Genomic DNA, 54826 nt, shown 5'->3' with positions numbered 1-54826 from the left:
GCGAAATCGTTGCGCGCATCCCCCAGCAGCTTGAACGCCGCAGCCTTGCCCGCCGCCGCTTCGGTGGCGTTCTTGGCAATGCGCTGGGACAGCACCCGCAGCTCGCCGGCATGGCCGATGTACTGTTTGTCGTAGGTGGCCTGGGTATTGAGGTAAGCGAAGTTGGCGAACAACAGCATGATGAACACGATCAGTGCGATGAACAGCACGATGATCTGCGAGCGACTGCGGGAGCCTTCCAGGGGCTTGCCGGTTTTGGCTTTGGTCATCGATCAGGCCTGTGGCGAGCGGGCGGTCCCGCATTCGAGTGCCCGGGGCGCGCGCAACGCCGGGGCAGCATGGGTTGATCCAGGGAAACACGCGCTTCCCGTGGCACGGCCAACGGGTTGCCCAGGCGCCGGGGCGCCCTTCACGCTGCCACCTCCAGGAACCCCGGCGAACGGGCCAGGGCGAAGGGGCTGAAGACCTGCCAGACCTGATCGCGGCGGAACTGGCCCTGCAGGTAGGGGTTGACCGCGGCGTCGGCAAAGTCGGTGATGCCGGGCTCCAGGCTGTCCTGGGCAAAGTGCTGCAGGCCGGCCACCTCGTCCACCAGCAGGCCGGCGAACAGCTCCTTGTACTCCACCACCAGCACCCGTCGCTGCTTGCGCAGGGGCGACAGCTCATGGCCGAAGAAACCGCACAGGTCCATGATCGGCAGCAGCCGCCCGCGCAGGTTGGCGACGCCCTTGACCCAGGGCTTGACCCCGGGCAGCAGGGTGTAGCGCGGCTCGTGCAGGACTTCGCTGATCTCGCCCATGGCGGCCACGTACCAATGCTCGCCCAGCCGAAAGCCGATGCCGCTCCAGCTGTGCTGGCGGGTTTCCTGGGACGGCAGGTCGGCGGCCAGCAAGCGGCAGCGCTGGTCGATCTCCAGCAGCAGCTCGAAGGCGGTCTGGGATTGGCTCATGGCGCGGCTGTCAGCCGGCCAGGACGTTGTTCAGGGTCTTGATCAGGGTCTCTTCGTCCACCGGTTTGGTCAGGTAGTCCTTGGCGCCCTGGCGGGTGCCCCAGACCTTGTCGGTTTCCTGATCCTTGGTGGTGATGATGATCACCGGGATATGGCTGGTCTCGGCATCCTTGGTCAACTGGCGGGTCGCCTGGAAACCGTTGAGGCCGGGCATGACGATGTCCATCAGCACCGCGTCGGGCTTTTCTTCCCGGGCCAGGGCCACGCCGTCGGCACCGTTCTCGGCCTTGAGCACTTCATGGCCGTGCTTTTCCAGCATGCCGGTGAGTTTGTACATTTCAGTCGGCGAGTCATCGACGATCAGAATACGAGCCATGGTCTTCCCCATACGGTATAGGCGCGCGGCCTGCTGGCCGGGCGTCGCTGTGCGTGTCTACTGTGGCGCAAGCGCGACAAAGTCCGGGACATGGGCCTTGATCGCGCTCAGCAGTTCTTCCTTGCTGAAGGGTTTGGTCAAAAACTGGTCGGAGCCGACGATGCGCCCCTTGGCCTTGTCGAACAGGCCATCCTTGGAAGACAGCATGATCACCGGGATGGACTTGAACGCGCTGTTGTTCTTCACCAGCGCACAGGTCTGATAGCCGTCGAGCCGCGGCATCATGATGTCGACGAAGATGATGCCGGGGTGATGGTCGACGATCTTCGACAGGGCTTCGAAGCCGTCCACTGCGGTGATGACCTCGCAACCGACGTTCTTCAGCAGCATTTCGGCCGTGCGGCGAATCGTCTTCGAATCGTCGATCACCATCACCTTCAAGGCGTTGGAATGCTGTTCCATATCTGCTCTGCCATCGCCCCAGCGAATGATTTGGTCCGGTACCGCCGGGCAATGGGTGAAACCCTTGAACTTCAAGGCTTGGGCCCGGCCTGCGAGCCTTTTTAGCACACTCTCCCCCCTGCAATCTATGGACCACGCCAGGCAGTGGTTTTTCCTTGACCCAGGCCCCTGTCAGCGCCACTCTGACGCCACTTTTTTTGCCTCGCTCCCACTCATTTTCTTAAAGGAATCCACCCATGAGCGTTCGCGTCGGGATTGTCATGGACCCTATCGCCAGCATCTCCTACAAGAAGGACAGCTCGCTGGCCATGCTGCTGGCCGCCCAGGAGCGCGGCTGGACCCTCTTCTATATGGAGCAGCGCGACCTGTACCAGGGCGACGGCGTGGCCCGGGCCCGCATGCGCCCGCTGCAGGTGTTCGCCAACCCGCAGAAGTGGTTCGAGCTGGATGCCGAGATCGACTGCCCGCTGAGCGATCTGGACGTGATCCTGATGCGCAAGGACCCGCCCTTCGACATGGAGTTCGTCTACTCCACCTACCTGCTGGAACAGGCCGAAAGCGCTGGCGTGCTGGTGGTCAACAAGCCCCAGAGCCTGCGCGACTGCAACGAAAAGCTGTTTGCCACGCTGTTCCCCCAGTGCACCCCGCCCACCGTGGTCAGCCGCCGCGCCGACGTGCTGCGCGAGTTCGCGGCCCAGCATGGCGATGTGATCCTCAAGCCTCTGGATGGCATGGGCGGCACCTCGATCTTCCGCCACCGCGCGGGTGATCCGAACCTGTCGGTGATCCTGGAAACCCTGACCGTGCTCGGCAGCCAGCAGATCATGGCCCAGGCCTACCTGCCGGCGATCAAGGACGGTGACAAGCGCATCCTGATGATCGACGGCGAACCGGTGGATTACTGCCTGGCGCGCATCCCGGCTGCCGGTGAAACCCGCGGCAACCTGGCGGCCGGCGGTCGTGGCGAAGCCCGCCCGCTGAGCGACAAGGACCGCTGGATCGCCGCCCAGGTCGGCCCGACCCTGCGGGCCAAGGGCCTGCTGTTCGTCGGCCTCGACGTGATCGGCGAACACCTGACGGAAATCAACGTCACCAGCCCCACCTGCATCCGTGAAATCGACAACGCCTTCAGCACCAACATCGGCGCGATGCTGATGGATGCCATCGATCAGAAGCTCAAGGCCAAGTGATGTAGAACAACCAAGCACAAACCAACATTGCGTTATCATGCGCCGCCTGTGAAACCGTGATGTTGGTTGTGTGATGCCTCCTGTGATGTCGAACTGCCGATGAGCCTCCCGTCCGATCTGCCCCCCGAGCTTGCCCATAGCGGCGTGCGTGCGGCCGATCGCCTGGGTTTTACCCTGTTCCTGGCGGCGCTCCTGCACCTGGCACTGATCCTCGGCCTGGGCTTTTCCTTCGCCGAGCCCAAGGCCATCAGCAAGACCCTGGAAATCACCCTGGCCACCTTCAAGAGCGAGACCAAGCCGAAGAAGGCCGACTTCCTCGCCCAGGACAACCAGCAGGGCAGCGGCACCCTGGACAAGAAGGCCATTCCGAAAACCACCGAAGTCGCACCGTTCCAGGACAACTCGGTGAAGAAGGTCACGCCGCCGCCCTCGGTCAAGCCCGAGGTCAAGGACACCGCGCCCAAGGCCGCCGTGGCCACCACCGCGCCCAAGCCGAAAAAGACCGTCACCCAGCGTGAAGAGGTCAAGAAAGACCCGACGCCCAAGGCCCCCACTCCGACGTTCGACAGCTCGCAACTGTCCAGCGAGATTTCCAGCCTGGAAGCCGAGCTGGCCAACGAACAGCAGTTGTATGCCAAACGCCCGCGCATCCACCGCCTCAGCGCCGCCTCCACCATGCGCGACAAGGGCGCCTGGTATAAGGACGAATGGCGCAAGAAGGTCGAGCGCATCGGCAACCTCAACTACCCCGAGGAAGCCCGGCGCAAGCAGATCTACGGCAACTTGCGGCTGATGGTCTCGATCAACCGTGACGGCTCGCTGTATGAAGTGCTGGTGCTGGAGTCCTCCGGTCAACCGCTGCTGGACCAGGCGGCCCAGCGCATCGTGCGCCTGGCGGCGCCGTTCGCCCCCTTTACCGGCGACCTGTCGGACATCGACCGCCTGGAAATCATCCGCACCTGGCGCTTCGCCCGGGGCGACAAGCTTTCCAGCAACTGATCGGCCGGCAATCGTCCGCGCAACAGCGCCATGGCCGCACATCGCCAGCTTGTCAGCCGGGCCCGCCACCGCCACACTAGCGCTCATGAAAAATGTCAGCCCAAGCTATCTCAAGCATCATTTCCTGATCGCCATGCCCCATATGGCCGACCCGAACTTTGCGCAGACCTTGACCTACATCGTCGAGCACAACGCCAGTGGCGCCATGGGCCTGGTGGTCAACCGCCCCCAGGACCTGAACCTGGCCGATATCCTCGAACAATTGCGCCCTGACCAAGAGCCGTCCCTGCTGTGCCAGCACGTGCCCATTTTCAGCGGTGGCCCGGTGCAGACCGATCGCGGCTTCGTCCTGCACCCCAACGGCCCGGTCTACCAGGCCACGGTGGAACTCGAGGGGCTGTCCCTGTCCACGTCCCAGGACGTGCTGTTCGCCATCGCCGATGGCGTGGGCCCGGCCAAGAGCCTGATCGCCCTGGGCTATGCCGGCTGGGAAGCCGGGCAGCTGGAAGCCGAACTGGCGGACAACGCCTGGCTGACCTGCCCCTTCGACGCCGACATCCTGTTCAACACCAGCAGCGAACTGCGCCTGGAAGCCGCCGCCCGGCACCTGGGGGTCAACCTCAGCCTGCTCACCAGCCAGGCGGGCCACGCCTGATGGCCCTGCGACTGATCCTCGGCTTCGACTACGGCACCAAGCAGATCGGCGTTGCCGTGGGCCAGGCCATCACCGGCCAGGCCCGGGAGCTGTGCACCCTCAAGGCGCAAAACGGGGTGCCCGACTGGAACCAGGTGGAAGCCCTGATCAAGGAATGGAAGCCCGACGCCGTGGTGGTGGGCCTGCCCCTGAACATGGACGGCAGCCCCAGCGACATGTGCGTGCGCGCCGAAAAGTTCGCCCGGCGCCTGAACGGCCGCTTCAATGTGCCCTTCTATACCCACGACGAACGCCTGACCACCTTCGAGGCCAAGGGTGAACGCCTGGCCCGGGGCGGCCAGAAAGGCAGTTACCGCGACAACCCGGTGGACGCCATCGCCGCCGCCCTGCTGCTGCAAGGCTGGCTCGATGAAAACGCCGGCCTGTTGAACACCTGAGACCACATCCTGAAGATGCGCGGCCCCGGGGCTGCGCGCCTCCTGGCCCAACACCAGCCGTAAGTTCCCGCGCCCAGCTGCCCGGCAGCAGGCGCGAGCCCACGAAGGAGCCACCATGAGCCTGCCCAATCCCGCCGCCCTGATCAGCCAGATGGCCGCTGATCTCAACGCCCACCTGGCCCAGCGCGCCATCAGCGAGCCACGCTTCATCGGTATCCGTACCGGCGGCGTCTGGGTGGCCCAGGCCCTGCTGGAAGCCCTGGGCAGCGATTCGCCCCTGGGTACCCTGGACGTGTCCTTCTACCGCGACGACTTCAGCCAGAACGGCCTGCACCCGCAGGTGCGCCCTTCGGAGCTGCCGTTCGAGATCGAAGGCCAGCACCTGGTGCTGATCGACGACGTGCTGATGAGCGGCCGGACCATCCGCGCCGCCCTCAACGAACTGTTCGACTACGGCCGGCCGGCCAGCGTGACCCTGGTCTGCCTGCTGGACCTGAACGCCGCTGAACTGCCGATCCGTCCGAATGTGGTGGGCGCGACCCTGTCGCTGGCCGCCCATGAGCGGGTAAAATTGTCCGGTCCTGCGCCGCTTCAACTCGAGCTCCAAGACCTCGCCCTCTAACTCGCCCTTTTAAGAGTCCATTGCGATGACGCCTCTAGACGCCAAGCGCCCGCTGCAGCTCAACGATCAGGGCCAGCTGCGCCACTTCCTGTCCCTCGACGGCCTGAACCGCGAGCTGCTGACGGAAATCCTCGACACCGCCGACTCGTTCCTCGAAGTCGGCGCCCGGGCGGTGAAGAAAGTCCCGCTGCTGCGCGGCAAGACCGTGTGCAATGTGTTCTTCGAGAACTCCACCCGAACCCGCACTACCTTCGAACTGGCCGCCCAGCGGCTGTCGGCGGACGTGATCACCCTGAATGTCTCGACCTCTTCGGCAAGCAAGGGTGAAACCCTGCTGGACACCCTGCGCAACCTGGAAGCCATGGCCGCCGACATGTTCGTGGTGCGCCACGGCGATTCCGGCGCCGCGCACTTCATCGCCGAACACGTGTGCCCGCAAGTGGCGATCATCAACGGCGGCGACGGCCGTCACGCCCACCCGACCCAGGGCATGCTCGACATGCTGACCATTCGCCGGCACAAGGGCGGCTTCGAGAACCTCTCGGTAGCCATCGTCGGCGACATCCTGCACTCGCGAGTGGCGCGTTCGAACATGCTGGCGCTGAAAACCCTCGGCTGCCCGGACATCCGCGTGATCGCGCCGAAAACCCTGCTGCCCATCGGCATCGAGCAGTACGGGGTCAAGGTCTACACCGACATGACCGAAGGCCTGAAGGACGTGGACGTGGTGATCATGCTGCGCCTGCAGCGTGAACGCATGCAGGGCGGCCTGCTGCCCAGCGAAGGCGAGTTCTACCGCCTGTTCGGCCTGACCACCGCGCGCCTGGCCGGGGCCAAGCCCGACGCCATCGTCATGCACCCGGGCCCGATCAACCGGGGCGTGGAGATCGAATCGGCGGTAGCCGACGGCCCGCACTCGGTGATCCTCAACCAGGTGACCTACGGCATTGCAGTGCGCATGGCGGTACTGTCCATGGCCATGAGCGGGCAGACCGCCCAGCGACAATTCGAGCAGGAGAACGCCCAGTGAAGCTCAGCATTCTCGGCGCCCGCGTCATCGATCCAAGCAGCGGCCTGGATCAAACCACCGATCTGCACCTGGAAGCCGGCAAGATCGTCGCCATCGGCGCCGCGCCTGGCGGCTTCAATGCCGTTACCACCATCGACGCCAAGGGCCTGGTGGCCGCACCCGGCCTGGTGGACCTGAGCGTCGCCCTGCGCGAGCCGGGCTACAGCCGCAAGGGCAGCATTGCCAGCGAAACCCGCGCCGCAGCCGCCGGCGGTGTCACCAGCCTGTGCTGCCCGCCGCGCACCAAGCCAGTACTGGACACCTCGGCGGTGGCCGAACTGATCCTCGACCGCGCCCGCGAGGCCGGCAACAGCAAAGTGTTCCCCATTGGCGCCTTGAGCAAGGGCCTGGAAGGCGAGCAGCTTGCGGAGCTGATCGCATTGCGTGACGCCGGTTGCGTGGCCTTCGGCAACGGCCTGGAAGGTTTCCGCAGCACCCGCACCCTGTGCCGCGCCCTGGAATACGCCGCCACCTTCGACCTGACGGTGATCTTCCACTCCCAGGACCGCGACCTGGCCGAAGGCGGCCTGGCCCACGAAGGCGCCACCGCCAGCTTCCTCGGCCTGCCGGGTATCCCGGAAAGCGCGGAGACCGTGGCCCTGGCCCGGGACCTGCTGCTGGTGGAACAGAGCGGCGTGCGCGCCCACTTCAGCCAGCTGACCAGCGCCCGCGGCGTGGAGCTGATCGCCCAGGCCCAGGCCCGCGGCCTGCCGGTCACCGCCGATGTGGCGCTGTACCAGCTGATCCTGACCGACGAGGCGCTGATCTACTTCTCCAGCCTGTACCACGTGCAGCCGCCGCTGCGCTCGCGGGCCGACCGCGATGCCCTGCGCGAAGCGGTGAAGTCCGGGGTGGTGCAAGCCATTTCCAGCCATCACCAGCCCCATGAGCGGGACGCCAAGCTGGCGCCGTTCGGCGCCACCGAGCCGGGTATCAGCAGCGTCGAGCTGTTGCTGCCCCTGGCCCTGACCCTGGTGCAGGACGGCCTGCTGGACCTGCCGACCCTGCTGGCACGCCTGAGTGCCGGCCCCGCCGCGGCCTTGCGCCTGCCGGCAGGCAAGCTGGCAGCCGGTGGTGCGGCGGACCTGGTGCTGTTCGACCCGGCCAGTTCCACCGTGGCCGGCGAGCGCTGGCTCTCCAAGGGCGAAAACTGCCCGTTCCTCGGCCATAGCCTGCCGGGCGCGGTGCGCTACACCCTGGTGGACGGGCATATCAGCTATCAGGGCTGATCGCCTGGCAAACACCCTGTAGCCGCTGCCGCAGGCTGCGAACGGCGCCGAAGGAGCCGCCGCTCCTGATGGCGCCCTGCGGCAGTGGCTACAGGCTGCGCCATCACCGCCTGCGCCGATGACGGGATCAACGGCGCTTGGCGTTCTCCAGCGACACCTGATCGTTCAGGGTCCAGAAGTCGTACAGCACCCCCAGGAAGAACAGGCCGCCGGTGAACAGGTAGATCACCCCGCTCAGCCATTTGCCCTGGTACATGCGGTGCACGCCGAAAACCCCGAGGAAGGTCAGCAGAATCCAGGCCACGCTGTATTCCACCGGACCTGCGGTAAAGCGAAGGTCCGCTTCCCGGTCCATGGACGGGATCAGGAACAAGTCGATCAGCCAGCCAATGCCCAGCAGACCGAAGGTGAAGAACCAGATAGTCCCGGTCACCGGCTTGCCGTAATAGAAGCGGTGGGCCCCGGTAAAACCGAAAATCCACAACAGGTAACCGATCACCTTGCTGTGGGTGTCATGGGTGGATGCATCCTGACGATAGGTGTTCATTAAGTGCCTCTTTGCAGGTGATAGATAAATATTCTTAAAAACTTTGTGACTTTTTTACAGGCATTCGACGTGCGGGCAATGTTACCTTCTGTTCCGCCAAAGCCTTGTACTGCCTGACTTCTGACGGTTTTCTGCGTCAAGTTGCCACCTCTTTGCCGAAGTTGACCCCAAGGTTGAATCGACAAACGGCCACGGAAGTGACCTGAAAGCTGTTATAAAGTTGCGCGCTAACCAATAAGAGCCTTGCCTAATGCGTCCATTTTTCAAGACATGGCTAACCATTTGCCTATTAATGCCACTGGCCGCCCACGCCACCAACCGTGAGCAACGACTTCCCAACGTTAATGGCTACACCCCGAAACCGCACGTTTCGACGGTCACCGCCAAGAACAAGAGCACCATCAAGCACCCCACCCGCCTGAGCAAGGCCGACAGCAAGCTGGTGGCCAACAACGCCGGCCGGCCGAGCACCACGGTTCTCAGCCGCGCGGTCAATGTCCTCGGTACACCCTATCGTTGGGGCGGCAGCAGCCCAAGCAAAGGCTTCGACTGCAGCGGCCTGGTGCGCTACGCCTTCAACGATGTCGCCGCCGTGGACCTGCCACGCACCTCCAACGCCATGGCCAGCGGCCACGGGCAGAAGGTCGAGCGCAAGGACCTGAAGCCGGGCGACCTGCTGTTCTTCAACATCAAGAGCCGCAAGGTCAACCACGTCGCCATCTACCTGGGCGAAGACCGCTTCATCCACGCCCCGCGGCGCGGCAAGGCAGTGACCATCGATACCCTGAAGAAGCCCTACTGGCAGAGCCACTATGTGGTTGCCAAGCGGGTCTTGCCCAAGGAGCACGCGCCCCTGCGGGTCGTGCAACGCTGATACCCCGCTTCGCCGGCAAGCCGGCTCCTGCACCCACCTGTAGGAGCCGGCTTGCCGGCGAATGCATTTCCAGCCCCGTCAAAAGCTCTCCGGCATCCGCGCCTGCTCCCGCGCCTGATCGCGGCTGATCAACCCCTGCCCGAGCAATGCCTTGAGGCTCATGTCCAGGGTGCGCATGCCCTGGGCGCCCCCCGTCTGGATCGCCGAATACATCTGCGCCACCTTGTCCTCGCGGATCAGGTTACGGATCGCCGGGCTGCCCAGCATGATCTCGTGCGCCGCTACCCGGCCACCGCCCACCTTCTTCACCAGCACTTGCGCGACCACTGCCTGCAGCGACTCGGCCAGCATCAAGCGCACCAGGGCCTTTTCCTCCCCCGGAAACACGTCCACCAGCCGGTCGATGGTCTTGGCCGCCGACGAGGTGTGCAGGGTGGCCAGTACCAGGTGCCCGGTTTCCGCGGCGGTCAGGGCCAGGCGGATGGTTTCCAGGTCCCGCAGTTCGCCCAGCAGGATCACGTCGGGATCTTCCCGCAGCGCCGCACGCAAGGCCGTGGCGAAGCTCTGGGTATCGCGCTGCACTTCGCGCTGGTGCACCAGGCAGTTCTTCTGTGGATGCACGAATTCGATAGGGTCTTCGATGGTCAGGATGTGCTGCTGGCGGTGCCGGTTCAGGTGGTCGATCATCGCCGCCAGTGTGGTGGACTTGCCGCTGCCGGTGGGCCCGGTCACCAGCACCAGCCCGCGGGGCGCCTCGGTAATCTGCCGAAACACTTCCCCCAGCCCCAGCTCCTCCAGGCTCTGTACCCGCGCGGGAATCAGGCGCAGCACCGCACCGACGCCACGGGCGTGCCGGAAGGCATTGACCCGAAACCGCGCCACACCCGGCAGTTCATAGGCGAAATCCAGGTCATTGCAGGCGGCGAACGCCTGGCGCTGTGCTTCGCTCATCAGTTCATGGATCAGCGCCTGCACCTGTGGCCCTTCCAGGGCCGGGCCCGGCAGCGGGCGAATATCGCCATCGATGCGCAACATCGGCGCCAGCCCGGCGGACAGATGCAGGTCCGAAGCGCCCCGGGAAGCGCTCAAGCGCAAGAGTTCGGTGATGTCCATAGTGCCCCCCAATTCCAGTAGAATGCCGCGAGCTTCAGACCCGCCCGCGCCTGGCAGATTCAATGGCCAGGCCGCGGACGATGCCCGACGCGACCCTTGAGCGTGGCTCGGGCCGGCGGAGAATCGAGGTCTGGTGGATTCACGCGGCAGCCGGTGGCCAGGGCCGCCGGTACTTTTGAGACGAAATCGAATGTCCACGATAGCAGACAACATTGCCCAGGTAGCCGAGCGCATCCGCAACGCCTGCCAGGCCGTACAGCGCGACCCGCACAGCGTCCAGCTGCTGGCCGTGAGCAAGACCAAGCCCGCCGCCGCCCTGCGCGAGGCCCATGCCGCCGGCCTGCGGGATTTCGGCGAGAACTACCTGCAGGAAGCCCTGGGCAAACAGCAGGAACTGGCCGACCTGCCCTTGAGTTGGCACTTCATCGGCCCCATTCAGTCGAACAAGACTCGTGCCATTGCCGAGCATTTTGACTGGGTGCACTCCGTGGATCGCTTGAAAATCGCCCAACGCCTGTCCGAACAACGCCCGGCCGAGTTACCGCCACTGAACATCTGCATCCAGGTGAACGTCAGTGGCGAAGCCAGCAAGTCCGGCTGCGCCCCGGCCGACCTGCCGGCCCTGGCCAGCGCCATCGGTGCCTTGCCACGCCTGCAACTGCGGGGGTTGATGGCGATTCCCGAGCCTACCGAGGACCGCGCTGCCCAGGACGCCGCCTTCGCCGCGGTACAACGCCTGAACAACGACCTGCGGGACAGCCTCAAGCTGCCCCTGGATACCCTTTCCATGGGCATGAGCCACGACCTCGAAGCGGCCATTGCCCAAGGCGCCACCTGGGTGCGGATCGGTACCGCGCTGTTTGGTGCCCGCGACTACAGTCAGTCCTGATGCGACTGACCCCGACCTCTTGTAAGGACCTGTCATGAACACGACTCGTATCGCTTTTATCGGTGCCGGCAACATGGCGGCCAGTCTCATCGGCGGCCTGCGGGCCAAAGGCCTGGAGGCCTCGCAGATCCGCGCCAGCGACCCGGGCGAGCAGACCCGAGCGAAAGTCGCGGCCGAACATGGCATCCAGGTATTTGCCGATAACGCCGAGGCCATCGAAGGCGTCGACGTGATCGTCCTGGCGGTCAAGCCCCAGGCCATGAAAGCCGTGTGCCAAGCCCTGCGCCCGAGCCTGAAGCCGCAACAGCTGGTGGTGTCCATCGCCGCCGGCATCACCTGTTCGAGCATGAACAGCTGGCTCGGCGCCCAGCCCATCGTGCGCTGCATGCCCAACACCCCGGCACTGCTGCGCCAGGGTGTCAGCGGCCTGTACGCCACCGCCGAAGTCAGCGCCCAGCAACGCCAGCAGGCCGAGGCGCTGCTGTCCGCCGTGGGTATCGCCCTGTGGCTGGACCAGGAGCAGCAACTGGACGCAGTGACTGCCGTCTCCGGCAGTGGCCCGGCGTATTTCTTCCTGCTGATCGAAGCCATGACCGCCGCCGGCGAGAAGCTCGGCCTGCCCCGGGAAACCGCCGCCCAGCTGACTCTGCAGACCGCCCTGGGCGCCGCCCACATGGCGGTCTCCAGTGACGTTGACGCCGCCGAGCTGCGCCGCCGCGTGACTTCACCGGCAGGCACCACGGAAGCGGCCATCAAGTCGTTCCAGGCCGGTGGCTTTGAAGCCCTGGTGGAAAAAGCATTGGGTGCCGCTGCGCACCGCTCGGCCGAAATGGCCGAACAACTGGGCCAATAAGGAGCCAATGATGATTGGATTGAACACCGCTGCGGTGTATGTGCTGCAAACCCTGGGCAGCCTGTACCTGCTGATCGTGCTGATGCGTTTCGTCCTGCAACTGGTGCGCGCCAACTTCTACAACCCGCTGTGCCAGTTCATCGTGCGAGCCACCCAGCCGCTGCTCAAGCCGATGCGCCGGGTCATCCCGAGCATCGGCGGCCTGGACATGTCCTCGCTGCTGCTGGCGATCCTGGTGCAACTGGCCCTGATGGCCCTGACCCTGCTGCTGACCTACGGCACCACCGGCAACCCGCTGCAACTGCTGATCTGGTCGATCATCGGCGTCACCGCGCTGTTCCTGAAGATCTTCTTCTTCGCCCTGATCATCAGCGTGATCCTGTCCTGGGTCGCCCCTGGCAGCCACAACCCCGGCGCCGAACTGGTGAACCAGATCTGCGAACCCGCCCTGGCCCCGTTCCGTCGCATCCTGCCGAGCATGGGCGGCCTGGATATCTCGCCGATCCTGGCATTCATGGTGCTCAAGCTGCTGGACATGCTGGTGATCAACAACCTGGCGGCCATGACCATGATGCCGGACATCCTGCGCCTGCTGATCTGACCCGGGCGGCCTGCATGAGTTATTACCGCTGGGACGGTGACGATCTGATCCTCGATTGCCACCTGCAACCCAAGGCCAGCAGCGATGAGTTCGCTGGCCTGCACGGCGAGCGGTTGAAGATCCGCCTCACTGCGCCACCAGTGGAAGGCAAGGCCAATGCGCACCTGATGGCGTTCCTGGCCAAGGCCTTTGGCATTCCCAAGAGCAACGTCAGCCTGGTCAGCGGCGAACTGAACCGGCAGAAGCGGGTGCGCCTGCAAGCGCCGAAGAAGCTGCCGGACCTGCCGGGGCTGGCTCGCCCCGCCTGATTCGCCGGCAAGCCGGCTCCTGCGCCCCATGTTCACTGCAGGAGCTGGCTTGCCAGCGAACCTCCCACGTCATTTCCCGCAACGAAACACAGCCCCGGGCTTTGCTTGCCGCTGGGGGCAGCGGTCTTTAGACTTACGCCTCATTTAAATGAGAGCAGGGTCGATGCCAACTGCCTTTCCCCCCGATTCTGTTGGTCTGGTCACGCCACAAATAGCGCACTTCAGCGAACCCCTGGCCCTGGCCTGCGGGCGCGCGCTGCCGGCCTACGACCTGATCTACGAAACCTACGGTCAGCTCAACGCCAGCGCCAGCAACGCGGTGCTGATCTGCCACGCCCTGTCCGGCCATCATCACGCCGCCGGCTACCACAGCGTCGACGACCGCAAGCCCGGTTGGTGGGACAGCTGCATCGGCCCGGGCAAGCCGATCGACACCAACAGGTTCTTCGTGGTCAGCCTCAACAACCTCGGCGGTTGCAACGGCTCCACCGGCCCCAGCAGCCTCAACCCGGACACCGGCAAGCCGTTCGGCGCCGACTTCCCGGTGCTTACCGTGGAAGACTGGGTACACAGCCAGGCGCGCCTGGCGGATCGCCTGGGCATCGACCAGTGGGCAGCGGTGATCGGCGGCAGTCTCGGCGGCATGCAGGCCCTGCAATGGACCATCACCTACCCGGACCGTGTACGGCACTGCCTGGCCATCGCCTCGGCGCCCAAGCTCTCGGCGCAGAACATCGCCTTCAACGAAGTGGCGCGCCAGGCGATCCTCACCGACCCGGAATTCCACGGCGGCTCGTTCCAGGAACAGGGGGTGATCCCCAAGCGCGGGCTGATGCTGGCGCGAATGGTGGGCCATATCACTTACCTGTCCGACGACTCCATGGGCGAGAAATTCGGCCGTGGGCTCAAGAGCGAGAAGCTCAACTACGACTTCCACAGCGTCGAGTTCCAGGTGGAAAGCTACCTGCGCTACCAGGGCGAGGAGTTCTCCGGGCGTTTCGATGCCAACACCTACCTGCTGATGACCAAGGCCCTGGACTACTTCGACCCGGCGGCCAACTGCGACGACGACCTGGCCAAGACCTTCGCCCATGCCACCGCCAAGTTCTGCGTGATGTCCTTCACCACCGACTGGCGCTTCTCCCCGGCCCGCTCCCGGGAACTGGTGGATGCATTGATGGCCGCGCGCAAGGACGTCTGCTACCTGGAGATCGACGCACCGCAGGGGCATGACGCCTTCCTGATCCCGATCCCGCGCTACCTGCAGGCGTTCAGCCACTACATGAACCGCATTACCTTGTGAGGACACGATGAGAGCCGATCTGGAAATCATCCAGGAATGGATCCCCGCCGGCAGCCGCGTCCTCGACCTGGGCTGCGGTAACGGCGAGCTGCTGAGCTGGCTGCAGGAGCACAAGCAGGTCACCGGCTATGGCCTTGAAAACGACCCGGACAACATCGCCGAGTGCGTGGCCAAGGGCATCAACGTGATCGAGCAGGACCTGGACAAGGGCCTGGGCAACTTTGCCAGCAACAGCTTCGACATCGTGGTCATGACCCAGGCCCTGCAAGCCGTGCACTACCCGGACAAGATCCTCGACGAAATGCTCCGGGTCGGCCGCCAGTGCATCATCACTTTCCCCAATTTCGGTCACTGGCGCTGCCGCTGGTACCTGGCCAGCAAGGGGCGGATGCCGGTCTCGGAGTTCCTCCCGTACACCTGGTACAACACGCCGAACATCCACTTCTGCACCTTCGAGGACTTCGAAGAACTGTGCCGCGAGCGGCAAGCCCGGGTGATCAACCGCCTTGCCGTCGATCAACAACACCGCCATGGGTGGGCCAGTAAGCTATGGCCTAATCTCTTAGGAGAGATCGGCATCTACCGCGTCAGCAGTCCCGGCCTGCAAGATCACAAGGTCGCGGTATAAACCACGTTGCATCGAGGAGAACCATCATGGGACGTCTGGTTACATTTCTACTGGCTGCCTGCCTGAGCGTCAGCGCCCTGGCGGCGGACCCGATCAAGGGCGAACGCCAGGAAGTGTTCGGTGACATCACCGTGCACTACAACACCTTCAACTCCACCTACCTGCAGCCTGATATCGCCAGGGCGGCGGAGCTGGTCCGCAGCAAGAACCAGGGCGTGATCAACGTTTCCCTGATCAAGGACGGCAAGCCGCTGGTCGGCCAGGTCAGTGGCACGGTCAAGGACCTGACCAGCAAGAGCATCCCGCTGAAATTCCGCCAGATCACCGAGCAGGGCGCGATCTACTACATCGCCCAGTTCCCGGTGGAGCAGCAGGAAAACCGTACGTTCACCATCAATGTGCAGACTGGCGGTGACACCAACAGCTTCAGCTTCAACCAAGAGCTATTCCCGGGCGAATAATGAACCTCACGCAACTCGTACTGGCCAGCCATAACGCCGGCAAACTCAAAGAACTCCAGGCCATGCTCGGCGCTTCGGTGCAATTGCGCTCGATCGGCGAGTTCAGCAGCGTCGAGCCGGAAGAAACCGGCCTGTCGTTCGTCGAAAACGCCATCCTCAAGGCGCGCAATGCCGCACGCATTTCCGGCTTGCCGGCACTGGCCGACGACTCCGGCCTGGCAGTGGACTTCCTCGGTGGCGCCCCGGGCATCTACTCGGCCCGCTACGCCGACGGCCAGGGCGACGCGGCGAACAACGCCAAGCTGCTCGAAGCCCTCAAGGATGTCCCGCAAGCCGAGCGCGGTGCGCAGTTCGTCTGCGTCCTGGCACTGGTACGGCACGCCGACGATCCGCTGCCGATCCTCTGCGAAGGCCTGTGGCACGGGCGCATCCTTACCGCCGCCAGCGGCGAGCACGGCTTCGGCTACGACCCGCTGTTCTGGGTGCCGGAACGCAACTGCTCCAGCGCCGAACTGGGCCCCGAGGAGAAAAACCAGCTCAGCCACCGCGCCCGCGCCATGGCCATTCTGCGGCAACGCCTGGGCCTGAAATGAGCCACGAGCCCTCCGCGTCGCCGCTGATTCTCGGCGGCGCGCATACGCCCCGGGCGGCGCTGCCCCAGTTGCCGCCCCTGGCGCTGTACATCCACATCCCGTGGTGTGTACGCAAATGCCCCTACTGCGACTTCAACTCCCACGCGGCCAGCCCGACGCTACCGGAAGAGGAGTACGTCGACGCCCTGCTGGCCGACCTCGACCAGGACCTGCACGCCGTGCACGGTCGCGAGCTGAGCTCGATCTTCTTCGGCGGCGGCACCCCGAGCCTGTTCAGCGCCCAGGCCCTGGGTCGGCTGCTCAAGGGCGTGGAACAGCGCATCCGGTTTGCCCCCGACATCGAAATCACCCTGGAAGCCAACCCCGGGACCTTCGAGCAGGAAAAATTCACCGCCTACCGCGCCCTGGGCATCAATCGCCTGTCCATCGGCATCCAGAGTTTCCAGGAACAGAAGCTCAAGGCCCTGGGCCGCATCCACAACGGCGATGAAGCGACTCGCGCCGCTGGCATGGCGCGCCAGGCCGGGTTCGACAACTTCAACCTGGACCTGATGCACGGCCTGCCGGACCAGTCCCTGGACGATGCCCTGGGCGACCTGCGCCAGGCCATTGCGATGAAGCCGACCCACCTGTCCTGGTACCAGCTGACCCTGGAGCCCAACACGGTGTTCTGGAACCAGCCCCCGGTACTGCCGGAAGACGACACCCTGTGGGACATCCAGGAAGCCGGCCAGGCCCTGCTGGCCGAGCACGGCTATGCCCAGTACGAAGTCTCGGCCTACGCCCAGCCCGGGCGCGCGGCGCGGCACAACCTGAACTACTGGAGCTTTGGCGACTTCATCGGGATCGGCGCCGGTGCCCACGGCAAACTCAGCCACCCGGACGGGCGCATCCTGCGCACCTGGAAGACCCGCCTGCCCAAGGACTACCTGAACCCGGCCAAGCAGTTCAAGGCGGGCGAGAAGGCCCTGGGCAACGAAGAGCTGCCGTTCGAGTTCCTGATGAACGCCCTGCGCCTCACCGATGGCGTGGACGCTGCGCTGTTCGCCCAACGCACCGGCCTGGACCTGGGCAGCCTCGCCGAAGGCCGGCGCCAGGCCGAACAAAGCGGCTTGTTGCAGGTCGAACCGTCACGCCTGGCGGCCACGGCCCGCGGGCAACTCTTCCTCAATGACCTGCTGCAATACTTTCTGATCTAAGGAAATCACATGGATCTGGTACTCGACCTGCTTGCCACCGTGTCCCGCTGGAGTCGCAGCAACCTCTCGGAAATCGCCCTGGCACTGGTGGGCTGCCTGCTGGTGCTGTTCGGCGCGGACATCAAGGGCTGGGTCGAACAGCGCCTGGGCGGCATCGCCGGCGCCCTGCGGGTGCCGCTGATGGCCCTGCTGTGCATGGTGGGCAGCGGCCTGGCGCTGATCTACGCCACACCGTGGATCGTCCGCGGCCTGAGCCAGTTCAACAACTACAGCCTGGCGCCAGTGCTGTTGGTGGTGCTGGTGCTGATTGGCGTGGTCGCTGATCGTCGTTAATTCGCAGGGCCCCTTCGCCGGCAAGCCGGCTCCTACACCAAGCCGGCGAACGCAATCCAACGGCTGCCCCCGTTATCAAGGAAGAACATGAGCAAGAAAGTCATCGAGGACACCAGCAAGTTCCTCAGCTATGTGCTGCGCCACGAGCCCCAGGCCATCGGCCTGGAACTGGACAGCGAAGGCTGGGGCGATATCGACGCGCTGATCAGCGGTGCGGCCAAGAACGGCCGGCAACTGAGCCGGGAATTGATCGAGCAGGTGGTCGAAGGCAACGACAAGAAACGCTTCGCCCTCTCGGCTGATAGCCAGCGGATTCGTGCCGTTCAGGGGCATTCCAACAAGGCCGTGCAATTGCAGCTTGAGGCAAAGCAACCGCCCGCCGTGCTCTTCCACGGCACCGCCACGCGCTTCATGGATTCGATCAACGAGAAGGGGCTGATCCCGGGTTCACGGCACCACGTGCACCTGTCCCAGGAAATCGACACCGCCCGGGCCGTGGGCCAGCGCTATGGCAAGGTGGTGATCCTGCAGATCGACGCCCAGGCCATGCAGGCCCAGGGTTTCACCTTTTATCAGGCAGAGAATGGGGTGTGGCTGACCAACCAGGTGCCGGTCGGCTTCATCAAAGCCCTGTAGGAGCCAGCTGGCTGGCGAAGGCGACCTTGAAGGCCTCTTCGCTGGCAAGCGGAACGCCGCCCGGCAGCTCCTACAGCAGCGTGTCCGCGGGGCTCAGGCGAGCTTTTCGAACTTCAAATCCCACACGCCGTGGCCCAGGCGCTCGCCGCGACGCTCGAACTTGGTGATCGGGCGTTCGGCCGGGCGCGGTACACACTTGCCGTCTTCGGCCAGGTTGCGATAACCCGGGGCGACGTTCATCACCTCCAGCATGTATTCGGCATAGGGCTCCCAGTCGGTGGCCATGTGCAGAATGCCGCCAACCTTGAGCTTGCTGCGCACCAGCTCGGCGAAGGAAGCCTGGACGATGCGGCGCTTGTGGTGCCGGCTCTTGTGCCACGGATCGGGGAAGAACAGCATCAGCCGGTCCAGGCTGTTGTCGGCGATGCAGCGGTTGAGCACCTCGATGGCGTCGCAATCGTAGACCCGCAGGTTGGTCAGGCCCTGGGTCAGCACGCCATTGAGCAGCGCGCCGACACCCGGGCGGTGAACCTCAACGCCGATGAAATCCTGTTCCGGAGCCGCCGCCGCCATTTCCAGCAGCGAGTGACCCATGCCGAAGCCGATTTCCAGGGAGCGTGGTGCCGAACGGCCGAACACCTGGTCGTAATCCACCGGGGCGTCGGCCAAGGGCAGCACGTACAGCGGCGCGCCCTGGTCCAGGCCGCGTTGCTGGCCCTCGGTCATGCGCCCGGCGCGCATCACGAAACTCTTGATGCGGCGGTGTTGGCGCTCGTCGCCGGCTTCCGGCTGGATTGGCGTGTCGTTTGATTCAGTCATCAATGGCTCTTACTTGATCAGACCATCCAGCGGCGAAGAGGCGCTGGCATAGAGTTTCTTCGGCATGCGACCGGCGAGGTACGCCAGGCGGCCCGCGACAATTGCGTGTTTCATGGCTTCGGCCATCATCACCGGCTGCTGCGCGTGGGCGATGGCCGAGTTCATCAGCACCGCCTCACACCCAAGCTCCATGGCGATGGTGGCGTCGGAAGCGGTACCGACACCGGCATCCACCAGTACCGGAACCTTGGCTTCTTCAAGGATGATCTGCAGGTTGTACGGGTTGCAGATTCCCAGCCCGGTGCCAATCAGCCCGGCCAGCGGCATGACCGCGATGCAACCCATTTCCGCCAGCTGGCGGGCGATGATCGGGTCGTCGCTGGTGTAGACCATCACGTCGAAACCTTCCTTGACCAGCACTTCGGCGGCCTTGAGGGTTTCCAGCACGTTGGGGAACAGGGTCTTCTGGTCGGCCAGGACTTCCAGCTTCACCAGGTTGTGGCCATCGAGCAGCTCACGGGCCAGGCGGCAGGTGCGCACGGCCTCGACCGCGTCATAGCAGCCGGCGGTGTTGGGCAGGATGGTGTAGCGATCCGGCGGCAGGATATCCAGCAGGTTCGGTTCGCCCGGGTTCTGGCCGATATTGGTCCGGCGCACGGCAACGGTCACGATCTCGGCACCCGAGGCCTCGATGGCCAGGCGGGTTTCTTCCATGTCGCGGTACTTGCCGGTGCCTACCAGCAAACGCGACTGGTACGTCCGACCGGCCAGGACGAAAGGCTTGTCACTACGAACGTTGCTCATCGGAAATCCTCTGTTGGGGTGAGGTTCTTGCAGAATTCTTTATCAGGCCCGGGGCGCTGGTGACCCTCGATCCGGGGCCGGTGAAAGCATGTCGTCCATGAGAGGGCCCGGAGCCGGGCCAGGGCGCTGCGCAGATGGACAGCAGCGCTATTGAAGCCAGTGACTAGCCGCCGCCGATGGCGTGGACCACTTCAACCTGGTCACCTTCGTTGAGGGCGGTTTCGGCGTGCTGGCTGCGCGGAACGATATCCAGGTTGAGTTCCACCGCGATCCGCCGTCCGGTGAGTTCCAGATGGCTCAGCAGGGCCGCAACGGTCGAGCCGTCGGGCAGTTCAAAGGATTCACCGTTCAACTGAATGCGCATGCCAAGGCCGCCATCATTTTTAGGGGCCAGCATTCTAGCCCGATCATGACCTAAAGGTCAGCTACAAGCGTCAGCCGGCAACTTGCAGGCGCCAGGCGGCAAGCCCCAGCAGGAACCAGCCGACCAGGAAGGCCACACCGCCGAAGGGGGTGATGATCCCCAGCTTGCTGGTGCCAGTCAGGGTCAGCAGGTACAGGCTACCGGAGAACAGCAGGATGCCCAGGGTGAAGGCAGCGCCGGCCCAGGTCACCAGCCGCCCGGGAATATGAGCCGCCAGCAAGGCGACGCCGAACAACGCCAGGGCATGCACCAGTTGATAGGTAACACCTGTATGAAAAATAGCCAGGTAGTCCGTGCTCAGGCGGTTTTTAAGACCGTGGGCGGCGAAAGCGCCAAGGGCAACCCCGGTGAAACCGAAGAAGGCGGCCAGCATCAGGAAGCCACGCAACATGAGGAACTCCAGTCAGATTCAGCACAAAGGGTCTGTATAATGGCGCGCTCAACGGGTTCGGCCAAGCCATCTCTATGCTGCGTTATCTGTTTCGTCGTCTTGTAAAAGCCTTGATGTGGTTCATGGTCGGCAGCGTCCTGCTGGTGCTGCTGTTGCGTTTCGTACCGCCACCGGGCACCGCCCTGATGGTAGAGCGCAAGATCGAGTCCTGGGTCGACAACGACCCCATCGACCTGCAGCGCACCTGGAAGCCTTGGAATGAAATCTCCGACAACCTCAAGGTGGCGGTGATCGCCGGCGAAGACCAGAAATTCCCCGAGCACTGGGGCTTCGATATCGATGCAATCCAGGCAGCGTTGATCCACAACGAAAGGGGCGGCTCGATTCGTGGCGCCAGTACCCTGAGCCAGCAAGTGTCGAAAAACCTGTTCCTGTGGTCCGGCCGCAGCTACCTGCGCAAGGGACTGGAAGCCTGGTTCACCGCGCTGATCGAGGTGTTCTGGCCCAAGCAGCGGATTCTTGAGGTCTACCTCAACAGTGTCGAATGGGATGAAGGGGTGTTCGGGGCAGAAGCCGCGGCGCGCCATCACTTCGGCGTCAGCGCGGCCAATCTGTCACGCCAGCAAGCCAGCCTGCTAGCCGCTGTCCTGCCCAATCCAAGGGTGTGGAGCGCAGCACGTCCCAGCACTTATGTGATGCAGCGGGCGGGCTGGGTTCGGCGGCAGATGAGCCAGTTGGGTGGAGCCGATTACTTGAATCGGCTGAACGAGTCGCGCAGGGCGCCCTGGGCGGAGTAACCCGGATTTGGCTTTGCGCCGGTTCTTCTTGAGCATGTTCGAGATGGGTGCTGGGCTGGGGATTCGCCGGCAAGCCGGCTCCTACGCCAACCGCACAAACAAAAACGCCCCGAGGTAATCGGGGCGTTTTGCATGACGCTTCAGGCTTAAGCGGCGATGGACAGTTTCAGCTTGTTCATCGCGCTTTTTTCCAGCTGGCGAATCCGCTCGGCCGAAACGTTGTACTTCTGCGCCAGGTCGTGCAGCGTGGCTTTCTCTTCGGCCAGCCAGCGCTGGTAGAGGATGTCACGGCTGCGTTCGTCCAGCACTTCCAGGGCTTCGTGCAGGTTGCTGGTGGAGTTGTCGCTCCAGTCGGCATCCTCAAGTTGCAGCGCCGGGTCGTAGCGGTGGTCTTCCAGGTAGTTGGCTGGCGACTGGAAGGCGCTGTCGTCGTCCGCTTCCGCAGCCGGATCGAAGGCCATGTCCTGGCCGGTCAGCCGGCTTTCCATTTCCCGCACTTCACGAGGCTCCACGCCCAGGCTTTCCGCCACGCGGTGAACTTCTTCGTTGTTCAGCCAGGCCAGACGCTTCTTCTGGCTGCGCAGGTTGAAGAACAGCTTGCGCTGCGCCTTGGTGGTAGCAACCTTCACAATCCGCCAGTTACGCAGGATGAACTCGTGAATTTCCGCCTTGATCCAGTGCACGGCAAAGGACACCAGGCGCACACCCATTTCAGGGTTGAAGCGCTTCACGGCTTTCATCAGGCCAACGTTGCCTTCCTGGATCAGGTCAGCCTGGGCCAACCCGTAGCCGGAATAGCTACGGGCGATATGTACGACAAAACGCAGGTGGGCGAGCACCATCTGCCGAGCCGCCTCAAGATCCTGCTCATAGTAGAGACTCTCGGCCAGTTCACGCTCCTGCTCGGGTGTCAGCAATGGAATGCTGTTCACCGTGTGCACATAAGCCTCCAGGTTTGCGCCTGGAACCAATGCGTAAGCAGGTTGCAAAGAAGTGGTCATACGAAAAAACCTCCGACTCACATAACTCGTGCCGTTCAGCACTGCGAAAATTGACCGGAAACCGCGAAACAAGTTCCCAAAAATACTGAAAGGTCAATACAAGCAAAAAGATATTACTTCGGTGCCAGTTCCCTCAGGTGACGGGCCACCGCAATCCACGCACCGATATAACCCAACAGCACCGCCCCTAGCAAGAGCGACAGACCATCGGCAACCGGCACCCCCGCGAGGGCAAAATCGCTGCCATACAAGCCAGCCAGACCGATTACCGCATCGTTCAGCCAGTTCAGGCCAAACGCCAATACACCCCAGGACAGGATCCCCGCGCCGAAACCATACAGCGCCCCCATATAGAGGAAGGGCCGACGAACATAACTGTCCGTGCCGCCGACGAGTTTAATCACTTCTATCTCGGTGCGGCGGTTTTCAATATGAAGACGAATGGTATTGCCTATCACCAAAAGTAATGCAGAAACCAGCAGCACCGTCAGGCCGAAGACAAAGCGGTCCCCCAGCTTGAGGATCGCCGCCAGCCGCTCGACCCATACCAGGTCCAGTTGCGCCAGTTGCACCTTGGGCATTTCCGACAACCGCTGGCGCAGGGCTTCCAGGGTCGCCTTGTCCACTTCGTTCGGTGTGACCAGCACTACACCCGGCAGCGGGTTATGAGGCAGTTCGCGCAAGGCCTCGCCCAGCCCGGACTGCTGCTGGAACTCCTCCAGGGCCTTTTCCTTGCTGATGAACTCGGCATCCGCCACACCGGGCAGGCCCTTGATCTCTTCACTGAGCTTCTCGCCCTCGGTGGCAGAAGCCCCCAGATCCAGGTACAGCGAGATCTGCGCCGCGCGCTGCCAGGAACCGCCCAGGCGCTCGACATTATTGAGCAACAGCGACAAGCCCATGGGCAGGCTCAAGGCCACGGCCATCACCAGGCAGGTAAAGAAGCTGCCGATGGGCTGTTTGCCCAGGCGCCGCAGGCTGTCCAGCAGGCTGGCGCGATGGCTTTCGATCCAGGCGTGCAGCAGGGTGCCGAAATCCGGGCCGTCGTCCTCGTCACGCTTTTTCTTCGGCGGTGGTGCTTCGGAAGCCTTGGGCGCTACGCGCTCCGCCACTTTAGGGGTACGTGTAGCACTCATACGCCGGCCTCCCCGTCGCCGATCAAGCGTCCGCGTTGCAAGGTCAGCATGCGGTGGCGCATGCGGGCGATCAGTGCCAGGTCGTGGCTGGCGATCAGTACGCTGGTGCCCAGGCGGTTGATGTCTTCGAACACGCCCATGATTTCCGCCGCAAGACGCGGGTCGAGGTTACCGGTGGGTTCGTCCGCCAGCAGCAGAGCCGGGCGGTGGACGATGGCCCGGGCGATGCCCACGCGCTGCTGCTGGCCGGTGGACAGGTCGCCGGGGTACAGATCGGTCTTGTCCGACAGCGCTACGCGCTCCAGGGCCGAGTCCACCCGCTTGGCGATTTCCGCCTTGGACAGGCCGAGGATCTGCAGCGGCAGGGCGACGTTGTTGAATACGGTGCGGTCGAACAGCAACTGGTGGTTCTGGAACACCACGCCGATCTGCCGCCGCAGGAACGGGATCTGCGCATTGCTGATCTGCCCCAGGTCCTGCCCGGCCAGCAGCAGCTTGCCGGTGGTGGGACGCTCCATGGCCAGCAGCAGGCGCAGCAAGGTGCTCTTACCGGCGCCGGAATGGCCGGTGACAAACAGGAATTCGCCGCGACGCACGCGAAAGCTCAGCTCATGCAGGCCAACGTGACCGTTGGGGTAGCGCTTACCGACCTGTTCGAAACGAATCATGAACGCTCCCGCTCGGCAAACAGTGCCTGGACAAAGGGTTCGGCTTCAAAGGTACGCAAGTCGTCGATGCCTTCACCGACGCCGATATAACGGATCGGCAGGCCGAACTGCTTGGCCAGGGCGAAGATCACTCCCCCCTTGGCGGTACCGTCGAGCTTGGTCAGGGCCAGGCCGGACAACTGCACCGTCTGGTTGAACTGCTTGGCCTGGTTGATGGCGTTCTGGCCGGTACCGGCGTCCAGCACCAGCAGCACCTCATGGGGCGCGTCGGCATCGAGCTTGCCGATGACCCGACGGACTTTCTTCAGCTCTTCCATCAGGTTGTCTTTGGTGTGCAGGCGCCCCGCCGTGTCGGCGATCAGCACGTCAATGCCACGGGCCTTGGCCGCTTGCACCGCATCGAAGATCACCGAGGCCGAATCGGCACCGGTGTGCTGGGCGATGACCGGGATCTTGTTGCGCTCGCCCCAGACTTGCAGCTGCTCCACTGCCGCGGCGCGGAAGGTGTCGCCGGCGGCCAGCATGACTTTCTTGCCTTCCAACTGCAGCTTCTTCGCCAGCTTGCCGATGGTGGTGGTCTTGCCGGCGCCGTTGACGCCCACCACCAGGATCACGAACGGCTTGTTCTGGGCGACGATCTGCAGTGGTTGTTCCACCGGCTTGAGCATGCTGGTGAGTTCGGCCTGCAGCGAGGCATACAGCGCATCGGAGTCGGTGAGCTGCTTGCGTGCCACCTTCTGGGTCAGGTTCTGGATGATCACCGAAGTCGCCTCAACCCCGACGTCTGCGGTCAGCAGGCGGGTTTCCAGGTCTTCCAGCAATTCGTCATCGATGGCCTTCTTGCCCAGGAACAGGCTGGCCATGCCTTCGCCAATGCTGGCGCTGGTCTTGGACAGGCCCTGCTTGAGGCGAGCGAAGAAGCCGATCTTGCTCTCTTCGGCGGGACGGACGGGCTCGGTCACAGGCTCGGGCTCTGCCGCCACCACAACCGGCTCGGCTACAGGAGCAGGAGCAACAGGTTCAGGGGCGACAAATACCGGGGCAACCGGGGCTTGCACCTCGACCACGGGGGCCGGGGTAACCACCGGGGCTTCGACCACCGGCTCAGAGTGCACGGCAACAGCCGGAATCGGCGGAGCCACATGCTCGGCCTGGGCGTCTTCCACCAGGGCCACGGGTTCTTCCGCCACCGGCAGGGTCAACCAGGGCTTGTGCTCGGCGCTTGCCGCCAGCGGCAGGTCGGGCGCCGCGGGGGCCGCCGGTTCAGGCGCGATGTGCGGTTGCAGCACCGGCTCGGCCATTGGCAGCACCACCGGCTCGGCCGGGGCTACGCTGGCGGCAGGTTCGATGACCGGGGTCGGTGCCGGCTCGGCAGGCACTTGCGGCTGTTCGACGACGGGTTCCTGCGGCTTTTTGCGCAGCCATCCGAACAGGCCTTTCTTCTCGCCAGCCGCGGCTGGGGTCTTTTTGTCGTCGTTGGAACCAAACATGGAGACGGCTATCTCAAGGTAGCGATGCGCCACTGGGCGCCTCGGTAAATAAATATTCGATGCAGAACAGACTGTGTTTCATCCAGCTTGTTCACGCGCAACATGTTGTCGAAATGCCCAAAAGCACTTCAAGGAGCGATTTTACTAAAGGACTGGAACGGCAAAATCGGCGAAAAGTCGAAGTCTAGCTGGTAAATCAGGGCTTCTTGCCGGTAACTCATACAACCTGCTCAAGTACATGCTGATCCGCGAAGACCTGATAGGCGTGGCCGCCAGTAAAACGGATCAGTATCCTAGCACCTCCTCGCCCGCACAGGCTAAGACCAAGCGGGCAGCCCAACAGGTTTAAAAACGAATGAATGCTCTAGCCCGCCGCGCCGCAGGCCTGCTGCTCAGCACAGTTTGTCTGCCCCTTGCAGCCCTGGCTGCCGACCCTCAACCCACCCATGAATTCACCCTCGACAACGGCCTCAAGGTCGTGGTCCGCGAAGATCATCGCGCGCCGGTGGTGGTGTCCCAGGTCTGGTACAAGGTCGGCTCCAGCTACGAAACCCCGGGCCAGACCGGTTTGTCCCACGCCCTGGAACACATGATGTTCAAGGGCAGCGAGAAAGTCGGCCCCGGCGAGGCCTCCCTGATCCTGCGGGACCTGGGCGCCGAAGAGAACGCCTTCACCAGCGACGACTTCACGGCCTATTACCAGGTCCTGGCCCGCGACCGCCTGGGCGTGGCCCTGGAGCTGGAAGCCGACCGCATGGCCAGCTTGCGCCTGCCGGCCGACGAGTTCAGCCGCGAAATCGAGGTCATCAAGGAAGAGCGCCGCCTGCGCACCGACGACAAGCCGATGTCCAAGGCCTACGAGCGCTTCAAGGCCATGGCCTACCCGGCCAGCGGCTACCACACGCCGACCATCGGCTGGATGGCCGACCTGAACCGGATGAAGGTCGAGGAACTGCGCCACTGGTACCAGGCCTGGTACGTGCCGAACAATGCCACCCTGGTGGTAGTCGGCGACGTCACCCCGGACGAGGTGAAAACCCTGGCCCAACGCTACTTCGGCGCGATCCCCAAGCGTGACGTGCCACCGGCGAAGATCCCCATGGAGCTGGCCGAGCCCGGCGAGCGCCTGATCACCTTGCACGTCAAGACCCAACTGCCGAGCCTGATGCTGGCCTTCAACGTGCCGAGCATCGCCACCGCCGAAGACAAACGCGCGGTGAACGCCCTGCGCCTGGCCGCGGCCCTGCTGGACGGCGGCTACAGCGCCCGCATCCCGACCCAGCTGGAGCGCGGCGAAGAGTTGCTGTCCGGCGGCTCCACCAGCTACGACGCCTACACCCGGGGCGACAGCCTGTTCATGCTCTCGGCCACCCCCAACAGCCAGAAGAAGAAAACCATCGCCCAGGCCGAAGCCGGGCTGTGGCGCCTGCTGGACCAGTTGAAGACCACCCCGCCATCCGCCGAGGAACTGGAGCGGGTGCGAGCCCAGGTGATCGCCGGGCTGGTCTACGAACGTGATTCCATCACCAGCCAGGCCACCGCCATCGGCCAGCTGGAAACCGTCGGCCTGTCGTGGAAGCTGATGGACACCGAGCTTGCGGAACTGCAAAGCGTGACCCCGGAAGACATCCAGAAAGCCGCCCGCACCTATTTCACTCGGGAACGTATGAGCGTGGCCCATGTACTGCCTGAGGAGTCCGCTCATGATTAAGCGCCAGAAAGCTTCACCGGTCCTGCTGGGGCTGGCCCTGGTCGCCCTGCTCACCGCCGGCGGCCTGTACCTGTCGAACTCCGGCCAGACCAACGCCAGCCAGGCCCTGGACAACGCCAAGAGCAGCCAGAAACTGCAGTCTTTGGCCGAGCTGGACGGCAAGGCGCCCAGCCATCGCAACCTGGACGTGCAGACCTGGAACACCGCCGAAGGCGCCAAGGTACTGTTCGTCGAAGCCCGCGAGCTGCCGATGTTCGACCTGCGCCTGATCTTCGCCGCCGGCAGCAGCCAGGACGGCAACGCGCCGGGCGTGGCCCTGCTGACCAACGCCATGCTCAACGAAGGCGTGGCCGGCAAGGATGTAGGTGCCATCGCCCAGGGCTTCGAAGGCCTGGGTGCGGATTTCGGCAACGGCGCCTACAAGGACATGGCCGTGGCCTCGCTGCGCAGCCTGAGCGCTGTGGATAAGCGCGAACCGGCGCTGAAGCTGTTCGCCGAAGTGGTGGGCAAGCCGACCTTCCCCGCCGACTCCCTGGCGCGGATCAAGAACCAGATGCTCGCCGGCTTCGAATACCAGAAGCAGAACCCCGGCAAGCTGGCCAGCCTGGAGCTGATGAAGCGCCTGTATGGCACCCACCCTTACGCCCATGCCAGCGACGGCGATGCCAAGAGCATCCCGCCGATCACCCTGGCCCAGCTCAAGGCTTTCCACGCCAAGGCCTATGCCGCAGGCAACGTGGTGATCGCCCTGGTCGGCGACCTGTCCCGCAGCGATGCCGAGGCGATTGCCGCACAGGTCTCCGCCGCCCTGCCAAAAGGCCCGGCGCTGGCGAAGATCGAGCAACCTGCCGAACCCAAGGCCAGCATCGGCCATATCGAGTTCCCGTCGAGCCAGACCAGCCTGATGCTGGCGCAACTGGGCATCGACCGTGACGACCCGGACTACGCCGCCGTGTCCCTGGGCAACCAGATTCTCGGCGGTGGCGGCTTCGGCACCCGGCTGATGAGCGAAGTGCGCGAGAAGCGCGGCCTGACCTACGGCGTCTACTCGGGTTTCACCCCGATGCAGGCCCGCGGCCCGTTCATGATCAACCTGCAGACCCGCGCGGAAATGAGCGAAGGCACCCTGAAGCTGGTGCAGGACGTGTTCGCCGAGTACCTGAAGAACGGCCCGACCCAGAAAGAACTGGACGACGCCAAGCGTGAACTGGCTGGCAGCTTCCCGCTGTCCACCGCCAGCAACGCCGATATCGTCGGCCAGCTGGGCGCCATGGGTTTCTACAACCTGCCGTTGAGCTACCTGGAAGACTTCATGCGTCAATCCCAGGAGCTGACGGTGGAGCAGGTCAAGGCCGCCATGAACAAGCACCTGAATGTCGACAAGATGGTCATCGTCAGCGCCGGCCCCACCGTCGCGCAAAAGCCGTTGCCGCCCCCCACTGACAAACCCGCCGAGCAGCCGCTCGGGGTTCCGGAGCATTAATGGCCCGTCCAGCCCGTCCCAGCAAGAAACCCGTCCACAACCAGCACAATGGCGTGGGCCAGTTGCGCATCATTGGCGGCGAATGGCGCAGCCGCAAGCTGAGCTTCCCCGACCTGCCGGGGCTACGGCCGACCCCGGACCGAGTGCGTGAAACCCTGTTCAACTGGTTGGCGCCCTATGTGGCCGGGGCCAAGGTCATCGACCTGTTCGCCGGCAGCGGCGCGGTGTTTCTCGAAGCCCTGTCCCGTGGCGCCGCCACGGGCCTGGCCCTGGACAGCAGCAGCGTGGCCATTTCCAGCCTGCGCGAGCACCTGGGGACCCTGCGCTGCACCGTCGGCCAGGCCCAGACCGCCGACGCCCTGCGCTACCTGGAAACCCAGCCGGCCACGCCGTTCGACCTGGCCTTCCTCGACCCGCCATTCAATCAGAACCTGCTGCCCGCCGCCTGCGCCCTGCTGGAAGAGCGCGGCTGGCTGGCGGACGACGCCTGGATCTACACCGAAAGCGAAACCGCGCCATCGACCCTGGGGCTACCCGGAAGCTGGCGCCTGCACCGTGAACAAAAATCCGGGCAGGTGTATTACTCGTTGTGGCAACGTATGGCAGACAACGTCGCCTAGAACCTGATCACGACCTCGCGAGCAACGCTCAGGCCCGAGCCGCGCAGCAGATCGTAGACAGGCTCTCAAGCCGACCGGAACAAGGTACGCAGCCCGCCCGGGCTGCGCGCCGCTGCATCGAGACCCTCCCCGTGCCCGACTCGCCTGATCGCTTCACCCCCGCCTTCGGCCTTGGCAACCCGCACCTGCAGACCCTGTGGGGCCCGCTGTGGCGCCCGACCACTCATCTTGAGCGCCAGCGCGAACGCTTGTGGCTGGACGACGGCGACTTTCTCGACCTGGACTGGCACGGGCCCCATAGCGCCGACGCGCCCCTGGTGCTGGTGCTGCATGGTTTGACCGGTTCCTCCAACTCGCCTTACGTGGCCGGCCTGCAGCAGGCCCTGGCAACCCGGGGCTGGGCCAGCGCGGCGCTGAACTGGCGCGGCTGTTCCGGCGAGCCCAACCTGCTGCCCCGCAGCTACCACTCCGGGGCCAGCGAAGACCTGGCTGCAGCCATCGCTCACCTGCGGGCCAAGCGCCCCCAGGCGCCGCTCTATGCGGTGGGCTACTCCCTGGGGGGCAATGTGCTGCTCAAATACCTAGGGGAAAGCGGCAGCGACAGCCCGTTGCAAGGCGCCACGGCGGTGTCGGTGCCGTTTCGCCTGGACCAGTGCGCCGATCGCATAGGCCAGGGTTTTTCCAAGGTCTACCAGGCGCACTTCATGCGCGAGATGCTGGCCTACATCAAGGACAAGCAGCGCCAGTTCCAGCACGACGGCCGCCACGAAGGCCTGGCCACCCTGGCGCAACTGGGGCCGCTGACCAAGATGCGCACCTTCTGGGACTTCGACGGCCGGGTCACCGCGCCGCTGCACGGCTTTGCCGATGCCCAGGACTATTACCGCCGTGCCTCCAGCCGCTATTTCCTGGGGCAAATCCGCACCCCGACCCTGATCATCCAGGCCGCGGACGACCCCTTCGTATTCCGTCACAGCCTGCCCGAAGCCAGCGAGCTATCCGCCAGCACCCAGTTCGAGCTGCAGGCCAAGGGTGGCCATGTGGGTTTTGTCGACGGCAGCCTGAAACACCCCGGCTATTACCTGGAGCGGCGGATCCCGCAGTGGTTGGCTGGCCTGGATCGCCATGGATAAGCCAGCCCGGGAATCGATCCGCTTCTGGCAGAGTGCGCCCCTGGCCGGGGTCGAGTTGCTGGCCGCGCGTTACATCGAGCAGCGTTTCGTGCCCCATGTGCACGAGGGTTATGTGATCGGCATGATCATGGCCGGTGCCCAGCGCTACCGCTATCGCGGAGCCGAGCATTTGGCGGGCAGCGGCACCCTGGTGCTGATCAACCCGGACGAGCTGCACACCGGGGCCAAGGGCGTGGAAGACGGCTGGCTGTACCGCGCCTTCTACCCGGAGAACCAGCAGATATTCGGCCTGCTGGATGAACTGGAACTGCCCAGCGGCAGCCTGCCGGCCTTCGGCGCCACCTTGTACCGCGATCCGGACCTGGTACAGGGTTTTGCCCGCCTGCACCACCTGCTGGAAAGCCCGGCCACGGCCCTGCAACAACAGACCCAATGGCGAGAAATGCTGCTGTTGCTGTTGCAACGGCACGCCGGAGTGCGGGCACCAGGTGAACCCGGGCAGGAACACCGGGCCATCGTCCAGGCCAAGGAGTTGCTGCGCTCGCAGCTGGCGGCGCCGCCTTCATTGGAGGAACTGGCAGCAGCGGTGAACCTGTCACCGTTCCATTTCGCCCGGGTGTTTCGCCGGGCTACGGGGATTCCGCCCCACACCTGGTTGATGCAACAGCGCATCGCCAAGGCCCGGGCCTTGCTGCGTGATGGCTGCCTGCCCCTGGAAGTGGCGACACAACTGGGGTTTGCCGACCAGAGTCACCTCAGTCGGCAGTTCAAGCAGGTGTATGGGGTAGCGCCGGCGGCTTATCGCAGTGCCGTTCTGCAGTAGGGCGGTGCGGCTTTCGCGAGCAAGCTCGCTCCTACAGGTTCGCGGGGGCCTGCGGGCCGTAGGAGCTGGCTTGCCAGCGAAGGGGCTACGGGTAAAGGCCGTCAGTCACCGGTGGCGACAGGCCGCTGCGCATCGGTGATCCACTCGCTCCACGAACCGGCATACAGCCGCCCCAGGGGGTAGCCGGCCAGGCTCAGGGCAAACAGGTTGTGGCAGGCGGTGACGCCAGAACCGCAATAGGCCACCAGTTGCTGCGGGTCACGCCCGGCCAGTTTCTGCGCGAAACGCTGCTTGAGCTGATCGGCCGGTAGAAAGCGCCCATCCTCCCCCAGGTTGTCGGTGAACGCCGCGCATTGCGCCCCGGGAATATGCCCGGCCACCGGGTCGATGGGTTCCACTTCGCCACGAAAGCGCGGCAAGCCACGGGCATCCAGCAGGGTCAGGTCCGCCTGGCCCAGGCGCTTGCCCAGGTGCTCGGCATCCAGCAGCAGGCTGTGATCAGGGTGCCCGACGAACTGCCCCGGCGCGTTTTCCGGGGCATCCAGGCTCAGCGGCAGGCCAGCGGCGTGCCAGGCTTTCAGGCCACCATCGAGAATGAAAACGCCATCACGCTTGCCCAGCCAGGCCAGCAACCACCAGGCACGAGCGGCGTAGGCACCGGGACCATCGTCATAGAGCACGATCTCGCTGTCGTTATCGATGCCCCAGGCCTGCAGGCGCGCCACCAACTGCGCGGGCTCCGGCAACGGATGCCGACCGGTCACGCCCTTGATCACCGGCGCGCTCAGATCCCGGTTCAGGTCCGCGAAATGCGCCCCGGCGATATGCCCGTCGGCGTAACTGCGCTGGCCGTAATCCGGGTCTTCCAGAGCAAAGCGACAATCCAGAATCACCAGGCCGGGCTGCTGTTTCTTCTGGTCCAGGGCAAGCGGGCTGATCAACTGCGCGAGGGGCATGGCGGGCTCCTGTGAATAAGTTGGAGGTTGATCCTACTGCACTTCTTCCAGGGCTTGGGCCAAGGGCACATAAAACTCTTCGAACAGGCCGTTGACCGCTTCCCGGGCCTGGTCTGTGACGAAACCGGCCTCCAGCACCAGCACCTGGTACACCCCGCGCTTGATGGCTTCTTCGCTCAGGTGCGTGGAGTTTTCCCGGGTCGTGCACAGAAAGCGCACCCAGGAGGTGAGGATGATCCAGGCATTGAGGGTCAGGGATTCGATCTGCACCTTGTCCATGGCGACGATCCCGGCGTCGACGAAACGCCCGTAGATGGCCATGCCCTGGATCAGGCAGCGCTGGGAAAAGCGCCGGTAGCGCGCAGCCAGCTCGGGGTCGCTGTCCAGCAGGTGCTCCAGGTCGCGGTGCAGGAAGCGATAGCGCCACATGGCCGCCAGCAGAGCCTGCAGGTAGTAGCGCTTGTCTTGCACGGTGACCGCGCGCCCGGGGGGCGGTCGAAGGAAGCTGTCCACCAGGCTTTCGTACTCGGCAAACAGCACGGCGATGATCGCCTGCTTGTTGGGGAAGTGGTAGTACAGGTTGCCCGGGGAAATCTCCATGTGCGCCGCAATATGGTTGGTGCTGACGTTACGCTCGCCCTGCTGGTTGAAGAGTTCGAGGCTGAACTGGACGATGCGTTCGCGGGTTTTTATGCGTGGGGCCATGGGCGTGGGCTTTAATCAGAAGGCTGGCGTGCATCTTACGTTCTATCCCCCCGGGGATAAATCGCCACCGGCGCAGGAGGGCAATTGACATTTTAGAGCATAAGCTCTAAAAAACTAGCCACCTTACAAAGACGGAGCCCGTCCATGTCTGCCGAAATCGCTTACCTGCAGGATTCCCTTCAGCAACAGGACGAGCTGCTTGAGCTGTTCGAAGCCCAGCGCCGGGCCTTTGCCGCCAACCCGATGCCCCCCGCAGCGCAGCGCCAGCAATGGCTGAAGGCACTGCAGGAGCTGCTTAACAACGAGCGCCAGGCCCTGATCGATGCCATCAGCCAGGACTTCAGCAACCGCAGCGCCGACGAAACCCTGCTGGCCGAGCTGATGCCCAGCCTGCACGGCATCCACTACGCCAGCAAACACCTGAAGAAATGGATGAAGCCGTCCCGCCGCGCCGTGGGCCTGGCCTTCCAGCCGGCCTCGGCCAAGGTGGTCTACCAGCCCCTGGGGGTGGTCGGGATCATAGTGCCGTGGAACTACCCGCTGTACCTGTGCATGGGCCCGCTGGTGGGGGCGCTGGCCGCCGGCAACCGAGTGATGCTCAAGCTCAGTGAGTCCACCCCCGCCACCGGGCAACTGCTCAAGCAACTGCTGGCCCGGGTCTTCCCCGAGGACCTGGTGTGCGTGGTGCTGGGCGAGGCCGAGGTGGGCATGGCGTTTTCCAAGCTGCGCTTCGACCACCTGCTGTTCACCGGCGCCACCAGCATCGGCAAGCACGTGATGCGCGCCGCCGCGGAAAACCTGACCCCGGTGACCCTGGAACTGGGCGGCAAATCCCCGGCCATCGTCTCCAGCACCGTGCCCCTCAAGGACGCTGCCGAACGCATCGCCTTCGGCAAGACCCTCAACGCCGGGCAGACCTGCGTCGCCCCGGACTACGTACTGGTACCGGAAGAGCGCGTAGGCGCCTTTGTCGAAGCCTATCGCCAGGTGGTGCGCGGTTTCTTCCCGACCCTGGCAGACAACCCCGACTACACCGCCATCATCAACCAGCGCCAACTGACGCGGCTCAACGGTTACCTGAGCGACGCCACCAGCAAGGGCGCGCTGCTGGTGCCACTGTTCGAGCAGAGCCAGGAACGCCGCCTGGGCCACAGCCTGCTGCTCAATGTCAGTGATGACATGACCGTGATGCAGGACGAGATCTTCGGCCCGATCCTGCCCATCGTGCCCTACCGGACCCTGGACCAGGCCTTCGCCTATATCACCCAGCGTCCGCGCCCGCTGGCGCTGTACTACTTCGGCTACGACAAGGCCGAGCAGCAACGGGTGCTCAACGAAACCCACTCCGGCGGCGTGTGCCTCAACGATACCCTGCTGCATGTGGCCCAGGACGACCTGCCGTTCGGCGGCATCGGCCCTTCCGGCATGGGCCACTACCACGGGCATGAAGGCTTCCTGACCTTCAGCAAGGCCAAGGGGGTGTTCATCAAGCAGCGGTTCAACGCCGCCCGCCTGATCTACCCGCCGTATGGCAAATCGATCCAGAAGCTCATCCAGAAGCTGTTCATTCGTTAACCAGTACAACGCCGGGTAATAACAACAATGACCCCTAGCCTGTCTGAAACACCCGCGCTGTCACGGCGCGGCCTGCTGAAAATCGGCCTCTGCGCCAGCGCGTTCCTGGCCACTGCCGGGCTCGGCGCCAGCCTCAGCGGTTGCTCCGCCAGCACGCCCGCCAGCGGTTTCACCATGCTGCGCAGCAATGACCTGCCGTTCCTGCGGGCGCTGATACCGGTGATGCTCGAAGGCGCCGTACCGGCGGACAAGATGCCCGCCGCCATCGAGGGCACCCTGGCCAACCTGGACAACGCCCTCAATCACCTGTCGACCGAGATGTTCAAGCTCACCCAGCAGCTGTTCGATGTACTGGGCATGGCGGTCACCCGCGGCCCGCTGACGGGGATCTGGGGCAGTTGGGAAAACGCCAGCGCGGATGACATCCGCAATTTCCTCAGCCGCTGGGAAAACAGCTTCCTGGCCCTGCTGCGCATGGGCCATGCCTCGTTGCTGCAACTGGTGATGATGGCCTGGTACACCCGGCCCGAATCCTGGGCCCATTGCGGTTATCCCGGGCCACCGAAGGTCTGACCGGCCTTTGTAGCCGCTGCCACAGGCTGCGAACGAGCGGGACGCTCGCGGGGCACTGGGGGTTCGGCTGCAGATCGTCAAGCAAGGCCCTGGGGGCCTTTTCGCAGCTTCGCAGGCTCAGCAGCGGCTACAGTGGATGCGCGCCGAGCCATCAATAATAAGAGAGCACCCGATATGCCTGTACCTGATCTGTTCCGCGAAGGCCTGAATCGTGGCTGGAAAACCTACAACGGCTCGCAGTTGGAGCAGGACCTGACCCTGGAAGCCGATGTCGCCATCATCGGCAGCGGCGCCGGGGGCGGCACCACTGCCGAGATCCTCAGCGCCGCCGGCTACAAGGTGCTGCTGATCGAAGAAGGCCCGCTCAAGACCAGCGACGACTTCAAGATGCTCGAAGACCAGGCCTACACCAGCCTCTATCAGGAGGGCATCGGGCGCATGAGCAAGGATGGCGCCATCACCATCCTCCAGGGCCGCGCCGTGGGCGGCACTACCTTGATCAACTGGACGTCGAGCTTCCGCACACCTGACCCAACCCTGGAGCACTGGGCCCGTGAGCACGGGGTGGTGGGCCACAGCTCGGCCGAAATGGCGCCCTGGTTCGAGAAAATGGAACAGCGCCTGGGCGTCGCGCCCTGGGTCATGCCGCCCAACGCCAACAACGACGTGATCCGCAAGGGCTGCGAAGCCCTGGGCTACAGCTGGCACGTAATTCCGCGCAACGTGCGCGGCTGCTGGAACCTGGGCTACTGCGGCCTGGGCTGCCCGACCAACGCCAAGCAGTCGATGCTGGTGACCACCATTCCGGCGACCCTGGAGAAAGGTGGCGAGCTGCTGTACCTAGCCCGGGCGGAGCGCCTGCAGATCAAGGACGACAAGGTCACCAGCCTGCAATGCCAGGCCATGGACGCCCGCTGCGTGGCCCCCACCGGGCGCACCATCACGGTCAAGGCCAAGCATTACGTGCTGGCCGGTGGCGGCATCAACAGCCCGGCCCTGCTGTTGCGTTCCGATGCGCCGGACCCGCATTCGCGCCTGGGCAAACGCACCTTCCTGCACCTGGTCAACTTCTCCGCCGGGCAGTTCGACGAGGTGATCAACCCGTTCTACGGCGCGCCGCAGTCGATCTATTCCGACCACTTCCAGTGGCAGGACGGCACCACCGGCAAGATGTCCTACAAACTTGAAGTGCCGCCCCTGCAGCCGGCCCTGGCCAGCACCCTGCTGGGCGGGTTCGGGCCGCAGAGCGGGCTGTCCATGGAGCAACTGCCCCACACCCACGCCATGCTTGCCCTGCTGCGGGACGGCTTTCACCCCGACAGCACCGGCGGTAACGTCGAACTGCGGGGTGACGGCACCCCGGTCCTCGACTATCAGGTTTCACCCTACGCCTGGGACGGACTGCGCCGGGCCTTCCACAGCATGGCGGAGATCCAGTTCGCCGGCGGCGCCAAGGCGGTCAAGCCGCTGCACAGCGATGCACGCTTCGCCAAGAGCCTCGACGAAGTGCGGGCGCAGATCGACGGCCTGGACCTGGCCCTGTACCGCACCCGCCTGGGCAGTGCCCACGTGATGGGCGGTTGCGCCATGGGCGAAGATCCGAAAACCGCGGTCACCGACAGCCTCGGGCGCCACCATCAACTGCACAACCTGTCGGTCCACGACGGCTCGCTGTTTCCCACCAGCATCGGCGCCAACCCGCAGCTGTCGGTCTATGGGCTCACGGCGCAATTGGCCAGCGCCTTGGCGGAGCGCCTGAAATCAGTGTGAAAAAGCGGGATATTCTCGTCGTCTATAGTGCTTTCTTCCCTAAAAGGCGACTTGGCCGACCGGGAAGGCTGCGATACCATCCGACTCCCCAACGGATTCCCGCCAGGACGACGCGATGAACCGAGTGTTGTACCCAGGTACCTTCGACCCTATTACCAAGGGCCATGGCGATCTGGTCGAACGCGCCTCGCGCCTGTTCGACCATGTGATCATCGCCGTTGCCGCCAGCCCCAAGAAAAACCCGCTGTTCCCCCTGGAGCAGCGCGTGGAACTGGCGCGCGAGGTGACCAAGCATCTGCCCAACGTTGAAGTCGTCGGCTTCTCCACCCTGCTGGCGCATTTTGCCAAGGAGCAGAACGCCAATGTCTTCCTGCGCGGCCTGCGGGCGGTTTCGGACTTCGAATACGAATTCCAGCTGGCCAACATGAACCGCCAGTTGGCCCCGGACGTGGAAAGCCTGTTTCTCACTCCGTCGGAGCGCTACTCGTTCATTTCCTCGACCCTGGTCCGTGAAATCGCTGCCCTGGGCGGTGATATCACCAAGTTCGTACACCCGGCGGTCGCCGACGCGCTGACCCTGCGCTTCAAGAAATAAGCCGCGCGGCCCCGCACCGGGGCCCTCGCCTGACGTCAGCCATCGCGCCCGCGTGCACTGTGGGCGTCAATACGGCACAATTGCGCGCATTCGTTTTTACATGCCCGGGCCTGCCGCCCAGGCCGGAGTACCCCATGTCCCTGATCATCACCGACGATTGCATCAACTGCGACGTCTGCGAACCCGAGTGCCCTAACGCGGCGATTTCCCAAGGCGAAGAGATCTACGTCATCGATCCGAACCTGTGCACCCAGTGCGTCGGCCACTACGACGAGCCGCAGTGCCAGCAGGTGTGCCCGGTGGATTGCATTCCGCTGGACGAAGCCCGCCCGGAAACCGAAGAAGAGTTGATGGCCAAGTACCGGAAGATCACCGGCAAGGCTTGAGTGATATGGCGCCCTTTCGGCTCCCACAAACACCTGTAGGAGCCGGCTTGCCGGCGAAGCTTCTCAGCTCTGGCAACGCGGGCAATAGACACTGGCCCGCTGGCCCAGCTTGATTTCCCGCAGCCCGGTGCCGCAGACCTTGCAGTTCTCCCCGCCACGCCCGTAGACGAACAGTTCCTGCTGGAAGTAGCCCGGCTGGCCATCGCCACCGATAAAGTCGCGCAAGGTGGTGCCGCCGCGCTCGATGGCGGCCGCCAGGATGCGTTTGATCTCGATCGCCAGCTTCAGGTAGCGCGCTCGGGAAATCCCCTTGGCTTCGCGGCGCGGGTCGATGCCCGCGGCGAACAGCGCCTCGGTCGCATAGATATTGCCCACCCCCACCACCACTGCGTTGTCCATGATGAACGGCTTGACCGCCATGGAGCGTCCGCGGGACAGCTGATACAGGCGCTCGCCGTCGAACAGGTCGGTCAGCGGCTCGGGCCCCAGGCGCACCAGCAATTCGTGATTCAGCGGGTCGTGGCTCCAGAGCATGGCGCCAAAGCGCCGCGGATCGGTGTAGCGCAGGGCCAGGCCGGACTCCAGCTCGATATCCACATGTTCGTGCTTGGCCGCCGGCAGCCCAACCTCCACCAGACGCAGGTTGCCGGACATGCCCAGGTGGCTGATCAGGGTGCCGACTTCGGCATTGATCAAAAGGTATTTGGCCCGCCGCTCCACCAGCACAATGCGCTGCCCGGACAAGCGCACGTCCAAATCTTCGGGGATCGGCCAGCGCAAGCGCCGGTCACGGACGATGACCCGGCTGACCTTCTGGCCTTCCAGATGCGGCGCGATTCCGCGCCGGGTGGTTTCGACTTCCGGTAATTCAGGCATATGCGCCCCTGGTACTCATCGCGAAATGAACGATCAGTGTGCGCCCAGCTCGCGCACGGTTTCCTTGAGGTTCTCGAAGTCGTAGTCCGACAGGCCGACGTAATCGAGAATCAGGTGGCCGATGCTGTTCCACTCGTGGTCTTCCACCTGGTTGCCCAGCACCCGGTAGGACGCGCAGATGTGCTCGGCCATCTTGAGGATCGCCAGCAGGTTCTTCAGTTGGCTGTTGCGCGAGGATTCGTCGCTGAAGATCGCCAGGGCGTTGTGGTGGTTGGCAATGGCGTTGGTCACGTGCTCCGGCAGGCGCCAGGATTTGGCCGTGTAGTAGCCGACCACCGCGTGGTTGGTATTGAAGGCACGGTTTTCCGTGTCCACCACCCGCTGCTCCGGGCCGGCGCTGCCGTAGGCCTCTTCCAGCACAGTCATGTAGTCGGGGAAGCGCTTGAGCATCAGCGGCACGCCGCAGTCATGGAACAGGCCCAGGGCATAGGCCTCGTCCACGGCCTGGGAGCCGGTGCGCTTGGCCAGGGTCAGGCAGGTCATGGCCACGTCCTGGGCGGTGTCCCAGAAGCGGTTGAGGGTGACGATGGTTTCATCGCTCATCTCGCCCTTGATCGACTGCGCATTGATCAGGTTGATGATCGAACGGCTGCCCAGGAGATTCACCGCCCGCTGGATCGAAGCAATCTTGTTGCTCAGCCCGTAATACGGTGAATTGACGATCTTCAGCAACGCGCCGGACAGGCCCGGGTCCTGGGAGATCAGCTTGGCGATCACCTCCAGATCGGGATCGGGCATGTACTGCTCCATCTGCAAATCCACCATGATTTGCGGTTGGGGCGGCACGCTGATGCCTTGCAGGGCCTGTTGAATCTGTTCGGCTGATAGCTCTTGGGACATAAGTACACGCTCTGGGTGAGCCGGGGATTCTAACCTCTAACACGGGAATGTTGGGCGACCGGACAGGAACTTTACCCAATGGTTGCGGCAAAGGGCTCCCGCCGCAGGTCCATTGGCCATCGCTTGCGCCCCGCGACGGGGTATAATCGCGCCCTTTTTTCCGGAGCGACGTCATGTCCCTGCCAAGCCTGCGCCTCAAAGCCAACGCCGATCGCCGCCTGCGCGCCGGCCACCTGTGGGTCTACAGCAACGAAATCGATGTAGCCGCCACCCCTCTGCACGGCTTCAAGGCAGGCGACCAGGCAGTGCTGGAAGCCGCCGGCGGCAAGCCCCTGGGCGTGGTCGCCATGAGCCCGAACAACCTGATCTGCGCCCGCCTGCTGTCGCGCGATGCCAAGCTGGCCCTGGACAAGTCGCTGCTGGTGCACCGCCTGAACGTGGCCCTGTCCCTGCGCGAGCGCCTGTTCGACAAACCGTTCTACCGCCTGGTGTACGGCGACTCCGACCTGCTGCCGGGCCTGGTGGTCGATCGTTTCGGCGACATCCTGGTGGTACAGATCGCCTCCGCGACCATGGAAACCCACAAGGACGACATCATTGCCGCCCTGACCCAGGTGCTCAAGCCCAGCGGCATCCTGTTCAAGAACGACTCCGCCGCCCGTGACGCCGAAGGCCTGGGCCGCTACGTCGAAACCGTGTTCGGCCTGGTGCCGGAGTGGGTCGCCCTGGAAGAGAACGGCGTGAAGTTCGAAGCCCCGGTGATCCAGGGCCAGAAAACCGGCTGGTTCTACGACCACCGCATGAACCGTGCCCGCCTGGCGCCTTATGCCAAGGGCAAGCGCGTGCTGGACCTGTACAGCTACATCGGCGGCTGGGGCGTGCAGGCCGCGGCTTTCGGCGCCAGCGAAGTGTTCTGCGTCGACGCCTCGGCCTTCGCCCTCGACGGCGTGGAGCGCAACGCCGCGCTGAACGGCTTTGCCGAGAAAATGACCTGCATCGAAGGCGACGTCTTCGAAGCCCTGAAGGAACTCAAGGCCAGCGAAGAGCGCTTCGACGTGATCGTTGCCGACCCGCCCGCCTTCATCAAGCGCAAGAAAGACCTGAAGAACGGCGAAGGCGCCTACCGCCGCCTTAACGAGCAAGCCATGCGCCTGCTCAACAAGGACGGCATCCTGGTCAGCGCTTCGTGCTCGATGCACCTGCCCGAGGACGACCTGCAGAACATCCTCCTGACCAGCGCCCGCCACCTGGACCGCAACATCCAGCTGCTGGAGCGCGGCGGCCAGGGCCCGGACCACCCGGTGCACCCGGCCATTCCGGAAACCCGCTACATCAAGAGCATCACCTGCCGCCTGCTGCCCAACAGCTGAGCCACTGCCTGCCCGGGGACGCCACAGCATCCCTGGGCAACCGCTCGAGCGCCTCGCTCCCCTCTCGCTTCTCCCCTCTCGCCGCCCGGGCCATTGGATAACCCAGGGAAACCCGCGCTTATATACCTATGATCCATCAAAGTAACTAGCCAATATCCTACAGTGCTCTAGGCAATCACTTACCTAATAACTACTTGATTCCTCTCTATTGCTGTCTACTCTTCGGAAGTCGCTTAGGAAGCGACATTCATTCAAATCGTTTAGGAGCAATAACAATGAAAGCTATCTCCCTCGAATCGAAAAAGATCGCCAACCTGGCTTGCCTCGCAGCGGCTAAATCCCGCTAAGTAATTGATGAACTGGGGAGTGCCGGCTACCCAGCTTCATCTTTGGTCAAGTTCAGAGTTTTAAAAGAACATGCAAATAAACCCGAACTTTTTCATACTTGCCCGCCCGCCCTTCACTGTTATCTGGAACTATAAAGATCACACTCAGTTCGAACTGGACTCGATCTATTCCACACGCCTCATACAACTTGTCGAAGACCTTTCGCAGTATGACGACAAGAATGAAATAGATAGTGCATTCGCCGCCGCCGGGCTCCTGTCCAACGAGACTTTCGAGCCACTTGAATGGGGCTGGGATGAACTGTCGCGGATCTTCCACATCGGCACCAAGAACCTGCCTTTCGAGCAAGTGCCCCAGGATATTCATGAGTGGTCCGCCCAATACCTCGAGCATTGCGATCAGGTACTGGACACCCCGGCCCCCTCAGCCCGCTTTGCCGAAACCTCCCACGATGGTCTGATCCGCCTGCCCGCGCCGGTACTGGAAACCGCCAGCTCCCTGAACCAGGTGCTGCTGCAGCGCAAGACTTCACGCTCCTTTTCCCAGCAGGCCGTGGCCCTGGAAGAGCTCAGCACCCTGCTCTACCTGTCCCTGGGCTACCTCAAGGAGCGGGAAGCCGACACGGACGAGACCGTCCCCGAAGCCCTGCGGCCAAGGCGCAGCAGCCCTTCCGGCGGTGGCCTGAACGCCTGCGAGGGTTATGTCTATGCCGCCAGGGTCCGCGGCCTGGAGCCGGGCCTCTATTACTACCACCCGGAGCTGTACGCCTTGCGGCCCGTGCACCCGCTTCCAGAAGAACCCCTGGGCCTGCTGCTGGCTGGCCAGCACTTCGTCAACGAACTGCCCCTGGGCCTGTTCCTGACCTGCCGCTTCGACAAGCTGTGGTGGAAATACGAACACTCCCGGGCCTACCGCATGGCCTATGTCGAGGCCGGGCATATCTCGCAAACCTTCCAGCTCGCGGCCACTGCCCTGGGCCTGGACACCTGGCTGACGGGAGCCCTGAGCGACGAGCGCGTGGAGCAATTGCTGGGGCTGCAGGACGCCGCGGAGCAGCCGCTGTTCTTTGTCGGCTGCGGCCAAGGTGATGGCCAGGTGCAATGCAAGGAACTCAAGGCCCTGATCGAACAGCGGGAGCGCGAACAGTAATGCACCCCGCCGCATCGTCCAAAGAGGCCCCGGCAGGCCGGCGTCCCTACTCCCTCGGCGACTGGGACAACCGCTCCGCGGTGCGCTCGCGCAAGAGCAGCTACCAGCTACCGCCCCACAGCGAGCTCGAACAGGAACTGCAGACCCGTGACTGGTTTCCGCCGGCCTTCATCCCCTACTTCGCCGACCCGGCCATCCAGCACGCCGGGAGGACGGTACAGCAGCGCCTGGCGGCCAACCACCTGGTGTACTTCCTGCACTACACGACGATCCTGGAGCACAAGATCGTCAACCGCTCGGTGGAAACCCTGATCCACGGGGAGCTGGCGATCGAGCTGCCGGAGACGATGAAAATCGCGGCCCTGCAGTTGTATACCGACGAGGGCTATCACGCCCTGTTCTCCTTCAAGCTGGCGGAGCAGGTGGCGAATGGGTACGCCATGCCAGCCTGGCAGCCACTGCCCAGGCGCATCCGCCTGATGCACGACCTGCTGGCCCGCTGCGCCGATTCTCAACGGCCCCTGGTCTGGTTCCTGCTGGGTTTCGTCTCCGAAACCATCATTGCCAAGGAGTTGCTGAGCATCACCGGTGATGGGCTGGTGTCCACGGTCTACCAGATGTTCAGGGAGCACCTGGAAGACGAGGCCCGGCACAGTCGTTATTTCAGCGAAGTGTTCGACTATGTCTGGGCACGACTGTCGCCGCAGCAGCAGGTTTTTTCCGCCAGCCAACTGATCGATATCATTTTCATCTTCGCTGCCGTGGACCAGGAGTGGCTGAGCGCAAGCCTGAACGAGGCCGGCATTCCCCTCGCCGCGGCACATGCCGCCATCCACAGCCTGATTCAGCCGAGTGCAGAAGTGCTGCGCGCCCGCTCGATCGCCGGCGCCACCCTGCAAGCAATGAAGCGCGCAGGTTTCTTCGAGCACGACGACAACCGCCGACTCTTCACCCAGACAGGACTGATCGATGCCTGAAATCAGGGATGACTCTGCCTCCACGACCAGGAAGGTCGGCGCCATTGTCTTGCTCATGGCCATGGTCATGCTCGGGGTGTTCCCGATCGACGTGCTCTTGCCTTCTTTTCCTGCACTGTCCCAACACTTTGCTACCAGCGCCGCCGACATCGCCCTGTCCGTCAGCCTGTTCGCCATCGGCATCTCGATGTCCCAATTGCTGATCGGCCCGCTGTCCGATGCCCTGGGCCGCAAGACCCTGCTGCTGGCCGGCATGGCCGTATCGGTCGGCGGCGCTCTGGGCTGCGTCTGGGCCAGGGACTACAACTGGTTTCTGGTGTTTCGCGTGGTCCAGGCACTGGGCTGTGGCTGCTTCGTGCTGTCCCAGGCGCTGGTCCAGGACCTGTTCGTCGGCCAGGAGCGCGACCGCCTGCGGATCCTCATGGTCACCGCCAGCGGCCTGTGCATTTCCCTCTCGCCCCTGGCCGGGACCCTGCTGCAAAGCCTGATGGGCTGGCCAGGCAGCTTCTATGTGTTCAGCGCGATTGCCGTCCTGGTGTTTCTCAAGGCGCTGGCCACCCTGGAAAACCCGCCGATCGTCAGGAGCGGCCCGCGCACCGGCATCCTCCAGGCCTACCGACGGGTCTGCAGCAACTTCAGTTTCGTCGCCTACTGGCTGATCTCGGCCATCGTCTTCGCTTGCCACTTCTCCTTCATCGTGGTCTCGCCGCTGATCTTCCTGGAGCAACTGCAGCTCAGCAGCTACGAGTTTTCCCTGACCCTGCTGCTCTACGGCGCGGCCTACGTGATTGGCGGGGTGGTAGCCGGGGTGCTCAACAAATACCTGGAGCCCGGCACCCAGATCATTACCGGGTTGTGCCTGATCTTCCTCGCCGGGCTGGTCATGCTGCTGTTGGCCAGCCAGTTCGGCCTGTCCATCAGCACGGTGCTGGTGCCGATGATCATCTGCACCGCCGGCACCACCATCACCCGGCCCGCCGCCACGTCCAGGGCCATGGAACTGTTCCCGGACAATGCCGGCGCCTCGGCCTCGGCCGGCAACACGCTGATTTTCGTCATGGGCGGGCTGATCAGCGCCGTGATCAACCTCAGCGCCAGCGACCTGCAGACCACCCTGGCCCTGAGTTTCATCGCCCTGAGCAGCGTCGGCCTGCTGGTCAACCAGCGCATCAGCCGCCGCGCCCGGAACCTGCGCCTGGCCTGAAGCCCGGATTGGCCCGGGTCCTGGTGGCCATCAGGCGGTTGTGGCAGCTCCCTCGCTGAAACGGGCCAGCCCGCGGCCAGTCAGGCACAAGCCAAGGGAGAAGGCCAGGGTCGGGCCGGCAAAGAACAGCAGGGACATCCACCCGCTCTTGAAAGGGTCGAGATAACGGTAAGCAAGCCACAGCTTGAACAGCTTCAGCACCAGCCAGGGCCATGGCAAGGCCAGCACCAGCCAGAGGACATTGCCCAGCAGGCGCCGGCCCAATCGTGCCCGCCCTTGCACCCGACTCACCACGGCCACGGCGACCAGCAGCCCGGCCGCCACGCAGTACTCCATCCGCGGGCTGGAGGGTAGCTCGTCATACAGCCGTACCAGCCCCGCCGCCCCCAGGCCCAGCAGCAACATGAGCCCCCAGGTGCGCCACTGGCGCTGCTGCCCGGCCAGCATTTGCAGCCCCCCGCCGCCCACCAGTAGCGCAGCACCCGTTGCGACGATGCCCAGGCCGGACCAATCGCTGTACAACAACAGCCACATCAGCAGCAGCCCCTGCAACAGGCCGACGCCCAGGCAGAACTTGAAGGATTGCAGAGTCGCGGACATTCCAGCTCCATTGGAAGGTAATCGAAGGGCGGCGAGTCTAAACCAGGATGGCAGCGTCCGGTGATATCCAGGCAATCAATGCCACAGAGCGGCCCCGGCATTCCTTCCTGACGCCAGCGGTGTAGAATCGGCGAATTCATCGCCAGTCATCCCCCGGCGGGTTTATGAGCTCAGGCTGAGGCGCGCGGCGATCCCGCGGCGTCATCGGCAGCTTTCGGACACACGGCCATTTCTGAGTGTTCCCGAGGTCAATAGAAGCTCACTCCCCATTTGTTACCTGATTAGCCGCCCGGAGTGCTCCATGCCTGATTACCGCTCGAAAACATCCACCCATGGCCGCAACATGGCCGGTGCTCGCGCCCTGTGGCGCGCCACGGGGATGAAAGATGCCGACTTCAAGAAGCCGATCATCGCCATTGCCAACTCCTTCACCCAGTTCGTCCCGGGGCACGTGCACCTGAAGGACCTGGGCCAGCTGGTGGCTCGCGAGATCGAACGCGCCGGTGGCGTGGCCAAGGAATTCAACACCATCGCCGTGGACGACGGCATCGCCATGGGCCATGACGGCATGCTGTATTCCCTGCCGAGCCGCGAGATCATCGCCGACTCCGTGGAGTACATGGTCAACGCCCATTGCGCCGATGCCATCGTGTGCATTTCCAACTGCGACAAGATCACCCCCGGCATGCTGATGGCCGCCCTGCGTCTGAACATTCCGGTGATCTTCGTTTCCGGCGGCCCGATGGAAGCCGGCAAGACCAAGCTCGCCAGCCACGGCCTGGACCTGGTGGACGCCATGGTCATCGCCGCCGACTCCAGCGCTTCTGACGAGAAGGTTGCCGAGTACGAGCGCAGCGCCTGCCCGACCTGCGGTTCGTGCTCCGGCATGTTCACCGCCAACTCCATGAACTGCCTGACCGAAGCCCTGGGGCTCGCCCTGCCGGGCAACGGTTCGACCCTGGCCACCCACAGCGATCGCGAAGAGCTGTTCCTGCGGGCCGGGCGCACCATCGTCGAGCTGTGTCAGCGCTACTACGGCGACAACGACGAGTCGGTCCTGCCGCGCAACATCGCCAACTTCAAGGCGTTCGAGAACGCCATGACCCTGGACATCGCCATGGGCGGTTCCACCAACACCATCCTGCACCTGCTGGCCGCCGCCCAGGAAGCCGAGATCGACTTCGACCTGCGGGACATCGATCGCCTGTCGCGCCACGTGCCGCAGCTGTGCAAAGTGGCGCCGAACATCCAGAAGTACCACATGGAAGACGTGCACCGCGCCGGCGGCATCTTCAGCATCCTCGGCGAACTGGCCCGTGGCGGCCTGCTGCACACCGACCTGCCCACCGTGCACAGCAAGAGCATGGCCGAAGGCATCGCCCAGTGGGACATCACCCAGACCAGCGACGAAGCCGTGCATCACTTCTTCAAGGCCGGCCCGGCAGGCATCCCGACCCAGACGGCGTTCAGCCAGTCGACCCGTTGGGACAGCCTCGACGATGACCGTGAAAACGGCTGCATCCGCAGTGTCGAGCATGCCTACTCGAAAGAAGGCGGCCTGGCCGTGCTCTACGGCAACATCGCCCTGGACGGCTGCGTGGTGAAGACCGCCGGTGTCGACGAGTCGATCCATGTCTTCGAAGGCAACGCCAAGATCTTCGAGAGCCAGGACAGCGCGGTGCGCGGCATCCTCGCCGACGAGGTGAAGGAAGGCGACATCGTGATCATCCGTTACGAAGGCCCGAAAGGCGGCCCGGGCATGCAGGAAATGCTCTATCCGACCTCCTACCTGAAGTCCAAGGGCCTGGGCAAAGCCTGCGCCCTGCTCACCGACGGCCGCTTCTCCGGCGGCACCTCGGGCCTGTCCATCGGCCACGCCTCGCCTGAAGCGGCAGCCGGTGGCGCCATCGGCCTGGTGCAGGACGGCGACAAGGTACTGATCGACATTCCCAACCGCTCGATCAACCTATTGGTCAGCGACGAGGAACTGGCGGCCCGCCGTGTCGAGCAGGACAAGAAAGGCTGGAAACCGGTGGAAGCACGCCCGCGCAAGGTGACCACCGCGCTGAAGGCCTACGCCCTGCTGGCCACCAGCGCCGACAAGGGTGCGGTGCGCAACAAGGCCATGCTCGACGGCCTGTGATCGTAGCCCGCCAATGAAAATGCCCCGCCAAGTGCGGGGCATTTTTTTGACCTTGCCGGCGCTTGCACTGGCAGCCTGGCCCCGTAGGAGCCGGCTTGCCGGCGAAGGCAGCGTTGAACCTTGCATCGCCCTCGACCGCGCCTTCGCTGGCAAGCCAGCTCCTACAGCAGCATTCAAGGTGGTGGCGCCGCCGCTGAAGCGGTGCCGGGAGCTCAAGGCATGCGTTCGCCCAATTGCCCGCGCAGGAAGCGATACAAGCCATCGGCGCTCTTGCGATAACCATCGGCGGTCAGGTGGATCAGGTCGTTGCGGGCCAGGTCGCTGCCCTGCCATTTGCTGATGGAGCAGTCCCCCCCCATGAACGCCTGCCAGTCCCAGAACAGGGTGCGACTGTTCTTCGCCACGTCCTTCTGGATCTGGATGATCTGCCGCAACGGCTGGGGCTGGGAGGCCGCGCAACTGCCAGCATTGCGACGCTTGATGGAATCCGGCGGCCCCACCAGCAAAATCACGGTCTTGGGCAGGTTCTTGCGCAACAGCGCGACCTTCTCCTGCAACTGGCTGCGGTACAGCTGCAGATCCAGGTCGTCGTCGAAGGCTTCGTTGGTGCCGTAGGCCAGCACCACCATGTCCGGGCGCAGGGCCTTGAGGGCTTCCAGCCAGCCGGGCTGCCACTTGTCCAGCACGTCCAGGCGTGCACCGTTGATCCCCAGGGCGGAATAGATCACCCCGGCGCTCTTCTGCCCGAGGATGTTCCAGCCGCCCAGGGCCAGGCCCTGGTTATTGGCCACGTTCAGGTCCAGGGGCAGGGTCAGGTTGTTGAACGGCGGGCTGAAGCGCCATTGCCCCCCCGTAGCGGCCAGCATGCGGCTGCTTTTGTTGAGGTTGTCCCGGGCGGTCAGGGTGCTGTTGCTGGACGCCTGGTACAGCGCGGAAATCCGGTACTGCTGGTTGCTCGGCTGGCGTTCGGCGATATGCACCCGCGCGCCTGGGGTCAGGGGCAGCGACAGGTAGCCGCCCAGGGGAAACTGGTTGCTCTGCTGGTTGCGTGCCGATACCAGGGACCACTGGCGCTTGGCGGCACCGAGAATCACCCGCTCATAGCGGGTGCCGGGCACCGGCGTGGCTGCCACGAAACCGATGCCGCCATCGCCGTATTGCGCCTGCAGCAGGCGCCGCACCTCACCGCTGAACAGGTCGGCGGCGGTGTGGGAGTCGCCCAGTTGCACAATGGTGATGGGGGTGCGGTTGGAAGTGCTGAATTTGCGTGCCAGCAGCGCCAGGTTCGGGTCGGTCCCGGTGGTCAGGACTTTTTTCGCCGTCATCCCGGACTTGGCCAGCGCCGAAGCGGGAGTGGCCTGGACCTCGGTGGTCGGGCTGCAACTGCTCAGCAAGGTGATGCCCAGCAACAGCGCAATGCCTTGCAGTCGCCCCATAGTCAGTGCTCCGTCAATTGTTGGCTGGGAAAGTTGATCAGCGAGATCACACGCTCAGCGATCAGCTTCTGCCCAGTGGTGGTGAAATGGATACCGTCGTCGACCCGGGTCTTGACCTTCTTGCCATCGCCGGTGGTGCGGTAATAGGAGAATTCGTCGCTCTGGTAACCGAGAATCTCGTTGGCCGAGACGTAGTGCTGGTGGTACTGCTCGATCTGGCCCTTGTACAGCTGGCTCAGGTAGGCCATGGCTGTAGACAGCTTGGGCTTCTCCATGTTCGGCGGCCCGACCCAGATCACCTGCACATTATGCGCCTGGGCGGTGTCGAGGATCGAATCGATGCGCTGGCGATAGGCTTCTTCCCAGTCCGGGGTCTTGAAGCGCAGGAACGGCTTGCCCTTGACCACCGGCATGTCCCAGGGGTCGTTGGGGCCGAGGAAAATCACCATCAGGCGAATGTTGGGGTTGCTGGCCAGGGTGCTTTCAACCGTCTTGGGCCAGTTGAAGAAGCTCGGGTAGGCAAGGCCGGTGCTCTGCTTGCTGAGGTTCAGGCTCTTGACGTTGTAGCGTTTGCGCAAGGTGTTGGCCATGTGGGGCGCCACGCCCTGCATCAGGGAATCACCGACGAAGAACACTTCATCCCCGGTGGCCAGGCTGGCCATCAGCGGCGTGGTTGCCCCCGGCTCGACCTTGGGCGGGTGGCTGACCACCGGGGCCACGGCCGCCGGCTGCGGGTGCACTGCAGCCGGCGCCTGCGGAGCGGGATGCACGGGGGCCGGATGCACCGGCGCAGCATGGGCGGTCGCAACCGGCGCAGGTACGGGCGCAGGCTCCTCGGCCAGCGTCGGCAAAGGAGGCAGCTCTTGCTCCGCGGCGGCCTCGGCCACCATCACCTGGCCGGTAAAGCTGCCGACAAAGGCCACCCGGGCATTTTCCAGGGCCTGGTTGAGTTGCGAGCCAAAGCGCCACTGCGGGTTCTGCGACAACCCGGGGACCTCGCAGTCGTCGTGGTACTTCTGCTGGCAGTAGAGGCGGATCGACTGCTGGTTGAACCACATCAGCAGCAGGCTGGTGACCACTAGGGCGTAGAAGACCTTGGCCGCGCTACCGAGGCTGATCGACAAGGGCGAACGGTTAGAAACTGGCATAGATGAACCCCGGCACGCCCGACGGAGAGGCGAAGATGACCACGCAGATAAACAGCCCCAGCGGCACTGGATAGAACAGCCACGGCAAACCGGTGGCGGCATCGAACAGGCGGCGCAGCAGCGCCACGATCCGTGGGTAGAAGGCCACGAACAGCAGGCAGCCCAGCAGGCTGGCGCCGCCGCCGAGCAGGCCGCCCAAGGACAGCTCGCCCAGGCCCTTGAGCATGTCCATGGCATCGGACAGGGTCGCGCAGCGGAAGAAGATCCAGGCGAACGCCACATAGTGGAAGGTCAGCAGCCGCGCCATGAGGTCGGCGCCGATCCAGCTCGGGCCCCGGGCCAGCAGCGGGCTGCACAGCTTGTACAGGGCCAGGCCGATACCGTGCAGCGCGCCCCAGATGATGAAGTTGGCGCTGGCGCCGTGCCACAGGCCCGAAATCAGCATCGCCAGCAGCATGTTCAGGTTGCCGCGCCACACCGGGCCACGGTTGCCTCCCAGGGGGATGTACACATAGTCACGGATGAAGGTCGACAGGCTGATGTGCCAGCGGCCCCAGAATTCCTTGAGGTTGCGCGCCGCGTAGGGGTAGTTGAAGTTCTGCGGCAGACGGAAGCCCAGCAGCAGGGCGATGCCCGTCACCAGGTCGGTGTAGCCGCTGAAGTTGAAGTAGATCAGGAACGAATAACCGTAGACCGCACGCAGGATCTGCTCGGCAGAATAGGCCACCGGGCTGTCGAATACCGGGTCGACCCATTCGTTGGCCAGCCAGGAACTGAGGAAGAACAGCTTGACCACCGCCACCGCGATCAGGCCCAGGGCGCGCTGCGGCTCCAGCACCTGGCGCAACTGCGGCGGGTTGATCTGCGCCAGCATGGGAATCGCCCGGTTCACCGGACCGGCGATCAGGCTGGGGAAGAAGGCCAGGTACAGCGCCAGGTCGAAGGGCGAGCCCGGGGTCAGCTCACGGCGGTTGATCGACACCAGGTAACTGACCGAGTGGAAGGCATAGAACGACAGCCCCACCGGCAGCAGCACCTCCAGCAGCGGCAGCGACACCTCGACACCGAACTGGGCGAAGGCGTTCTGCACCGTACTGGTGAAGAAATCCTGGTACTTGAACAGGTAGAACGCCCCGAGCACCAGCAGCAGCATCAGTCCGTTGACCCAGCCGCGCCCGGGGTAACGCTGGCTCAACAGGCCGAGCAGGTACACCAGGGCCGTGTAGCCCAGCAGGATGTAGAGGAAGTTCAGGCTGAAGCTGGCAAGGATCGCGTAACTGGCGACCAGCAGCAGGGCGTTCTGCAAGCGCAGGCTGAAGCCCAGGCCCCAGTACAGAACGAAGAACAGGATGAAGCAGAGGCCGAATTCGATCGAGAGATAGCTCACAACGTAGTCCATTACGTGCAGTCGGGGACAAACCCGGCACAAGGGAGAGCAGGCGGGGGGATGGGAAACGGACGCGATTATGGCAGAGGGGGTTTGGCAGTCACAAGTTGAAACATTCTCCGCCTATAGCGGACGCCGGCTCCGCACCGAGCGACAGACACCCCTTGCGGGAGCTGGCTTGCCAACGAAGGCGTCCACGAGAGCGACGCTAGACCCAATGGCCTCTTCGCCGGCAAGCCGGCTCCTACAAATAGATCGCCGGCCTACCGTAGAAGCTGGCTTGCCAGCGAAGGCGTCCGCGAGAGCGACGCCCGGCCCAAAGGCCTCTTCGCCGGCAAGCCGGCTCCTACAGAGGGACGGTGTAGCGGGCAGGCTTACTGGATGTCTTCGGGCTTGACGATCACCCAGTTCTTGTCGGCGGTCACCGGCAACCCTTCCTTGGCCTGGGCCGCGGCGTGCTTGGCGATCATGCCATTGAGCTGGGTCATGTACTTGTCCTTGCGGTTGATCCACAGGTGGATGCCGCCCTTGGCCACGTCAACATCGTGGAACAGCATGTAGCCGTCGCTGGTGGGGGTGTCGCCGCCCACCAGCACCGGTTTCTTCCACTCGTCGATGTAGGTCAGGATCGCCGCATGCTTGCCCGCCATCCAGGTGGCCGGGGTCCACAGGTAGGGGGTCAGTTCAAGGCCGAGGTTGGCCTTCTCGTCATATTTGCCTTCGCTGATCTGCTTGCGCGCGGTGGTCAGGGCGCCAGTCTTGCGATCCTTGAGCAGGGTGGTCACGCCGATGACGTTCTGCGGCTTGACGTTGTAGCCGTACTTGGGATCGGCGGCGACCATGCGCACCAGCTCTTCGGAGGCGGCGGTCATCACATAGACCTCGATACCGTTCTCCATCAGCTTGTTGTACAGCTCGGCCTGGCCGGTGAAGACCTTGGGCGGGTTGACCTCGATGGTCTTGACCACATCACCGTCGTAATAGGTGCTCGGCACCGGCTTTCCGGAAGCCATCAGCTCATCGACATAGCCCTTGAGCTCCTTGAGGGTAAAGCCGGAGAACACCTGGGCGACCCAGGGGTAGCAGACCATGTCGTCGATTTCACAGAGGCGGTAGTAGTAGCTGAACAGGCTTTCCTTGTGCTCGGCGGTGTCCTTGAACGGGATCAGCTTGAGCGACGGGTCAAGCGTGTCGCGGGTAATCAGGCCCTTGTTTTCCATGAAGGGCAGCAGGGATTCTTCCAGGTCGTAGCGGTAACTGGTGTTGTCCATGTCGAACACCGCGTAGTTACCCTTGTTGGCATTGGCCGCGATCATCGCGTCCAGCTGCTTGGCCTGTTCCGCGGGCCAGTGCTTCAACTCGGTGGCCAGGGCCTGGCCGGCGAGGCCCAGGCAGAGTGCGACTGCGAGCAATTTCGGAGCGAGTTTCATCGGCGGTTTTCTCCCTGAGTGAAAGCCTTCGACGCTAACAAATCCCTGTGACAGTTCTCGTCTCCACGCGACCGCTTGCGTCCCGTAAGCGCCAGCCACATGCGCCTGAACGTCAATCGCTTATTCCAAAAACGACAGTTGCCATGCGATATCGTTATTAATTCAATAGATTTCAAGCTGTTAGGCTTGCCGGTTCGCAATCGCCCTGAGCCGCGATTGGCACAAGCCTTATCGGAGCCCCAATGAATCTGCCGCTGTTCCTCAACCTGCTGGTGTTCCTGGCCTTGCTGCTGGGCCTGGCACAAACCCGCCATACCACCTGGAGCCTGGCCAAGAAAGTCCTGCTGGCCCTGGTGCTGGGCGTGGTCTTCGGCATCGCCCTGCACAGCCTCTATGGCGCCGGCAACCCGGTGCTCAAGGCCTCCATCACCTGGTTCGACCTGGTGGGCAACGGCTACGTGCAATTGCTGCAGATGATCGTCATCCCCCTGGTGTTCGCCTCGATCCTCAGCGCCGTGGCCCGTCTGCACAATGCTTCGTCCCTGGGCAAGATCAGCTTCCTGACCATCGGCACCCTGCTGTTCACCACCGCCATCGCCGCGCTGGTGGGCATCGGCCTGACCAACCTGTTCGGCCTGACCGCCGAAGGGCTGGTGGCAGGCACCCAGGAAATGGCCCGCCTGCAAGTGATCCAGAGCGATTACGCAGGCAAGGTCGCCGACCTCAACGTGCCGCAGCTGCTGCTGTCGTTCATCCCGCAGAACCCCTTCGCCGACCTGGCCCGGGCCAAGCCGACCTCGATCATCAGCGTGGTGATCTTCGCCGCCTTCCTCGGCGTCGCGGCGCTGCAGCTGCTCAAGGACGATGCCGACAAGGGCCAGAAAGTGCTCAACGCCATCGACACCCTGCAAGCCTGGGTGATGCGCCTGGTGCGCCTGGTGATGAAGCTCACGCCCTACGGTGTGCTGGCGCTGATGACCAAGGTGGTGGCCGGTTCCAACCTGCAGGACATCATCAAGCTGGGCAGTTTCGTGGTGGTGTCCTACATCGGCCTGGGGCTGATGTTCGTGGTCCACGGCCTGCTGGTGGCACTGGCCGGGATCAACCCGCTGCGCTTCTTCCGCAAGGTCTGGCCAGTGCTGACCTTCGCCTTCACCAGCCGCTCCAGCGCCGCCAGCATTCCCCTGAGCATCGAGGCCCAGACCCGGCGCCTGGGCATTCCCCAGTCCATCGCCAGCTTTGCCGCCTCGTTCGGCGCCACCATCGGCCAGAACGGCTGCGCCGGCCTGTACCCGGCCATGCTGGCGGTGATGGTTGCCCCGACCGTGGGCATCAACCCGCTGGACCCGCTGTGGATCGCCACCCTGGTGGCCATCGTCACCCTGAGTTCCGCCGGCGTTGCAGGCGTGGGCGGCGGCGCGACCTTCGCCGCGCTGATCGTGCTGCCGGCCATGGGCCTGCCGGTGTCGCTGGTGGCGCTGCTGATTTCCGTGGAGCCGCTGATCGACATGGGCCGCACCGCGCTCAACGTCAGCGGTTCGATGACCGCAGGCGCGATCACCAGCCAGGTGATGCAGCAGACCGACAAGGCGCTGCTGGACGCCGATGAGCACGAAGAACTGGCTCAGGCCTGATTGATCTCTTCGCCGGCCCGCCGGTTCCTTCGGGAGCC

59 protein-coding genes (1 of these 59 only partly in view) are annotated in these 54826 nt (G+C 64.0%); 36 read left to right on the top strand and 23 right to left on the bottom strand.

Features of this window, described 5'->3' with window-relative positions; genetic code table 11:
• The 4 genes from AC07R1_RS13200 to pilG form a co-directional block, all read right to left on the bottom strand.
• Positions 1 to 269: the 5' portion of a methyl-accepting chemotaxis protein gene (locus tag AC07R1_RS13200; protein WP_011063998.1), read on the bottom strand. The gene continues 1795 nt to the left of window position 1, outside the view; 269 of the gene's 2064 nt are visible here — the first part of the coding sequence; it begins with the start codon at positions 267 to 269; its stop codon lies off the left edge, out of view.
• Positions 270 to 409: 140 nt separating this feature from the next.
• Entirely contained in the window at positions 410 to 949 is a 540-nt protein-coding gene (locus AC07R1_RS13195; RefSeq protein ID WP_011063999.1) for a chemotaxis protein CheW, read from the bottom strand.
• Positions 950 to 959: 10 nt separating this feature from the next.
• Positions 960 to 1325: a twitching motility response regulator PilH gene (gene pilH / locus AC07R1_RS13190; RefSeq protein ID WP_011064000.1), complete on the bottom strand. Its 366-nt coding sequence runs from the start codon at positions 1323 to 1325 to the stop codon at positions 960 to 962.
• A 57-nt stretch (positions 1326 to 1382) separates the two neighbouring features.
• Complete coding sequence (gene pilG, locus AC07R1_RS13185) at positions 1383 to 1787, bottom strand: twitching motility response regulator PilG (protein WP_011064001.1); 405 nt, start codon at positions 1785 to 1787, stop codon at positions 1383 to 1385.
• Positions 1788 to 2023: 236 nt separating this feature from the next.
• On the opposite strand from pilG, the gene gshB reads away from it, so the two are divergent.
• The 7 genes from gshB to AC07R1_RS13150 all read left to right on the top strand — a co-directional run bounded on the left by gshB (position 2024) and on the right by AC07R1_RS13150 (position 7988).
• The gene (gshB, locus tag AC07R1_RS13180) at positions 2024 to 2977 is read left to right on the top strand and encodes a glutathione synthase (RefSeq protein WP_495110593.1); all 954 of its coding nucleotides are present in this window, start codon (positions 2024 to 2026) and stop codon (positions 2975 to 2977) included.
• 99 nt (positions 2978 to 3076) lie between these two features.
• The gene (locus tag AC07R1_RS13175; RefSeq protein WP_011064003.1) at positions 3077 to 3976 is read left to right on the top strand and encodes an energy transducer TonB; all 900 of its coding nucleotides are present in this window, start codon (positions 3077 to 3079) and stop codon (positions 3974 to 3976) included.
• 85 nt (positions 3977 to 4061) lie between these two features.
• Positions 4062 to 4631 (top strand): YqgE/AlgH family protein, encoded by a 570-nt coding sequence (locus AC07R1_RS13170; RefSeq protein ID WP_011064004.1) that lies wholly within the window; start codon positions 4062 to 4064, stop codon positions 4629 to 4631.
• Positions 4631 to 5068, top strand: coding sequence for a Holliday junction resolvase RuvX (gene ruvX / locus AC07R1_RS13165; protein WP_011064005.1), 438 nt, complete (start codon positions 4631 to 4633; stop codon positions 5066 to 5068). Before AC07R1_RS13170 ends, ruvX begins: the two co-directional genes overlap by 1 nt.
• A 115-nt stretch (positions 5069 to 5183) precedes the next feature.
• Positions 5184 to 5690, top strand: a complete 507-nt coding sequence (gene pyrR, locus AC07R1_RS13160; RefSeq protein ID WP_011064006.1) for a bifunctional pyr operon transcriptional regulator/uracil phosphoribosyltransferase PyrR — start codon at positions 5184 to 5186, stop codon at positions 5688 to 5690.
• A 25-nt stretch (positions 5691 to 5715) separates the two neighbouring features.
• Positions 5716 to 6720 carry an aspartate carbamoyltransferase catalytic subunit gene (locus AC07R1_RS13155; RefSeq protein WP_011064007.1) on the top strand — a complete coding sequence of 335 codons (1005 nt, stop codon included), beginning with the start codon at positions 5716 to 5718 and terminating at the stop codon, positions 6718 to 6720.
• Positions 6717 to 7988 (top strand): dihydroorotase, encoded by a 1272-nt coding sequence (locus tag AC07R1_RS13150; RefSeq protein WP_495110592.1) that lies wholly within the window; start codon positions 6717 to 6719, stop codon positions 7986 to 7988. Before AC07R1_RS13155 ends, AC07R1_RS13150 begins: the two co-directional genes overlap by 4 nt.
• 127 nt (positions 7989 to 8115) lie before the next feature.
• Here the strand turns inward: AC07R1_RS13150 and AC07R1_RS13145 are convergent, their stop codons facing one another.
• Positions 8116 to 8535: an NINE protein gene (locus AC07R1_RS13145; RefSeq protein WP_011064009.1), complete on the bottom strand. Its 420-nt coding sequence runs from the start codon at positions 8533 to 8535 to the stop codon at positions 8116 to 8118.
• 250 nt (positions 8536 to 8785) lie between these two features.
• On the opposite strand from AC07R1_RS13145, the gene AC07R1_RS13140 reads away from it, so the two are divergent.
• The gene (locus AC07R1_RS13140) at positions 8786 to 9409 is read left to right on the top strand and encodes a C40 family peptidase (RefSeq protein WP_011064010.1); all 624 of its coding nucleotides are present in this window, start codon (positions 8786 to 8788) and stop codon (positions 9407 to 9409) included.
• Positions 9410 to 9487: 78 nt separating this feature from the next.
• Here the strand turns inward: AC07R1_RS13140 and AC07R1_RS13135 are convergent, their stop codons facing one another.
• Complete coding sequence (locus AC07R1_RS13135; protein WP_495110591.1) at positions 9488 to 10522, bottom strand: type IV pilus twitching motility protein PilT; 1035 nt, start codon at positions 10520 to 10522, stop codon at positions 9488 to 9490.
• Between the two features lie 190 nt (positions 10523 to 10712).
• Here AC07R1_RS13135 and AC07R1_RS13130 point away from each other — a divergent pair, with 190 nt between their 5' ends.
• From AC07R1_RS13130 to AC07R1_RS13080, 11 genes are all read left to right on the top strand, one after another.
• Positions 10713 to 11411, top strand: coding sequence for a YggS family pyridoxal phosphate-dependent enzyme (locus AC07R1_RS13130; protein ID WP_011064012.1), 699 nt, complete (start codon positions 10713 to 10715; stop codon positions 11409 to 11411).
• A gap of 34 nt (positions 11412 to 11445) precedes the next feature.
• Positions 11446 to 12264, top strand: coding sequence for a pyrroline-5-carboxylate reductase (gene proC / locus AC07R1_RS13125; protein ID WP_019095289.1), 819 nt, complete (start codon positions 11446 to 11448; stop codon positions 12262 to 12264).
• 10 nt (positions 12265 to 12274) lie between these two features.
• Positions 12275 to 12865, top strand: a complete 591-nt coding sequence (locus tag AC07R1_RS13120) for a YggT family protein (RefSeq protein WP_011064014.1) — start codon at positions 12275 to 12277, stop codon at positions 12863 to 12865.
• Between the two features lie 14 nt (positions 12866 to 12879).
• Positions 12880 to 13173, top strand: coding sequence for a DUF167 domain-containing protein (locus AC07R1_RS13115; RefSeq protein ID WP_011064015.1), 294 nt, complete (start codon positions 12880 to 12882; stop codon positions 13171 to 13173).
• Between the two features lie 163 nt (positions 13174 to 13336).
• Positions 13337 to 14476: a homoserine O-succinyltransferase MetX gene (metX, locus tag AC07R1_RS13110; RefSeq protein ID WP_041752663.1), complete on the top strand. Its 1140-nt coding sequence runs from the start codon at positions 13337 to 13339 to the stop codon at positions 14474 to 14476.
• A gap of 7 nt (positions 14477 to 14483) precedes the next feature.
• The gene (gene metW / locus AC07R1_RS13105; RefSeq protein ID WP_011064017.1) at positions 14484 to 15104 is read left to right on the top strand and encodes a methionine biosynthesis protein MetW; all 621 of its coding nucleotides are present in this window, start codon (positions 14484 to 14486) and stop codon (positions 15102 to 15104) included.
• A gap of 26 nt (positions 15105 to 15130) precedes the next feature.
• Positions 15131 to 15565, top strand: coding sequence for a DUF4426 domain-containing protein (locus tag AC07R1_RS13100; protein WP_011064018.1), 435 nt, complete (start codon positions 15131 to 15133; stop codon positions 15563 to 15565).
• Positions 15562 to 16158 carry an RdgB/HAM1 family non-canonical purine NTP pyrophosphatase gene (gene rdgB / locus AC07R1_RS13095; RefSeq protein WP_026020234.1) on the top strand — a complete coding sequence of 199 codons (597 nt, stop codon included), beginning with the start codon at positions 15562 to 15564 and terminating at the stop codon, positions 16156 to 16158. Before AC07R1_RS13100 ends, rdgB begins: the two co-directional genes overlap by 4 nt.
• Positions 16155 to 17357, top strand: coding sequence for a radical SAM family heme chaperone HemW (hemW, locus tag AC07R1_RS13090; protein ID WP_041120256.1), 1203 nt, complete (start codon positions 16155 to 16157; stop codon positions 17355 to 17357). The genes rdgB and hemW overlap by 4 nt, the downstream gene beginning before the upstream one ends.
• A 9-nt stretch (positions 17358 to 17366) precedes the next feature.
• Positions 17367 to 17690, top strand: coding sequence for a DUF3392 domain-containing protein (locus tag AC07R1_RS13085; RefSeq protein ID WP_011064021.1), 324 nt, complete (start codon positions 17367 to 17369; stop codon positions 17688 to 17690).
• Between the two features lie 87 nt (positions 17691 to 17777).
• Positions 17778 to 18326: an RNA 2'-phosphotransferase gene (locus tag AC07R1_RS13080; protein WP_019095292.1), complete on the top strand. Its 549-nt coding sequence runs from the start codon at positions 17778 to 17780 to the stop codon at positions 18324 to 18326.
• A gap of 93 nt (positions 18327 to 18419) precedes the next feature.
• Here the strand turns inward: AC07R1_RS13080 and trmB are convergent, their stop codons facing one another.
• From trmB to AC07R1_RS13060, 4 genes are all read right to left on the bottom strand, one after another.
• Positions 18420 to 19145, bottom strand: coding sequence for a tRNA (guanosine(46)-N7)-methyltransferase TrmB (trmB, locus tag AC07R1_RS13075; protein ID WP_011064023.1), 726 nt, complete (start codon positions 19143 to 19145; stop codon positions 18420 to 18422).
• Positions 19146 to 19154: 9 nt separating this feature from the next.
• Entirely contained in the window at positions 19155 to 19949 is a 795-nt protein-coding gene (locus AC07R1_RS13070) for a thiazole synthase (protein ID WP_011064024.1), read from the bottom strand.
• A gap of 163 nt (positions 19950 to 20112) precedes the next feature.
• The gene (gene thiS / locus AC07R1_RS13065; protein WP_011064025.1) at positions 20113 to 20313 is read right to left on the bottom strand and encodes a sulfur carrier protein ThiS; all 201 of its coding nucleotides are present in this window, start codon (positions 20311 to 20313) and stop codon (positions 20113 to 20115) included.
• 70 nt (positions 20314 to 20383) lie between these two features.
• On the bottom strand, positions 20384 to 20764 hold the full coding sequence (locus tag AC07R1_RS13060; RefSeq protein ID WP_011064026.1) for a DUF423 domain-containing protein: 381 nt from the start codon (positions 20762 to 20764) through the stop codon (positions 20384 to 20386).
• A gap of 74 nt (positions 20765 to 20838) precedes the next feature.
• On the opposite strand from AC07R1_RS13060, the gene mtgA reads away from it, so the two are divergent.
• Positions 20839 to 21561, top strand: coding sequence for a monofunctional biosynthetic peptidoglycan transglycosylase (mtgA, locus tag AC07R1_RS13055; protein WP_495110590.1), 723 nt, complete (start codon positions 20839 to 20841; stop codon positions 21559 to 21561).
• A gap of 146 nt (positions 21562 to 21707) precedes the next feature.
• Here mtgA and rpoH read toward each other — a convergent pair whose 3' ends face one another.
• From rpoH to ftsY, 4 genes are all read right to left on the bottom strand, one after another.
• The gene (gene rpoH / locus AC07R1_RS13050) at positions 21708 to 22562 is read right to left on the bottom strand and encodes an RNA polymerase sigma factor RpoH (RefSeq protein WP_011064028.1); all 855 of its coding nucleotides are present in this window, start codon (positions 22560 to 22562) and stop codon (positions 21708 to 21710) included.
• A 113-nt stretch (positions 22563 to 22675) separates the two neighbouring features.
• Positions 22676 to 23698: a permease-like cell division protein FtsX gene (ftsX, locus tag AC07R1_RS13045; protein WP_015637373.1), complete on the bottom strand. Its 1023-nt coding sequence runs from the start codon at positions 23696 to 23698 to the stop codon at positions 22676 to 22678.
• Entirely contained in the window at positions 23695 to 24366 is a 672-nt protein-coding gene (ftsE, locus tag AC07R1_RS13040) for a cell division ATP-binding protein FtsE (RefSeq protein ID WP_011064030.1), read from the bottom strand. The genes ftsX and ftsE overlap by 4 nt, the downstream gene beginning before the upstream one ends.
• Positions 24363 to 25856: a signal recognition particle-docking protein FtsY gene (gene ftsY / locus AC07R1_RS13035; protein WP_495110589.1), complete on the bottom strand. Its 1494-nt coding sequence runs from the start codon at positions 25854 to 25856 to the stop codon at positions 24363 to 24365. The genes ftsE and ftsY overlap by 4 nt, the downstream gene beginning before the upstream one ends.
• Positions 25857 to 26211: 355 nt before the next feature.
• Here ftsY and AC07R1_RS13030 point away from each other — a divergent pair, with 355 nt between their 5' ends.
• The 5 genes from AC07R1_RS13030 (at position 26212) to AC07R1_RS13010 (ending at position 31626) form a co-directional block, all read left to right on the top strand.
• Positions 26212 to 27567 (top strand): M16 family metallopeptidase, encoded by a 1356-nt coding sequence (locus AC07R1_RS13030; protein WP_072443566.1) that lies wholly within the window; start codon positions 26212 to 26214, stop codon positions 27565 to 27567.
• Positions 27560 to 29050, top strand: a complete 1491-nt coding sequence (locus tag AC07R1_RS13025) for a M16 family metallopeptidase (RefSeq protein WP_072451807.1) — start codon at positions 27560 to 27562, stop codon at positions 29048 to 29050. Before AC07R1_RS13030 ends, AC07R1_RS13025 begins: the two co-directional genes overlap by 8 nt.
• Positions 29050 to 29670, top strand: a complete 621-nt coding sequence (rsmD, locus tag AC07R1_RS13020; protein ID WP_011064034.1) for a 16S rRNA (guanine(966)-N(2))-methyltransferase RsmD — start codon at positions 29050 to 29052, stop codon at positions 29668 to 29670. Before AC07R1_RS13025 ends, rsmD begins: the two co-directional genes overlap by 1 nt.
• A gap of 131 nt (positions 29671 to 29801) precedes the next feature.
• Positions 29802 to 30803, top strand: a complete 1002-nt coding sequence (locus AC07R1_RS13015) for a hydrolase (RefSeq protein ID WP_019095297.1) — start codon at positions 29802 to 29804, stop codon at positions 30801 to 30803.
• On the top strand, positions 30796 to 31626 hold the full coding sequence (locus AC07R1_RS13010) for an AraC family transcriptional regulator (protein WP_011064036.1): 831 nt from the start codon (positions 30796 to 30798) through the stop codon (positions 31624 to 31626). Before AC07R1_RS13015 ends, AC07R1_RS13010 begins: the two co-directional genes overlap by 8 nt.
• A gap of 101 nt (positions 31627 to 31727) precedes the next feature.
• On the opposite strand, the gene AC07R1_RS13005 is transcribed toward AC07R1_RS13010, so the two are convergent.
• Both AC07R1_RS13005 and AC07R1_RS13000 read right to left on the bottom strand, forming a co-directional pair.
• Entirely contained in the window at positions 31728 to 32582 is an 855-nt protein-coding gene (locus AC07R1_RS13005) for a sulfurtransferase (protein ID WP_053160329.1), read from the bottom strand.
• A gap of 33 nt (positions 32583 to 32615) precedes the next feature.
• Entirely contained in the window at positions 32616 to 33287 is a 672-nt protein-coding gene (locus AC07R1_RS13000) for a TetR/AcrR family transcriptional regulator (RefSeq protein WP_011064038.1), read from the bottom strand.
• A 99-nt stretch (positions 33288 to 33386) separates the two neighbouring features.
• Here AC07R1_RS13000 and AC07R1_RS12995 point away from each other — a divergent pair, with 99 nt between their 5' ends.
• The 5 genes from AC07R1_RS12995 to AC07R1_RS12975 all read left to right on the top strand — a co-directional run bounded on the left by AC07R1_RS12995 (position 33387) and on the right by AC07R1_RS12975 (position 38186).
• Entirely contained in the window at positions 33387 to 34862 is a 1476-nt protein-coding gene (locus tag AC07R1_RS12995) for a coniferyl aldehyde dehydrogenase (RefSeq protein ID WP_225369017.1), read from the top strand.
• Positions 34863 to 34889: 27 nt separating this feature from the next.
• Positions 34890 to 35435 carry a hypothetical protein gene (locus AC07R1_RS12990; protein WP_011064040.1) on the top strand — a complete coding sequence of 182 codons (546 nt, stop codon included), beginning with the start codon at positions 34890 to 34892 and terminating at the stop codon, positions 35433 to 35435.
• 174 nt (positions 35436 to 35609) lie between these two features.
• Positions 35610 to 37205 (top strand): GMC family oxidoreductase, encoded by a 1596-nt coding sequence (locus AC07R1_RS12985; protein WP_011064041.1) that lies wholly within the window; start codon positions 35610 to 35612, stop codon positions 37203 to 37205.
• Positions 37206 to 37320: 115 nt separating this feature from the next.
• Positions 37321 to 37800: a pantetheine-phosphate adenylyltransferase gene (coaD, locus tag AC07R1_RS12980; RefSeq protein ID WP_003176711.1), complete on the top strand. Its 480-nt coding sequence runs from the start codon at positions 37321 to 37323 to the stop codon at positions 37798 to 37800.
• Between the two features lie 134 nt (positions 37801 to 37934).
• Positions 37935 to 38186, top strand: a complete 252-nt coding sequence (locus AC07R1_RS12975) for a YfhL family 4Fe-4S dicluster ferredoxin (protein ID WP_011064042.1) — start codon at positions 37935 to 37937, stop codon at positions 38184 to 38186.
• Between the two features lie 63 nt (positions 38187 to 38249).
• On the opposite strand, the gene mutM is transcribed toward AC07R1_RS12975, so the two are convergent.
• Positions 38250 to 39062 (bottom strand): bifunctional DNA-formamidopyrimidine glycosylase/DNA-(apurinic or apyrimidinic site) lyase, encoded by an 813-nt coding sequence (mutM, locus tag AC07R1_RS12970; protein ID WP_011064043.1) that lies wholly within the window; start codon positions 39060 to 39062, stop codon positions 38250 to 38252.
• 33 nt (positions 39063 to 39095) lie between these two features.
• Positions 39096 to 39908, bottom strand: coding sequence for an HDOD domain-containing protein (locus tag AC07R1_RS12965; protein WP_162865006.1), 813 nt, complete (start codon positions 39906 to 39908; stop codon positions 39096 to 39098).
• A gap of 227 nt (positions 39909 to 40135) precedes the next feature.
• On the opposite strand from AC07R1_RS12965, the gene AC07R1_RS12960 reads away from it, so the two are divergent.
• The 4 genes from AC07R1_RS12960 (at position 40136) to AC07R1_RS12945 (ending at position 45010) form a co-directional block, all read left to right on the top strand.
• Complete coding sequence (locus AC07R1_RS12960) at positions 40136 to 41332, top strand: class I SAM-dependent rRNA methyltransferase (protein WP_011064045.1); 1197 nt, start codon at positions 40136 to 40138, stop codon at positions 41330 to 41332.
• A gap of 417 nt (positions 41333 to 41749) precedes the next feature.
• Entirely contained in the window at positions 41750 to 42829 is a 1080-nt protein-coding gene (locus AC07R1_RS12955; protein ID WP_492617814.1) for a SagB family peptide dehydrogenase, read from the top strand.
• The gene (locus AC07R1_RS12950) at positions 42829 to 43806 is read left to right on the top strand and encodes a diiron oxygenase (protein ID WP_041120270.1); all 978 of its coding nucleotides are present in this window, start codon (positions 42829 to 42831) and stop codon (positions 43804 to 43806) included. Before AC07R1_RS12955 ends, AC07R1_RS12950 begins: the two co-directional genes overlap by 1 nt.
• Positions 43799 to 45010, top strand: a complete 1212-nt coding sequence (locus AC07R1_RS12945) for a multidrug effflux MFS transporter (protein ID WP_011064048.1) — start codon at positions 43799 to 43801, stop codon at positions 45008 to 45010. The genes AC07R1_RS12950 and AC07R1_RS12945 overlap by 8 nt, the downstream gene beginning before the upstream one ends.
• Before the next feature lie 30 nt (positions 45011 to 45040).
• Here AC07R1_RS12945 and AC07R1_RS12940 read toward each other — a convergent pair whose 3' ends face one another.
• Entirely contained in the window at positions 45041 to 45610 is a 570-nt protein-coding gene (locus tag AC07R1_RS12940) for a hypothetical protein (protein ID WP_053154371.1), read from the bottom strand.
• A gap of 301 nt (positions 45611 to 45911) precedes the next feature.
• On the opposite strand from AC07R1_RS12940, the gene ilvD reads away from it, so the two are divergent.
• On the top strand, positions 45912 to 47753 hold the full coding sequence (gene ilvD / locus AC07R1_RS12935) for a dihydroxy-acid dehydratase (RefSeq protein WP_072443548.1): 1842 nt from the start codon (positions 45912 to 45914) through the stop codon (positions 47751 to 47753).
• A gap of 212 nt (positions 47754 to 47965) precedes the next feature.
• On the opposite strand, the gene AC07R1_RS12930 is transcribed toward ilvD, so the two are convergent.
• From AC07R1_RS12930 to AC07R1_RS12915, 4 genes are all read right to left on the bottom strand, one after another.
• The gene (locus tag AC07R1_RS12930) at positions 47966 to 49189 is read right to left on the bottom strand and encodes an SGNH/GDSL hydrolase family protein (protein WP_011064051.1); all 1224 of its coding nucleotides are present in this window, start codon (positions 49187 to 49189) and stop codon (positions 47966 to 47968) included.
• A 2-nt stretch (positions 49190 to 49191) separates the two neighbouring features.
• Positions 49192 to 50337, bottom strand: a complete 1146-nt coding sequence (locus AC07R1_RS12925) for an SGNH/GDSL hydrolase family protein (RefSeq protein WP_495110588.1) — start codon at positions 50335 to 50337, stop codon at positions 49192 to 49194.
• A complete protein-coding gene (locus AC07R1_RS12920) occupies positions 50324 to 51724 on the bottom strand; it encodes an MBOAT family O-acyltransferase (protein ID WP_258718063.1) in 1401 nt (466 codons plus the stop codon). Before AC07R1_RS12920 ends, AC07R1_RS12925 begins: the two co-directional genes overlap by 14 nt.
• Before the next feature lie 374 nt (positions 51725 to 52098).
• Positions 52099 to 53154, bottom strand: a complete 1056-nt coding sequence (locus tag AC07R1_RS12915) for an HAD family hydrolase (RefSeq protein ID WP_011064054.1) — start codon at positions 53152 to 53154, stop codon at positions 52099 to 52101.
• Between the two features lie 242 nt (positions 53155 to 53396).
• Here AC07R1_RS12915 and AC07R1_RS12910 point away from each other — a divergent pair, with 242 nt between their 5' ends.
• The gene (locus AC07R1_RS12910) at positions 53397 to 54788 is read left to right on the top strand and encodes an L-cystine transporter (protein ID WP_220223413.1); all 1392 of its coding nucleotides are present in this window, start codon (positions 53397 to 53399) and stop codon (positions 54786 to 54788) included.
• Positions 54789 to 54826: the final 38 nt, after the last annotated feature.

Source organism: Pseudomonas sp. GW821-FHT07F01 (assembly GCF_059418825.1).
Note: the sequence above shows the minus strand (reverse complement) of the source record. Positions and strands in the feature narration are given on the sequence as shown.

Excerpts from the sequence above, each read along its gene's own strand:
- mtgA (WP_495110590.1), top strand. The coding sequence starts at position 20,839 with ATGCTGCGTTATCTGTTTCGTCGTCTTGTAAAAGCCTTGATGTGGTTC.
- ftsX (WP_015637373.1), bottom strand. The coding sequence starts at position 23,698 with ATGAGTGCTACACGTACCCCTAAAGTGGCGGAGCGCGTAGCGCCCAAG.
- rpoH (WP_011064028.1), bottom strand. The coding sequence starts at position 22,562 with ATGACCACTTCTTTGCAACCTGCTTACGCATTGGTTCCAGGCGCAAAC.
- AC07R1_RS13070 (WP_011064024.1), bottom strand. The coding sequence starts at position 19,949 with ATGAGCAACGTTCGTAGTGACAAGCCTTTCGTCCTGGCCGGTCGGACG.
- pyrR (WP_011064006.1), top strand. The coding sequence starts at position 5,184 with ATGAGCCTGCCCAATCCCGCCGCCCTGATCAGCCAGATGGCCGCTGAT.
- AC07R1_RS12975 (WP_011064042.1), top strand. The coding sequence starts at position 37,935 with ATGTCCCTGATCATCACCGACGATTGCATCAACTGCGACGTCTGCGAA.
- AC07R1_RS12930 (WP_011064051.1), bottom strand. The coding sequence starts at position 49,189 with ATGGGGCGACTGCAAGGCATTGCGCTGTTGCTGGGCATCACCTTGCTG.
- AC07R1_RS13085 (WP_011064021.1), top strand. The coding sequence starts at position 17,367 with ATGGATCTGGTACTCGACCTGCTTGCCACCGTGTCCCGCTGGAGTCGC.
- AC07R1_RS13135 (WP_495110591.1), bottom strand. The coding sequence starts at position 10,522 with ATGGACATCACCGAACTCTTGCGCTTGAGCGCTTCCCGGGGCGCTTCG.
- AC07R1_RS12985 (WP_011064041.1), top strand. The coding sequence starts at position 35,610 with ATGCCTGTACCTGATCTGTTCCGCGAAGGCCTGAATCGTGGCTGGAAA.
- thiS (WP_011064025.1), bottom strand. The coding sequence starts at position 20,313 with ATGCGCATTCAGTTGAACGGTGAATCCTTTGAACTGCCCGACGGCTCG.
- AC07R1_RS13080 (WP_019095292.1), top strand. The coding sequence starts at position 17,778 with ATGAGCAAGAAAGTCATCGAGGACACCAGCAAGTTCCTCAGCTATGTG.
- AC07R1_RS13005 (WP_053160329.1), bottom strand. The coding sequence starts at position 32,582 with ATGCCCCTCGCGCAGTTGATCAGCCCGCTTGCCCTGGACCAGAAGAAA.
- hemW (WP_041120256.1), top strand. The coding sequence starts at position 16,155 with ATGAGCCACGAGCCCTCCGCGTCGCCGCTGATTCTCGGCGGCGCGCAT.
- AC07R1_RS13115 (WP_011064015.1), top strand. The coding sequence starts at position 12,880 with ATGAGTTATTACCGCTGGGACGGTGACGATCTGATCCTCGATTGCCAC.
- AC07R1_RS13060 (WP_011064026.1), bottom strand. The coding sequence starts at position 20,764 with ATGTTGCGTGGCTTCCTGATGCTGGCCGCCTTCTTCGGTTTCACCGGG.
- gshB (WP_495110593.1), top strand. The coding sequence starts at position 2,024 with ATGAGCGTTCGCGTCGGGATTGTCATGGACCCTATCGCCAGCATCTCC.
- ftsE (WP_011064030.1), bottom strand. The coding sequence starts at position 24,366 with ATGATTCGTTTCGAACAGGTCGGTAAGCGCTACCCCAACGGTCACGTT.
- pilG (WP_011064001.1), bottom strand. The coding sequence starts at position 1,787 with ATGGAACAGCATTCCAACGCCTTGAAGGTGATGGTGATCGACGATTCG.
- proC (WP_019095289.1), top strand. The coding sequence starts at position 11,446 with ATGAACACGACTCGTATCGCTTTTATCGGTGCCGGCAACATGGCGGCC.
- AC07R1_RS13175 (WP_011064003.1), top strand. The coding sequence starts at position 3,077 with ATGAGCCTCCCGTCCGATCTGCCCCCCGAGCTTGCCCATAGCGGCGTG.
- AC07R1_RS13145 (WP_011064009.1), bottom strand. The coding sequence starts at position 8,535 with ATGAACACCTATCGTCAGGATGCATCCACCCATGACACCCACAGCAAG.
- AC07R1_RS13155 (WP_011064007.1), top strand. The coding sequence starts at position 5,716 with ATGACGCCTCTAGACGCCAAGCGCCCGCTGCAGCTCAACGATCAGGGC.
- AC07R1_RS13100 (WP_011064018.1), top strand. The coding sequence starts at position 15,131 with ATGGGACGTCTGGTTACATTTCTACTGGCTGCCTGCCTGAGCGTCAGC.
- AC07R1_RS13010 (WP_011064036.1), top strand. The coding sequence starts at position 30,796 with ATGGATAAGCCAGCCCGGGAATCGATCCGCTTCTGGCAGAGTGCGCCC.
- AC07R1_RS13130 (WP_011064012.1), top strand. The coding sequence starts at position 10,713 with ATGTCCACGATAGCAGACAACATTGCCCAGGTAGCCGAGCGCATCCGC.
- AC07R1_RS12915 (WP_011064054.1), bottom strand. The coding sequence starts at position 53,154 with ATGAAACTCGCTCCGAAATTGCTCGCAGTCGCACTCTGCCTGGGCCTC.
- metX (WP_041752663.1), top strand. The coding sequence starts at position 13,337 with ATGCCAACTGCCTTTCCCCCCGATTCTGTTGGTCTGGTCACGCCACAA.
- AC07R1_RS12910 (WP_220223413.1), top strand. The coding sequence starts at position 53,397 with ATGAATCTGCCGCTGTTCCTCAACCTGCTGGTGTTCCTGGCCTTGCTG.
- trmB (WP_011064023.1), bottom strand. The coding sequence starts at position 19,145 with ATGACTGAATCAAACGACACGCCAATCCAGCCGGAAGCCGGCGACGAG.
- AC07R1_RS12940 (WP_053154371.1), bottom strand. The coding sequence starts at position 45,610 with ATGTCCGCGACTCTGCAATCCTTCAAGTTCTGCCTGGGCGTCGGCCTG.
- AC07R1_RS13030 (WP_072443566.1), top strand. The coding sequence starts at position 26,212 with ATGAATGCTCTAGCCCGCCGCGCCGCAGGCCTGCTGCTCAGCACAGTT.
- ilvD (WP_072443548.1), top strand. The coding sequence starts at position 45,912 with ATGCCTGATTACCGCTCGAAAACATCCACCCATGGCCGCAACATGGCC.
- AC07R1_RS12990 (WP_011064040.1), top strand. The coding sequence starts at position 34,890 with ATGACCCCTAGCCTGTCTGAAACACCCGCGCTGTCACGGCGCGGCCTG.
- coaD (WP_003176711.1), top strand. The coding sequence starts at position 37,321 with ATGAACCGAGTGTTGTACCCAGGTACCTTCGACCCTATTACCAAGGGC.
- AC07R1_RS12960 (WP_011064045.1), top strand. The coding sequence starts at position 40,136 with ATGTCCCTGCCAAGCCTGCGCCTCAAAGCCAACGCCGATCGCCGCCTG.
- AC07R1_RS12950 (WP_041120270.1), top strand. The coding sequence starts at position 42,829 with ATGCACCCCGCCGCATCGTCCAAAGAGGCCCCGGCAGGCCGGCGTCCC.
- AC07R1_RS13195 (WP_011063999.1), bottom strand. The coding sequence starts at position 949 with ATGAGCCAATCCCAGACCGCCTTCGAGCTGCTGCTGGAGATCGACCAG.
- AC07R1_RS12925 (WP_495110588.1), bottom strand. The coding sequence starts at position 50,337 with ATGCCAGTTTCTAACCGTTCGCCCTTGTCGATCAGCCTCGGTAGCGCG.
- rsmD (WP_011064034.1), top strand. The coding sequence starts at position 29,050 with ATGGCCCGTCCAGCCCGTCCCAGCAAGAAACCCGTCCACAACCAGCAC.
- AC07R1_RS13025 (WP_072451807.1), top strand. The coding sequence starts at position 27,560 with ATGATTAAGCGCCAGAAAGCTTCACCGGTCCTGCTGGGGCTGGCCCTG.
- pilH (WP_011064000.1), bottom strand. The coding sequence starts at position 1,325 with ATGGCTCGTATTCTGATCGTCGATGACTCGCCGACTGAAATGTACAAA.
- AC07R1_RS13120 (WP_011064014.1), top strand. The coding sequence starts at position 12,275 with ATGATTGGATTGAACACCGCTGCGGTGTATGTGCTGCAAACCCTGGGC.
- ftsY (WP_495110589.1), bottom strand. The coding sequence starts at position 25,856 with ATGTTTGGTTCCAACGACGACAAAAAGACCCCAGCCGCGGCTGGCGAG.
- AC07R1_RS13170 (WP_011064004.1), top strand. The coding sequence starts at position 4,062 with ATGAAAAATGTCAGCCCAAGCTATCTCAAGCATCATTTCCTGATCGCC.
- mutM (WP_011064043.1), bottom strand. The coding sequence starts at position 39,062 with ATGCCTGAATTACCGGAAGTCGAAACCACCCGGCGCGGAATCGCGCCG.
- AC07R1_RS13140 (WP_011064010.1), top strand. The coding sequence starts at position 8,786 with ATGCGTCCATTTTTCAAGACATGGCTAACCATTTGCCTATTAATGCCA.
- AC07R1_RS12955 (WP_492617814.1), top strand. The coding sequence starts at position 41,750 with ATGCAAATAAACCCGAACTTTTTCATACTTGCCCGCCCGCCCTTCACT.
- metW (WP_011064017.1), top strand. The coding sequence starts at position 14,484 with ATGAGAGCCGATCTGGAAATCATCCAGGAATGGATCCCCGCCGGCAGC.
- AC07R1_RS13000 (WP_011064038.1), bottom strand. The coding sequence starts at position 33,287 with ATGGCCCCACGCATAAAAACCCGCGAACGCATCGTCCAGTTCAGCCTC.
- ruvX (WP_011064005.1), top strand. The coding sequence starts at position 4,631 with ATGGCCCTGCGACTGATCCTCGGCTTCGACTACGGCACCAAGCAGATC.
- AC07R1_RS12945 (WP_011064048.1), top strand. The coding sequence starts at position 43,799 with ATGCCTGAAATCAGGGATGACTCTGCCTCCACGACCAGGAAGGTCGGC.